Genomic DNA, 55,926 nt, shown 5'->3' on the forward strand with positions numbered 1-55,926 from the left:
CCACCGAACTCGACCTGCGCACCTTCAACAGCCGCCACCCGGTCGAACTCTTCGGCGGAGTGCGCTTCCCGGCCATCGGCGACCTGCCCTACCTGCTCACCCTCGCAGGCCACGGCTTCTACTGGTTCCGGCTCGCCCGAGTCGCATCCCGCATCGGCCGCCGCCCCTAAGCGCGCCGAGGAAAGGACGCGTCACCATGCCGAAGACCGCCCCCCTCCAGCCGAGCAGCACCGGCGACTCCCTGCACCTGGACTCGCTCGCGGGTCTGCTGCGCGAGTGGCTGCCCCGGCAGCGCTGGTTCGCCGGAAAGGACCGGCCGGTCACGGACCTGCGTCTGCTGTCGATGACCGAGCTGTTCCCGGGCTGTCTGCACCTGCTCGTGCATGCCGCGCACGCCGGTCACCCGCCGCACGCGGGCGTGCCCGCGCCCGGTGGGACTCCCCCGGCCGGCGGCGACTGCTACCAGCTGCTGCTCGGCTTCCAGGAGCATCTCTCCCCCCGCCTCGGGCGGGCGCTGATCGGACGTGCGGAGACCGGTCCGATGGCCGGTCTCACGGTCTACGACGCGCTCCAGGACCCCCGCTCGGCGCACCTGCTGCTGGAACGGATGCGGCACTCCGGCACGCTCGGCCCGCTGCTGTTCGACTCCGACCCGTCGGTGCGGATCCCGTCCGGGCTCGCACCCCGGCTGCTGGACGCGGAGCAGTCCAACACCTCGCTGGTGTACGGCGACGCGTTCATCCTGAAGGTGTTCCGGCGCGTCCAGCCGGGGATCAACCCCGATCTGGAGGTGCCGGTGGCACTGGCGCAGCAGGGGTGCGGCCGGGTGCCGGCCCCGGCGGCGTGGTTCCGCACGATGCGCCCGCAGGAAGCCACGCTCGGAGTCCTCCAGCCCTTCCTGCCCGACGCGTCGGACGGCTGGACGCTGGCGCTCCAGGCACTGGCCCGCGGCGAGGACTTCACCGCCGAGGCCCATGCGCTGGGCCAGGCCACGGCCGATGTGCATCTGGCGCTCGCCGCGGCCTTCCCGTCCACCGGGCACGCGGACAACGCGCGGATGGCGGCGGCCATGACCGAACGGCTGGACGCCGCCGCGCACCAGGTGACGGCGCTGGGGCCGCACGTACCGGGGCTGCGGGCGGCGTTCGGCGCGCTCGTCGGCTGCGACCCCGGGCCACCGGCCCAGCGCATCCACGGCGACCTGCACCTGGGACAGGTGCTGCGGGCGGGCCGGGAGTGGTTCGTCATCGACTTCGAGGGTGAACCGTCCCGGCCGCTGGCCGAGCGCCGCAGTACCCACTCGCCGGTGCGGGACATCGCCGGGATGCTGCGCTCCTTCGACTACGCCGCCCGGCAACGCCGCCCGTGGCGCCCGCAGTGGGCCCGCCGCTGCCGCGAGGCCTACTGCGCCGGCTACGCCGGCCGCGCGGGCTGGGACCCGCGCAAGAAACACGCCCTGCTGCGCGCCTACGAGACCGACAGGGCGGTCTACGAAGTGCTCTACGAGGCCCGGCACCGCCCGGCCTGGCTTCCCGTACCGATGGCGGCGATCGAGCGTCTCGCCGTGAGAGGAGAATGAGACTCCGTGGCCCTGCGAGACCCGAAGCTGCCCGAGTCGTCCAGTCCGTCCACCGGGTCGGCCACTGCGGTGGATCCGTCCGACCGGGGGCGCCTGCTGGCGGGTTCCCACCACGATCCGCACGCCCTGCTGGGTGCCCACCCGGTGCCGGGCGGGATCCTGTTCCGCGCGCTCAGGCCGTTCGCGCGCTCGGTGGGCGTCGTCATCGGCGGCAAGCCCGTGGCGCTGGCCTCCGAGGGCGGCGGCCTCTTCAGCGCCGTGCTGCCCCTGAAGGCGGTCCCGGCGTACACCTTGAAGGTGGCGTACGAGGACGCCGAGTACGAGGTCGAGGACCCCTACCGGTTCCTGCCCGCGCTGGGTGAGTTCGATCTGCACCTGATCCGCGAGGGACGGCACGAGCAACTGTGGAAGGCGCTCGGTGCCGAGCCGATGACGCACCAGGGTGTGGCCGGTACCCGGTTCACGGTGTGGGCGCCGAACGCCCAGGGGGTGCGCGTCGCCGGGGACTTCACCTACTGGGACGGCACCCAGTACCCGATGCGCTCGCTCGGTTCCTCCGGTGTGTGGGAACTGTTCCTGCCCGGCATCGGCGAGGGCGCCCGGTACAAGTTCGAGATCACCTCCCGGTACGGCCACCGCTTCCTCAAGTCCGACCCGATGGCGCGCCGCGCCGAGGTCCCGCCGGACACGGCGTCGATCGTCACGGCCTCGCACTACACGTGGGGCGACGACGCGTGGATGGCGCACCGCGGCGACGTGCCGGTGCACGAGGCGCCGTTCTCCGTGTACGAGGTGCATCTGCCGTCCTGGCGCCCGGGACTGACCTACCGTGAACTCGCCGACGAGCTGCCGGCGTACGTCAAGGACCTGGGCTTCACCCACGTCGAGCTGATGCCGGTCGCCCAGCACCCCTTCAGCGGCTCCTGGGGCTACCAGGTCACCGGCTTCTACGCACCGGCGGCGCGGCTGGGCTCCCCGGACGACTTCCGGTACTTCGTCGACGCCTGCCACCGGGCGGGCATCGGTGTGATCATGGACTGGGTGCCGGCGCACTTCCCGAAGGACGACTGGGCGCTGGCCCGGTTCGACGGGGACCCGCTGTACGAACCCGGGAACGCACAGCGGGCCGAGCATCCGGACTGGGGCACCTACGAGTTCGACTACGGCCGCACCGAGGTGCGCAACTTCCTGGTCGCCAACGCGGTGTACTGGTGCGAGGAGTTCCACATCGACGGGCTGCGCGTGGACGCGGTGGCCTCCATGCTCTACCTCGACTACTCGCGCGACTCCGGCCAGTGGACGCCGAACGTCTTCGGCGGCAACGAGGACCTCGACGCGAAGGCGTTCCTGCAGGAGATGAACGCCACCGTCTACCGCCGGGTGCCGGGCGTGGTGACCATCGCCGAGGAGTCCACGGCCTGGGACGGGGTGACGCGGCCCACGGACGGCGGCGGGCTCGGGTTCGGGCTGAAGTGGAACATGGGCTGGATGCACGACTCCCTGCAGTACATCTCCAAGGAACCGGTGCACCGCAAGTACCACCACAACGAGATGACGTTCTCGATGGTGTACGCCTACAGCGAGAACTACGTCCTGCCGATCTCCCACGACGAGGTCGTCCACGGCAAGCAGGCGCTGGTGTCGAAGATGCCCGGCGACTGGTGGCAGCGGCGTGCCGACCACCGCGCCTACCTCGGCTTCATGTGGGCCCACCCCGGCAAGCAGCTGCTGTTCATGGGGCAGGAGATCGCGCAGGGCGCCGAGTGGTCGGAGGCGCACGGGCCGGAGTGGTGGCTGCTGGATCCCGGGTACTGTGCGCGGGGCGACCACCAGGGCGTGCAGGACCTGGTGCGGGATCTCAACACGGTGTACGGCCGGACGCCGGCGCTGTGGCAGCGGGACACCACACCCGACGGTTTCCGCTGGGTGATCGGGGACGCCGCCGACGACAACGTCTTCGCCTTCCTGAGGTTCGACGCCGAGGGCGCCCCGTTGCTCGCGGTGTCGAACTTCTCCCCCGTGGTCCGGCACGACTACCGGCTCGCCGTCCCGGACGACGTGCCCGCCTGGTTCGAGGTGCTCAACACCGACGCCGCGCGCTACGGAGGCGGCGGCATCGTCCACGCCGACCCCGTCAAGCCGGAGGACGGAGCGATCCGGCTCACCCTGCCGCCGCTCGCGACCGTCTGGCTGACGCCGTAGCCGAGGCGCCGGGCATCCGGCCCGTACGGACGGCGGCGCCCACCGGGGGTATCCCCGGTGGGCGCCGCCTTGTCCGCCGAGGGGTGCCCCGGGCGCGCCGTCGGAGGGGAGGAGGGACGACCCCTCCGGGTCCGCCCGGACACGGGCGACGCGCGCCGCGCGCAGGCGTGGGGGAGCCGCTCCGTGCAGTCGGCGCCGCCCTGCCGGCAGGAGCCGGGCGGGGCGCAGCCCGCCCGGGGACCGGTTGAGCGAGCTGCCGAACGCGCAGATCACGGGTCGGATCCGCGCCCGGGGTGCCCGCCGGAACACCACGGAAGGGGCGGACTCGATCAACGGGCGATACCAGTTCTCCTCAACCTGATACCGATCGGCTGTTCCTGGGCTACATTCGACAGCCGTCGACAACGGAACTCAACGGCGGCGTCACACCCCGTACACACCAGGAGCAGCGCATGCGCGACTTCGCCCTCGCTCCCCCGGCCGCCTCCCCCCTGACCGGCGGGCTCGCCGACAGCGTCTTCGAGGCGGCGGACAGCCATCCCACACGGCCCATGCTCGCCCGCCGCGCCCCGGTCGGCGGCGGCTGGGACGAGGTGACCGCGGGAGAGGTCCGCGATCAGGTGGCCGACCTGGCCAAGGGCCTGGTCGCGGCGGGCATCTCGCCCGGCCACCGCGTGGCGATCATGGCAGGCACCCGGTACGAGTGGACGCTGCTGTGCCACGCGCTGTGGACGGTGGGCGCGGAGGTGGTGCCCATCCACCCGACGTCCTCGCGCGATCAGGTGCAGTTCATCCTGCACGACTCCGCGTGCGTCGCCGTGGCCGTCGAGGACGAGCAGAGCGTGATGACGGTCGGCTCCGTGTGCGCGTCACTGCCGAACCTGCGGCACGTGTGGCAGCTGGACACCGGTGCCCTGGAGGAACTGGTGGAGCGGGGGAAGGTCATCCCGCTGACGACGGTGGAGTCGCTGCGCCGCATCGTGCTACCGGACTCCACCGCGGTCGTCGCCTACACCTCCGGCACCACCGGCCACCCCCTGGGGTGCGCGCTGAGCCACCGCGGGCTGGCCCATCCCTGCGACACGCTGCTGGCGGGCTGGCGGCACACGGTGGTGCCGTCCGACGGGCAGGGGTCCGTCCTCGCCTTCCTTCCCCTGTCCCACGTGTACGGCCTGCTGGTGCAGACCCTGTGCATCCGCGGCGGTCTGCTGATGGGGCACGAGCCCGAGCTGAGCCAGACGGCGCTGTCGTCCGCGCTGCAGAGCTTCCGGCCGACGTACCTGTGCACCGTGCCCTCGTTCATGGAGAAGCTGTACAAGAGGTTCCTGCGCACGGCCCAGGAGACCGGGCGCAGCGCGCTGTTCGAGCGAGCGGCGCAGACGGCGCGGGACTTCGCGGAGGCCGTGGAGCGGCATCGGACGGGCCGCGGGTCGGGGCCGGGCCTGGATCTGCGGCTGCAGCACGCCCTCTACGAACGCACGGTGTACCGCAGACTCCGGGCGTCGCTGGGCGGCCGGGTGCTCCGCGCGACCTCGGGCGGCTCACCACTGGGCCGCGACCTCGCCCTGTTCTTCGAGGGCATCGGCATCTACGTCAACGACGGGTACGGGCTGACGGAGACCGGCGGCGGCATCACCGCGCAGCCGCTGGGCCGGGAGAAGTCCGGAACGGTCGGTCAGCCGCTGCCGGGCACCGAGGTCCGGGTGGCCGAGGACGGCGAGATCTGGGTGAGCGGGCCGTCGGTGTTCCAGGGGTACATCGGCGACGAGGCCGCGACACGGGCCGCGCTGCGCGGCGGCTGGCTGGCCACCGGTGACCTGGGACACCTCGATGAGGAGGGGTATCTGACGATCACCGGCCGCAAGAAGGACGTCGTCATCACCAGCGGTGGCAAGAGCGTGGCCCCGGCGGCGCTGGAGCAGCGGCTGCGCATGCATCCGCTCATCCACGAGGCGGTCCTGGTCGGCGACAACCGGCCGTGCGTGGGGGCGTTGATCACGCTGGATCCGGAGTTCCTCGCGTACTGGCGCGGCGGGCTCGCCCTGCACGGCGACGCGCCGACCCGGCAGGCCCGCGAGGAGAACGCGCTGCGCGACGAGATCGGCCGAGCCGTCGCCGCCGCCAACAGCGCGGTGTCCCGCGCGGAGTCCATCCGCGTCTTCCGGGTGCTCCCGGAGCCCTTCGACCACGTGGGGGAACTGCTCACGCCGTCGATGAAGGTGCGCCGCGACGCGGTCGTGCGGCACTACGCCGCCGAGATCGAGGCGATGTACGCCGCCCGCGGACGGCCTTCGCCGCCCGTCCCGCAGGAGGAGGTCCTCTCCTGGGACGACGGGGACGATGTGTTCCGCTGACGGGGCGGCGCGTCGGGGGCTGCGCGAGAAATCGCCCACGGGTGGCGGCCGACGGGCCCCGGTCCGTCGGCCGGGCTCCGCGGCCCGTGCGCCGGGGGCCCACGGAGAGGACCGGGCGTAGGTTCCCCCCGCCGGGGAACTCTGGCACCGGGAGGACGACCCCTGCTCCCGCCCGAGCCGGAAAGACACCATGGCAGACGAGCCGCGTGGGGACGAGCCGCTGGCGTTCCAGGAGATCCCGAGCCGCCACACCTGCTTCTCGGGCGAGCCGCACGATGTGACGGGGGCTCGGCGCGCCGCGGAGGAGTTCCTCAGTGACCTGGCACGTGTGTCCCCGCCGCGGGCCTCCGAGTGCTACCACGACGTCCTGCTGATCGTCGGTGAGCTCGCCGCGAACGCCGTCCGGTACGCGCCGGGACCCTTCGAGCTGCGGATGCGGCGGACGTTCGACGGCGTCCACGTCACGGTCCACGACAGCAGCCGCGAGCGTCCGGCTCCGCGCCCCTTCCGGCCGAGCCAGAGCCACGGGGGCATAGGCTGGTACCTGATAGAGACGCTGTGCACGCAGGTCAGCGTGGTGCCGGCCGGGAACGGCAAGGACGTCCACGCCTTCCTGCCCTGGTGAGGCATCCCGGCGGCGGCACAGGTCCTCCCCGTCCACGCTCGTGGCCACGCCGCCCGTCCGGCGCGTCATGGACCTGACCGGTGTCGGCGGGACGGTGCCCGCGACGCCCGGCGTCGACGACGCCCCCACGCCGGTCGCCCGGGGGTACGAAGAGCCCTGGGTGACGGCTCACCCCCCTCGGCCCTGCCGGAGCAGTGCGCAGGACGAGCGGCTGCCCAGGGGGCAGACTGGGGCTGCGTACCCGCGTGCGCCCGGACGCGAACCGGAACGCCTGGAGCCGCAGAAGGGAAGATCATCGTGACACGACCCAGGATCCTGGTGGTGGGCGCGGGCTTCGCCGGAGTGGAATGCGTGCGGCGCCTGGAGCGCAGACTCGCCCCCGGCGAAGCCGACCTCACCCTGGTGACCCCGTTCTCCTACCAGCTCTACCTGCCCCTGCTGCCCCAGGTCGCCTCCGGCGTGCTGACACCCCAGTCGATCGCCCTGTCGCTGCGCCGCAGCAGGAAGTACCGCACCCGGATCATCCCGGGCGGCGCGATCGGCGTGGACCTCGCCTCGAAGGTGTGCGTGGTCCGCACGATCACGGAGGAGGCCGTCAACGAGCGGTACGACTACCTGGTCCTGGCACCGGGCAGCGTGACCCGCACCTTCGACATCCCCGGTCTCACGGACAACGCGTTCGGTATGAAGACGCTCGCCGAAGCGGCCTACATCCGCGACCACGTCATCTCCCAACTGGACCTCGCCGACGCCAGCCAGGATCCTGCCGAGCGGGCCGCACGGCTGCAGTTCGTGGTGGTCGGCGGCGGCTACGCGGGCACCGAGACGGCCGCCTGCCTGCAGCGTCTGACCCATGCCGCGGTCAGGCGGTACCCGCGGCTCGACCCGTCCCTGATCAAGTGGCATCTGATCGACATCGCGCCGAAGCTGATGCCCGAACTCGGTGACAAGCTGGGCCGCAGCGCGCAGCAGATCCTGCGCCGGCGCGGCATCGACATCTCCCTCGGCGTGTCCGTCGCGAAGGCCGGCCCGACCGAGGTCACCTTCACCGACGGCCGGGTGGTGCCCACGCGCACCCTGATCTGGACCGCGGGCGTGGTCGCGAGTCCGCTGATCGCCACACTCGGCGCGGAGACCGTCCGCGGACGCCTCGCGGTCACGTCCGAGATGAGTGTGCCCGGTCACGACGGGGTGTTCGCCCTCGGTGACGCCGCGGCCGTGCCCGACCTGGCCGAGAGCGGGGACGCGGTCTGCCCGCCGACCGCCCAGCACGCGATGCGCCAGGGCAAGATCGTCGCCGAGAACGTCATCGCCACGCTCCGCGGCCAGGCACTGCGGCCCTACGAGCACCGGGACCTCGGTCTCGTCGTCGACCTGGGCGGCAAGGACGCCGTGTCCCGGCCGCTGGGCCTGGAACTGCACGGCCTGCCGGCACAGGTCGTGGCACGCGGCTACCACTGGTCGGCACTGCGCACGGGAGTGGCCAAGACGCGCGTGATGACCAACTGGACGCTGAACGCGGTCGCGGGCGACGACTTCGTCCGGACCGGGTTCCAGGCGCGCAGGCCCGCCAAGCTCAAGGACTTCGAGTACACCGACGCCTACCTGACACCCGAACAGGTGCGGGCCCGGGTGGAGGGCACCGGGCCGGTCGCGTCGTGAGGCGCCGCGGCGGGCGCGGCCGGCTCCGTGCACCGCGGTCCGCCGGGCGGCCCGCGCCGGCTGACGTGAACGGGAGAGCCACGGCGGCGTGAGGGCAGCTCAGCGACGGCGCCGGGCGCGCCTGCGTGATCGACTCGCGGCATCGGACCCGGGGGTGCTGTGGGTCTGGCCGGCCCCGGGTGTCGTGCGCCGGGGGTCCCGGGGGGTGACCGCGCCCCCCGGCCGCGATCAGAAGTCGGTGGGCAGTCCGCTGGCCTCGGCGATGCCCCGCAGTTGCTCGGTGTCGTGCTGACGCCTGCGCAGATGCTCGGCGATCCGGTCCAGGCTCACCGGGTCCGAGGCGGTCACGGCATCGGTGACCACGCGGACGTCGGCGCCGTCGACCTCGATCTCGATCACCTGGTTGTCGAGGCGGCCGGTCACCGCGGTGGCGATGACCAGGGCGGCCTCGTCGCGGATCTCCTGGGGCAGGCCCTCGGGTGCCCCGCTCTCCAGCACCAGGTCCGCATCGGCCGGGCGGTGCTCGTCGAGCGCCCGCAGCACGGGCTCCACCACATCGAGCAGCAACCGGAAGTCGCCGCTGTCCATGCGCAGACGCAGCAGGTCGAGGTAGACGTCGACGGGACGTTCCTCCGGCGGAAGCTCTGATTCGTCCATGTTCCCCGTGTTCCCCGGTGCCGGACGCTCAGACCGGGCGGGAGGGAGGAGCACCACGCCGGGCGGCGGCCGATCAGGCGGTCGGGAACTCCCCCGCCGTGCGCTGTGCGGCGGGGGGCGCGGCAGGGCCTCGTCGCGGACGCGGGCACAGCTGCGGCTGATGAGGCGGGAGACGTGCATCCGGGAGATGCCGAGGCGGTCGGCTGTCCGGCTCTGGGCTCCCTGGCCGGTTGCGTGGGTCTCGTCTCGTGGGTGTCCGTCGCGGGGCCGGACCCGTCTGCCGGGCGCGTGATCGCCGCGTACCGCGTCCGCCCATGCCGGTTCGGACCCGGCCCCGGCTCCGGCCGGTCTCCCGCAACGGGTGCTTGGGAGCGGGTCCTGTGGTTCGGCTGGCCCCTCGAAACCGCGGCAGACCTCTGCGCGTTGCGCAGTGCGGGTCATCGACGGGCACGTGGCGGGTAGTCGGGAGGGATGACCGATGTCGTGGACGCAGACGAGCTGATGCGCCGGATGCAGCGGGCCCGGGCCTGTGCCGCGGAGGAGGCGCGGGCGTGGGGCGGGCGGCGCTCCGGCGGCCTCGGGGCGGAGGAGGCGGCGGTGCGGACCGTGGCCTACGAGGTGGTGGTGCGGGTGCTGGACGAGATCCTCACCCCTGGGGCACGGAAGGGGCGGGTCTGAGGGGCCCGTAGCGGCGGCCGAAGTGAAACGGGTCACGCGGCCCGCTTTCGATGTCACGCCGGCGCCCTGGATGGTTTACCGTTCACACATACGTGGTGACGGGGTCGACCGGAACCGTCCTCCGTGACCACCGCGTACGGCCCTGGCTGGTTTCCCCCGTCCAGCCAGGGCTTTCTCATGCCCCGGCGGCGACGGGCGGACAGGTTCCCCGCTCCGCCGAGGTGCCCTCCGGGCGCCCAGCGGCTGAAATGGGCGTAGGGATAGCACCGGAACCGATCGCCCGGCGAGGAGCCCCGCGCCATGACCAAAGCGACGAAACTGCTCACCGCTCTTCCCCCACCCCAGCGCCGGCGCCTGATGGAGCTCGCGCGGGAGGTGTCCTTCCCGGAGGACGCCCGTATCTTCGAGGCGGGCGGCACGGCCGACCGCTTCTGGGTGATCCGCTCCGGGGCCGTGTCCCTGACCCAGCAGGTGACGTCGATCCAGCGGGTCACCGTCGCCAGCCTCGGCGCGGGCGACCTGCTCGGCTGGTCATGGCTGTTCCCGCCGTACCAGTGGGACTTCGGCGCGGAGGCCTTCAGCCCCGTGCGCACCTACGAGTTCCAGGCCCAGCCGGTGCTCCGGCTGTGCGAGGAGGATCCGGCGCTCGGGCTGACACTGCTGCGGGTCGTCTCCGAGATCCTGGCCTACCGGCTGGAGACGACCCGCAACAAGCTCATGGAGCAGTACGCGATCCACCGCCGGACTCGGTGAGGACCACCGCGCCCAGGCTCCTCGACGCCGCCGCACCCGCTGCTCAGGCGGTGCCCGCGCCTCCCGCGATCAGCGCGAGACCCAGGCCGACCATCGTCGTGGCCACCAGGCCGTCCAGTACCCGCCAGGCCGCGGGCCGGGCGAGGAACCGCCCGAGCAGCCGGGCGCCGAAGCCGAGCGCCGCGAACCAGCACAGGCTGGCGAGCACGGCACCGATGCCGAAGGTCCAGCGCAATGCGCCGTGCCCGGCGGCGACGGAGCCGAGCAGGAAGACGGTGTCAAGGTAGACGTGCGGGTTGAGCCAGGTCATCGCCAGGCAGGCCAGGACGGCGCGGCGGCGCGAGCCGGTCGCCTCCCTCTCGGCCCGCAGTGCCCCGGCGGGCCGGAGGACCCGGCGCGCGGCGAGGACGCCGTAGCAGATCAGGAAGGCGCCACCGATCCAGCCGACCGCTGTCAGTACGCCCGGCCATGCCACGACCACGGCGCCGACCCCGCCCACGCCGAGGGTGATGAGGACCGCGTCGGACAGGGCGCAGATGCCGACGACGGCGAGGACCGCGTGCCGGCGGATCCCCTGGCGCAGGACGAAGGCGTTCTGGGCGCCGATGGCGACGATGAGCGACAGGCCGGTGCCGAATCCTGCGGCTGCGGCGACGAGAGTGCTGGGCATGACCGTGACGCTAGGGAATCGATCACTGCGGGTACAGCTAAAGATTCTTACGTAACATGAGCAATCGTGATGAGATCATGACGGCGGAGCTTCCTCTGGACCAGGTGCGGACGCTGCTCGCGGTGGTGGACGAGGGCACCTTCGACGCGGCGGCGGCCGTGCTGCACGTGACGCCGTCGGCGGTGAGCCAGCGGGTGAAGGCGCTGGAGCAGCGGACCGGGCGGGTGCTGCTGCTGCGCACCAAACCGGTGCAGCCGACCGAGTCGGGCCGCGTGCTGGTGCGGCTCGCCCGCCAGCTGACCAGGCTGGAGCGGGACGCCCGCACCGAGCTGGGGCTCAGCGGCGACGGCCGGTCGACGCGGGTCTCCGTCGCGGTGAACGCGGACTCACTGGCGACCTGGTTCCTGAACGCCCTCACCCGGGTCGCGGACGAGCTGCAGCTCTGCTTCGAGCTGCACCGCGAGGACGAGGACCACACGGCGGCGCTGCTGCGGGAGGGCCGGGTGATGGCCGCGGTGACCTCGTCGGCGGTGCCCGTGCCGGGGTGTTCGGTACGGGTGCTGGGCCGGATGCGCTACCTGCCGGTGGCGACCCCGGCCTTCGCCGAGCGGCATCTGGGCGGTGAGCTGCGCGATGCGCTGACCGTGGCCCCGGTCGTGGTCTTCGACCGGCGCGACGACTTCCAGGACGGATTCGTCCGCTCCCTGCGGCAGGGCCGCGGCAGCGCGAGCACGCGGCGGCACTACGTGCCGACGTCGGAGGGCTTCGCCGAAGCCGTGGCGGCCGGCCTGGGCTGGGGCCTGGTGCCCGAGGCCCAGGCGGCGGCCCTGCTGCGCACGGGCCGGCTGGTGGAGCTGGCGCCCGGGATGCCGGTGGACGTCCCCCTGCACTGGCAGCAGTGGAAGCTGGACTCTCCGGCACTGGCGGCGCTGGCCGAGGCGGTGGCGGACACGGCCGCACAGGCCCTGCGCCGCTGAGACGGCCCGGCCGGACCGGCACTCCCCGCTCCAGGCGCCTCTTCCCGCCGGGTCACCGTCCACGCCCGCCGCGGCCCGCGCGGCACCGGCGGCCGCCGGTCGCCGTCGCGGCGGGGGCCCCGGCGCGGACCGCGCCGATCAGCGCCCGGGGGCCGCGGGCGCCTCGGCCGGACCGGCCGCTGTGCCGGCTCCCCCGGGCGCGTCGCGGGGGCTCCCGGGACGCCGGTGGCGCCCGGGGAGTGCGCCGTGGCGGCGGTGTCGGAGACGTCGCCCGGCAGGCGGGACCTCCGCGGCGGACCCTAGGCTCGGCCACGTCCCGCACGCCGTGGAAGGGCCCGTGCCATGAATGTCCGTGTACGACGCGTCTACGATCCCGCCGAACCGGACGACGGAACGCGCGTCCTCGTCGACCGACTGTGGCCGCGCGGGCTGTCCAAGGACGCGGCCCGTGTCGACGCATGGCCGAAGGCGCTCACCCCGTCGACCGAGCTGCGACGCTGGTTCCACGCGGGTGAGGGGTCCTTCGGGGAGTTCCGGGACCGGTACGAGGCGGAGCTGGCCACCGAGGAGGCGGCCGGGCTCCTCGACCGCCTGCGGGCATCGGTCCGCTCGGGGCCGGTCACCCTGCTGACCGCCGCCAAGGAGCCGGAGCGAAGCCATGCGGCGGTGCTGGCCGGCCTGCTGCGGGACGGGTAGGGATCAGGCGGTCTGTGCCGCCGCGGCCCGGCCCGCCGCGCGGCCCGAGAACAGGCAGCCACCGAGGAAGGTGCCCTCCAGGGCGTTGTACCCGTGCACCCCGCCACCGCCGAACCCGGCGACCTCCCCCGCCGCGTACAGCCCGTCGACGGGGCTGCCGTCCGGGCCGAGGGCGCGCGAGTCCAGGTCGGTCTGGATGCCGCCGAGGGTCTTGCGCGTGAGGACGTGCATCCGGACGCCGATGAGCGGGCCGGCGTCGGGGTCGAGGATGCGGTGCGGGCCGGCGACCCGGCCGAGACGGTCGCCGAGGTAGCGGCGGGCGTTGCGGATGCCCTGGACCTGGGCGTCCTTGCTGTAGGGGTTCGCCATCTGCAGGTCGCGTGCCTCGATCTGGCGGCGCACCTCGGCCGCGTCCAGGAGCGGTTTGTCCGTCAGCCCGTTCATCTTCTCCACCAGCCGCTCCAGCGTGTCGGCGACGACGAAGTCGGCGCCGTGCCGCAGGAAATCGGCGACGGGCCGGGGCGCGCCCTTGCCCAGGAGCCGGTCGCGCAGGACGGCCCTGCGGTCCCCGGCGGTGATGTCGGGGTTCTGTTCGGACCCGGAGAGGGCGAACTCCTTCTCGACGATCCTCCGGGTGAGGATGAACCAGGAGTGGTCGTATCCGGCGATGTCCTCGGTGGTGCGCAGGTGCCTGAGCGTGCTCAGCGTGTCGTAGCCGGGCAGGCAGGGGTCCGGCAGGCGACGGCCGAGCGCGTCGAACCACAGCGAGGACGGGCCGGGCAGGATGCGAATGCCGTGGCCGGGCCAGATGGGGTTCCAGTTCTGCAGGCCCTCGGTGTAGTGCCACATCCGGTCGCGGTTGACCAGCCGGGCGCCCGCCTCCTCGCTGATGTCGAGCATGCGGCCGTCGACGTAGGCGGGCACGCCGGTGACCATCCGGGCGGGCGGGGTGCCCAGCCGCTCGGGCCAGTACCGGCGGACGACGTCGTGGTCGGCGCCGATGCCGCCGGAGGTGACGATCACGGCCTGGGCGGTGAGCTCGAACTCGCCGACTGCCTCGCGGTTGGAGGCGACTCCGCGCGGTGCCTCGTCGGCGGCGAGCACGGTGCCACGGACGCCGCGGGCGGTACCGCCCTCGACGACGAGTTCGTCGACGCGGTGGCGGTGATGGAAGGTCAGCAGCCCGTCGCGCGCGACCTGGAGGGCCCGCTCGGCGAACGGTTCGACAACGCCGGTGCCGGTTCCCCAGGCGATATGGAAGCGGGGCACGGAGTTGCCGTGGCCGTCCGCGCGCAGGTCGCCGCGCTCGGCCCAGCCGACCGTGGGCAGCAACCGGATGCCGTGCCCGTCCAGCCAGGACCGCTTCTCGCCGGCCGCCCACTCCACATAGGCGCGGGCCCAGCGCACCGCCCACGAGTCCTCGTCGTCGAGTCGGTCGAACCGCGCGCTGCCCTGCCAGTCGTTCCAGGCCAGGTCGAAGGAGTCCTTGATGCCCAGGCGCCGCTGCTCGGGGGAGTCGACGAGGAAGAGCCCGCCGAAGGACCAGAAGGCCTGGCCGCCGAGGTTGGCGGCGTTCTCCTGGTCGACGACGGCGACCCGGCGGCCCCTGCTGGTCAGTTCGTGTGCGGCGACCAGGCCGGCGAGGCCCGCTCCGACGACGATGACGTCCGCGTCCATGCGTCCGCTCCCTTCACTGTTCTGCGGTGCCGCTGCCGTCCGTCAGCAGGGCGGTGAGCAGCTGCTTGAGCCAGGCACGCGCGCGGTCGACGTCCTTGTCCAGCAGCAGTTGGGCGGTGACCCCGTCGTAGGCGGCCACGACGGCATGGGCGGAGCCGTCGGCGCCGCCGAGCACGGCGGGCAGCTCGGTGTGTCCGGCGAGGCGGGCCAGCCGGTCGGCGATCGCCCGCCGCAGCCGGTCGCGGTGCTCCAGCAGGGTCCGGGCGACCTCGGGGGCCCGGGCGGCGTGGACCAGGAAGTCGGTCTTGACCAGCAGCCAGTCCACGTCCAGCAGGAGCACCTCGGTGACCCGGTCCACGGACGCGGTCACGTCGAGGTCGGGGCCGTCCACCGCGAGCGCGCCCGCGACCTGCTCGGCGATCAGGTCGGCGCGCTGCCGGTAGAGCGCGAAGAAGAGCTCGTCGAGGCTGGCGAAGTTGGAGTAGAAGGCACCCCTGCTGTAGCCGGCGGCCTCGCAGACCTCCTCGATGGAGACGCGGCCGAAACCCCGGGTGGCGAAGACGGTGAACGCGGCGTCGAGCAGGTTGGCCCGTGTCCGCAGCCGCCGCCGGGTGACCCGCGGGGCCGCCGTTCGCTCCGTCGCCATGGCGCCCTGACCTCCGTTCGATACGTGAATGTATCCGATACATCGATGTATCGAAAGAGCGGACGCCGATCCGCACCGAATGGAACATGTTTTCGATTCAGGAGTACGCTGACGCCATGCGCACGCACCTCCAGGCCTCTCTGTTCGACCAGACCGACCGGCTGCGGCTCGGTTCCCTGGACGGCACGGAACGGACGGCCCTGGGCTCGGGCGCCTGGATCGACCTGCTGCCCGGCTGGCTGACGGGGGCCGACGCACTGTTCGAGCAGCTGGCGGCCGAGGTCCCGTGGCGGGCGGAACGGCGGACGATGTACGACCAGGTGGTGGACGTCCCGCGGCTGCTGGCGCACTACGCCGCCGGCGCCCCCCTGCCCCACCCGGTGCTGGCGGAGGCGCGGGACGCACTGTCCGCGCGCTACGCCGGCGAGCTGGGAGAGCCGTTCACCACGGCCGGGCTGTGCTACTACCGCGACGGCCGGGACAGCGTGGCCTGGCACGGCGACCGGATCGGACGGGGTGCCCGCGAGGACACCATGGTCGCCATCCTCTCGGTGGGCACGCCGCGCGACCTGCTGCTGCGCCCGGCGGGCGGCGGCAGCACCGTGCGCCACCCGCTGGGCCACGGGGACCTCGCCGTGATGGGGGGCTCCTGCCAGCGGGCCTTCGAGCACTGCGTACCGAAGACCGCGCGGGCCGCGGGACCGCGCATCAGCGTGCAGTTCCGCCCGCACGGCGTGCGCTGAGGCGGCGCGGCGTACACCGGGACGGCGCGGAGGGGCAGCGGGACGGCGTGCGCAACGCCGCGGCAGGCCTGACGCGGCAACGAGACGGCACGAGCCGGGCCGAGGCCCGGCGGCGTGCGCCCCGATCTGCTTTCCTTGGTCCGTCGGGCTCGGACCACCTCACCTCTCGGGACGATCATGCGGGCAGCAGTGCAGCAAGTCGACGACGGCACCTACCTGGTACACGGCAGCAACACCAACTGGGTGATCCTCACCGAGGGGGACGCCGCCACCCTCGTCGACACCGGGTACCCCGGGGACCGGCAGTTGGTCCTGGACTCGCTGACGCAGGTGGGCAGTTCCCCGGAGGCGGTCACGGCCGTGCTCATCACCCACGCCCACAACGACCACCTGGGCTCGGCGGAACACCTGCGCAGCGTGTACGGCACGCCGGTCCGTCTGCACGAGGCCGAAGTGCCGCACGCACGCCGGGAGTTCCTGCACCAGGTGTCCGTGGGGACCGTCCTGGCCAACTCCTGGCGCCCGGGCGTCCTGCCCTGGGCCGTGCACGCGATCCGGTCCGGCGGCACGACCCATGTCCCGGTCACCTCGCCCGAGGCGTTCGAACCGTCGGTCCCCCTGGACCTGCCCGGCCGCCCGGTGCCCGTCCACACCCCCGGCCACACCCTGGGCCACTGCGTGTTCCACCTCCCCCAGTCCGGGGTGCTGATCTCCGGCGACGCCCTGGCCAGCGGCCACCCCACCGCGCGGGGCGCGGGGCCGCAGCTGCTGCCGGACATGTTCCACCACGAGCGGGAGCGCGCGCTGGCCTCGCTGGACGTCATCGAGTCCCTGGAGGCCGACGTGATGCTGCCCGGCCACGGGGCCGTGCACCGGGGCCCGGTACGGGCGGCGGCGCAGCGCGCGCGGGAGCGGGCCGCCTCCTCCTGACTCCCGCCACCGGCTCGAACGTCCCCTCCGGCCACGGCCGGACACCCTCGGCGGCTTCACCCGCGGGACCGGCCCGACCCTGCCCGCATCATCCCGGCCGGCCGAAGCCGGACCATGCCGTGCGGTCCCCCGGACAACACGAGAGGCTGAGGCGATGCACCAGGTTCAGGAGATCGTGGGGCTGGTCGGCGGCGTACTGAGGCAGGACGCCCTCGGCATCTACCTCCACGGCTCCGCCGTGCTCGGTGGACTCCGGCCGGCCAGCGACGTGGACGTACTGGTCGTCTCGCGGCGGCGCATGGACGAGCGGGACCGACGGGCACTCCTCGATGGACTCCTCCAGATCTCCGGCTCCCGGAACAGGGCCCGCCCGGTCGAGCTCACCGTGGCCGTCCAGTCCGAGGTACGGCCGTGGCGGTACCCGCCGACCTGCGACTTCCTCTACGGCGAGTGGCTGCGCGCCGAGTACGAGGCCGGGGAAGTCCCCCAGCCGGAGCCGATGCCCGATCTGGCCCTGCTGATCACCATGGCGCTGACCGGCGACCGCCCCCTCACCGGTCCGCCCCCGGCGCAGGTCCTCGACCCCGTCCCGCACACCGACCTGGTCCGGGCGTGCGTGACGGGTATCCCCGGACTGCTCGACGGCCTGGACGGCGACACCCGCAACGTCCTGCTGACCTTCGCCCGCGTCTGGACCACCCTCGCCACCGGCCGGATCATGTCGAAGGACGCCGCCGCCGACTGGGTCCTCGCCCAGCTCCCTCCCGAGCACCGTCCCGCCCTTGAGCACGCCAGACACCTCTACCTCCACTGTCCCTACTCCGAGGAGAACTGGAGTGCCGCGGTACGGGCGCAGGTACGGGCGCATGTGGACCGCGTACTCGCCGAGATCGACCGGCTGCGCGCCCGAACCCCGCGGGGGTGAGGGCCCCCTCCCCACGACGCGGGTGTCAGACCTGACGATGTTCCCCCCGCGGCACGCCAAGCTCCCGATGCGATCGAGCAGCCCGGCGGCAACGGCGCAAGCGAGCCGCCAGGCTGGGCCCGGCGCCCACCCCGAGGCGCCCTCGGTCAGGTCGTGGCGGAGTGCACGCCCCACCGCGGCGTAGCGGTGGCCGACGCCCGCGAGGGCACGGCGGAGGCGGTCTCTCCGGGACACGTCACGCCGTGAATCAGGTAAGGCCTACCTTTTTCACTGTCGCGGATCAAGACGCCGGGGGTTCGATCGCCCCGGCCGGGAACTCAAACGAGACCGCTCCGACACCCGGCCGAGATCTGACGCACAAGAACTTGATAGGCAAGGCTTACCTCATCTACCGTCCGCCGTGTTCGCCAACTACCGGCCCCCACCTGGTACGAGGCGACTCCGTCCGATTGGCCCGCTTCCTGCCGGTGATGACCCTGTCCCTCCCTCACGTTCCTCCCTGCCCGCCGGGCCGGGAGCCCGGCCCCGCCCCCGCACCGGCCGACAGCTGACTCCCCTCGCGTCAGCACCCCCGTTCACCGTCCCACCGCTCCCGGAGTTCACCCATGCGCACGTCCCGCACGCTGCCCGCCCTCGGCGCCGCCCTGCTCGCCCTTCCCCTCCTGGCCGCCTGCGGCAGCAAGGACTCCACCGGCTCCGGCAGCGACAAGGTCGCCATCACCGCCACCGACACCGCCTGCGAGGTCGCCAAGACCGAGCTGAAGGCCGGCGAGACCTCCTTCACCATCACCAACAAGGGCGACAGGGCCACCGAGGTCTACGTCTACGGCGAGCACGACGGCGCCTACACCCGCATCGTGACCGAGGTCGAGAACATCGGTCCCGGAACCACCCGCCGTATGGAGGCGAAGCTGGGCGGCGGCACGTACGAGATCGCCTGCAAGCCCGGCCAGGCCGGCGACGGCATCCGGCAGAGGATCACCGTCGAGGGCGCCGAAGCGGGTGAGGACGCGGCCCAGGAGTCCTACGACCGTGAGGTCGAGGTCAAGGCCGGTGAGTACGCGCTCGAAGGTCTCGGCGACTTCACCGCCAAGGCCGGCGAGAAGGTCGAGTTCAAGCTGGAGAACGGGGGCACGACCGAGCACGAGCTGGAGATCTTCGGCCCCGACGGCAAGGAGGTCGGCGAGGTCGGCCCGGTCGAACCCGGTGCGACCGGCGAGGCCGTCATCACCCTGGCCGAGCCCGGCACCTACACCTACGAGTGCGGCATCGGCACCCACGCCGACAAGGGCATGAAGGGCAGCTTCACCGTGGGCTGACGCGTCCCGCAGGACGAGCGCGGGGCCTCCCTCCGCGCGGGTCCGGGTCCGGGGCCGGTCGGGAGCCGGGCGCCGGGCGGGCTCCCGGCCCCACTCGCGCGTGCGGGACGGGTCACCGGGGATCCCGGGCCGTGCGGTCCGGCCGGTCCGGAGCTGCTGCCGGGAGGGTGAGCCGGTGAACCTTTCCGGCCACCCCACTAGGCTTCAGCCATGGCTCTGCAGATCAACGCCACCAATCCGGAACATCCCGCCCTCCTGCTGGAGCTGCCGTGGCAACTGCCGCTGGAGGAGTGGCCGGAGGAGTACCTGGTGCCGCTCCCCCGCGGCATCTCCCGGCACGTCGTCCGCTACGCCAGGGCCGGTGACGAGGTCATCGCGGTCAAGGAGCTGGCCGAGCGTCCCGCGCTGCGCGAGTACGTGCTGCTGCGCGACCTCGACCGGCTCGGGATCCCCGCGGTCGACGCCCTCGGGGTGGTCACCGGCCGCACCGACGCCTCGGGAGCCCCGCTGGAGCCGGTGCTGATCACGCGCCATCTGCGCGGCTCGCAGCCGTACCGCGCCATGTTCGAGACGACGCTGCGCCCGGCGACGATGCACCGTCTCATGGACGCCCTGGCGGTGCTGCTGGTGCGGCTGCACCTCGCCGGGTTCGCATGGGGCGACTGCTCGCTGTCCAACACGCTGTTCCGGCGGGACGCGGGCGCCTACGCCGCGTACCTGGTCGACGCCGAGACCGGTGACCTGCACCCCGAACTCAGCACCGGCCAGCGCGACTACGACCTCGACCTCGCCCGCGTCAACATCAGCGGCGAGCTGCTGGACCTGGAGGCCTCGGGGGCCCTGCACCCCTCCGTCGACCCGATCGAGTTCGGGACGGAGATCTGCGCCCGGTACCGCGACCTGTGGCGGGAGCTGACCCGCACCTCCGTCTACCCGGCGGGCAAGTACCACTACATAGAGCGCCGCATACGCCGCCTCAACGAGCTCGGCTTCGACGTGGCCGAGATGCAGATCGAGCACTCCTCCAACGGCGACTCCGTCACCTTCGTGCCCAAGGTCGTGGACGCCGGGCACCACCAGCGGCAGCTGCTCCGCCTGACGGGCCTGGACGCCGAGGAGAACCAGGCCCGGCGGCTGCTCAACGACCTGGAGTCGTGGATGGCCAACCAGGAGGACTACACGCCCGGTGACCCCCTCGCCACCCGCCCGGAGGTACTCGCGCATCGGTGGGTGCGGGACGTCTTCCGCCCCACCGTGCGCGCCGTCCCCGTCGAGCTGCGCGGCTCCATGGACTCCGCGGAGATCTACCACGAACTGCTGGAGCACCGCTGGTACCTGTCGGAGCGGGCGCAGCACGACATAGGACTGGACACGGCCGTACAGGACTACATCGAGCACGTCCTGCCCACGGCGCGCGAGACACTCGCGCCGGTCGTCGCGGAGTGAGACATCACGCGTGCGGCACCACGGCGACCGGGCAGCTCGCGTGGTGCAGCACCCCGTGGGTGACGGAGCCGATGCGGGCGCCGACCGCCCTGCGGCGGGCGCGGCGGCCGACCACCATCAGCTGGGCCCGCCCGGCCACCGACAGCAGCACCTGTCCGGCACTGCCGATCTCCACGTGCTCGACGACGGGCACGTCGGGGAAACGCTCACGCCAGGGCTGCAGGGCGTCGGCCAGCGCCTTCTTCTCGTACGGCTCCAGGCCGCCGGCGTCGTCGAGGAGCTGCAGCGAGGCGGGACTGTAGGCGAACACCGGCGGCAGCGTCCAGGCCCGCACCGCTCGGACGGTGGCGCCGCGTGCCGCGGCCGTCTCGAAAGCGAACCGCAGCACCTCGGCGCTGTCCTCGGGCTCGCCCTGCTGGCCCACGACGATCTCCCGGCCGGACACCTCGGCGCTGGCCTCGTCGCCGGCCCGGACCAGGACGACGGGGCGCTCCGCCTCCGCGATCACCTGCTGTCCCACGGAGCCCAGCAGGAATCCGACGAGCGGGCCGTGCCCGCGCGACCCCAGCGTCAGCAGCTCCGCCCCGGCCGCGGCTCCGACCAGCGTAGGCACCGCCGGCCCCTCGGCCACCTCCGTGGACACCTCCAGACCGGGGTGCCGTTCGGTGACGCGGCGCACGGCCGCCGCTACGGAGTCCCGTACCCACTGCTCCTGCGCCTCACGTCCGGCCACGTCGGGCGCCGCGTTCGGCTGGAACTCCCAGGCGTGCACCACGCGCAGCGCCAGCCCCCGCCGTACGGCCTCGCGCGCCGCCCAGTCCAGAGCGGCGAGGCTCTCGTCGGTTCCGTCGACCCCTGCGGTGATCGGCCCGGTCATAAGGCCGCCTCCCTCGTCTCGCGATCACATCCGTCGCCCCCAGTCTTCACCACGCCGCCGCCCGGGACGTCGACGGGGCACCGCGGGACGCGCCGCGGTGCACGCCCCGGCGACGGGGCGGGACCGGTCACACCCGAGCGGAGCGGGACGATCGAACATACGATGGTCCAGGAGCCGGCACGGCGTCGGCGGCAGCCGCGGCAGAACTGCCGCGCCGCCGGGGACCGCCCGGGGCGGGAGACGCATGGCACAGGCCGCCGACACCGCGCGGACCGTCATCCTGACCGTGGACGACGACCCGGGGGTGTCCCGCGCCGTGGCCCGTGACCTCCGCCGCCGGTACGGAGGGTCGTACCGGGTCGTGCGGGCGGAGTCCGGCGAGTCCGCGCTCCAGGCGCTGCGGGAACTGAAGCTGCGCGGCGACCTGGTGGCCGTCATCCTGGCCGACTACCGGATGCCGCAGATGAACGGCGTCGAGTTCCTCGAACGGGCCATGGACGTGTACCCCGGCGCCCGGCGGGTGCTGCTGACGGCGTACGCGGACACGAACGCGGCGATCGACGCCATCAACGTCGTCGACCTCGACCACTACCTGCTCAAGCCCTGGGACCCGCCCGAGGAGAAGCTCTACCCGGTCCTGGACGACCTGCTCCAGGCCTGGCGGTGCAGCGACTTCCGGCCGGTGCCCAGCACCAAGGTGGTCGGACACCGCTGGTCGGCGCGCTCGTCGCAGGTGCGCGAGTTCCTGGCCCGCAACCAGGTGCCGTACCGCTGGTACTCGTCCGAGGAACCCGAGGGCAGGCGGCTGCTGGCCGCGGCCGGGCAGGACGGCGAGCGGCTGCCACTCGTGATCACGCCCGAGGGCAGCACCCTGATCGAACCGGACGCCCCCGAACTGGCCGCCCGCGTAGGTCTGGCCACGACTCCCGCCGCCGACTTCTACGACCTGGTCGTCATCGGTGGCGGCCCGGCCGGGCTGGGCGCGGCGGTCTACGGTGCCTCCGAGGGGCTGCGCACCGTGCTCGTGGAGCGGTCGGCCACGGGTGGCCAGGCCGGCCAGAGCTCCCGTATCGAGAACTACCTCGGCTTCCCCGACGGCGTCTCCGGCGCGCAGCTCACCGAGCGTGCCCGGCGGCAGGCCGCGAGGTTCGGCGCGGAGATCCTCACCGCACGCGAGGTGACCGGTCTGGAGGTCGGCGGCTCCGCCCGCACGGTCCGCTTCTCCGACGGTTCCGCGGTCTGTGCGCACAGTGTGATCCTCGCGACCGGTGTCCAGTACCGGCAGCTGGAGGCGGTGGGCTGTGCCGACCTCACCGGCTGCGGCGTCTTCTACGGCTCGGCGCTCACCGAGGCGTCGTCCTGCCAGGACCAGGACGTCTACATCGTCGGGGGTGCCAACTCCGCGGGGCAGGCCGCGATGTACCTGTCCAGGGTCGCGAAGTCGGTGACGCTGCTGGTGCGCGGAACCTCGGTGTCGGCGTCGATGTCGCACTACCTGGTCCAGCAGATCGAGGACGCTCCCCACATCACCGTCCGCCCGGGCACCGTGGTGCGGGCCGCACACGGCACGGACCATCTGGAGCAGCTGACCCTGCGGGACATGGCCACGGGCCGGGACGAACGGGTCGACGCGGGCTGGCTGTTCGTGTTCATCGGCGCGGCGCCGCTCACGGACTGGCTGGGCGGGACGGTCCTGCGCGACGAACGCGGGTTCATCCTGGCCGGCCCCGATCTCACGGCCGACGGGCGCCCGCCGGCCGACTGGGAGCTGGACCGCCCGCCGTACCACCTGGAGACCAGCGTGCCCGGCGTGTTCGTGGCCGGCGACGCGCGCGCCGCGTCCGCCAAGCGGGTGGCGTCCGCCGTGGGAGAGGGAGCCATGGCCGTGATGCTCGTGCACCGGTACCTGGAGCAGTCGTGAGCGGCCGTCCTGCGCCGTGCAGCCCGGCGGAGATCGGGTCGCTGTTCCTCTTCGAGAAGCTGGCGCCCGAGCAGTTGGGGCGCCTGTGCGGCGAGGGACGGGTCGAGCTGTTCGACCCGGGCCCGGTGTACGCCGAGGGGGAACCCGCCACCTGCTTCTACGTGATGATCGAGGGCACGGTGGTGCTGTCCCGCCGGGTGGGCGGTGACGACATCGAGGTCACCCGCACCTCGCAGCCCGGCGTGTACGCCGGCGCCATGCAGGCCTATCTCGGCGACCGGGTCCGGCAGGTGTACAACAGCTCGATGCGCGTGACCGAACCGACCCGGTTCTTCGTGCTTCCCGCCGACACCTTCGCGGCCGCGGTGCAGGAGTGGTTCCCGATGGCGGTCCACCTGCTGGAGGGCCTGTTCTTCGGTGCGAAGAACACCCAGCGGGCCATCGGCCAGCGCGAGCGACTGCTGGCTCTGGGCTCGCTGTCGGCGGGTCTGACCCATGAACTCAACAACCCCGCCGCGGCGGCCGTCCGCGCCACGGCGACCCTGCGCGAACGCGTGGCCAAGATGCGGCACAAGCTCGCGGTGATCTCCTCGGGCACCTACGACCGGGAGTGTCTCGCGGACCTCGTCGAGATCCAGGAGCGCACCGCCGAACGGGTCGGCAAGGCCCCCGCGCTGAGCCCGCTGGAGGCGTCCGACCGGGAGGACCTGCTCACCGACTGGCTCGACGACCACGGCCTTGCCGAGGGCTGGCGGCTCGCCCCGACCTTCGTGCAGGCGGGACTCGACGTCGACTGGCTCGAACAGGTCGCCGCGGTCGTGGACGAGGACATGTTGCCCGGCGCGATCGGCTGGCTGAACTACACGGTCGAGACCGAGCTCCTCATGGACGAGATCGAGGACTCCACCGCCCGTATCTCCCACCTCGTCGACGCGGCCAAGCAGTACTCGCAGCTCGATCGTGCCCCGTACCAGGTCGCCGACGTGCACGAACTCCTGGACAGCACCCTGCTGATGCTCTCGGGCAAGATCGGCCGGCACATCGTGGTCGCCAAGGAGTACGACCGCACCCTCCCGAAGGTGCCGGCCTACCCGGCGGAGCTGAACCAGGTCTGGACGAACCTGATCGACAACGCGGTCGCCGCCATCGACGCCACGGGCGGCGAGGGCACCCTGACCGTCCGCACCTCCCTCGACGGCGATCGGCTCGTGGTGGAGTTCGGCGACACCGGCCCCGGTGTGGCACCCGAGATCCGCAGCCGCATCTTCGACCCGTTCTTCACCACCAAGCCCGTCGGCGAGGGCACCGGTCTCGGGCTCGACATCTCCTGGCGGATCGTGGTCGACAAGCACCACGGCGGCATCGAGGTCGAGTCCGAGCCCGGCGACACCCGCTTCCGCGTCCTGCTCCCCCTGACGGCCGCGGATCCCGACAACCAGCCCGAGGAGGCCGGATGACCGACGCCGAGGCGATCGACCCCACGGCCGCACCGAGCGGCACCGGCTGCCTGGAGTGCGAGGCGGCCGGAGGATGGTGGTTCCACCTGCGGCGCTGCGCGCGATGCGGTCATGTCGGCTGCTGCGACAGCTCCCCCGCCCGGCACGCCACCGCGCACTTCGCGAGCACCGGCCACCCGCTGGTGCAGAGCTTCGAGCCGGGCGAGGCCTGGTACTGGGACTACGCCACGAACGCGCTGTACGAGAGCGGCCCGCGGCTGGCGCCGCCCGAAAGCCGCCCCGAGGACCAGCCCGCCCCGGGGCCGGCGGGTCGCGTACCGGAGGACTGGACGCGCGCCCTGCGCTGAACGGTGCGGCACGGCGCGCGCCGCTGCGGGCGACCGGACGGCCGTCCGGGGCCGCGCCGCCCGGTGCCGTGCACGGCACCGCGGAGCGCCGTTCGGCGCACGCGGCGCCCTTGGGCGCTCGCGGACCCGCCTGGCGCGCCGGCGTGAGGTGCACTCCGATTGCACTCCCGTACGCCCCCTTGCGGACGCATGAACCGTCCCATGGGCATACAAGCACCTCATACGCTCACGGGTCCCGGCACTCGTAACCCGACCAGGACCGTCCCAGGAGACCCGTGAACCACCGCTCCACCGCAGCGACGCTCGCGTCCTGCGCTCTCGCTCTCGCCGCGCTGACCGCCTGCGGATCGCACGACCCCGCCACGGCTCCCGCGGCGACCGCCTCCCGCACGCCGAAGTCCGCGTCCGCCACGGCCTCCGGTTCTCCCTCCGCGAGCCCGGCGGGCGGGGCGGACTCCGCACGGGAGGAGAGCGGGAGGCCGGCCGGCCGGGGGGCCGGCTCGGACGCGGGCCGGGAGACGGCAGCCGGACTGCCACCGCGTCCCGACGCCAACGGCGAGGCCGCCTACGTCCGTGCCCTGACCGCCATCGATCCGGACATCGTGCACGACGACGAGGACGGAGCCGTGGACCGGGGCCGCACACTGTGCCGCACCCTCCACGACCACCCCGACGACCGGGACCGGCAGACCGCCGAGGCGGAGAAGCGGTTCGTCTCGCCCGGACACCCGGACGGCTTCGGGCCGGCCAAGGCGGGACGGATCGTGGACGCCGTGCGCGCCGGTCTGTGCCCCGGCCCCTGATCCCAGGGACCGTCCTCCCGGTCCTCCCCACGGGAACCGGCGCGGCCCGCCGGCCGTTGTCGGGGCAGGATTCCGATCGGCACCAGGGCGGCAGGATGAGCGAGCTGGTCCCCGGGGCCCACATGCCCCTCCCGGACGGCGTGCTGGCACTCCGGGTACCCGGTCGCTTCGACCTCTGCGCACTCGTCACCGGCGGCGGGGGCAAGGTCACCGGCGACCGGGACTTCGTCTTCTACAACCAGCCGTCCGCCCCGGGTGTCCAGCTGACGGGGGAGACACTCAGGATCGAGCCGGCGCGGCTGCGCGCCGGTGCCAGCCGGGCGACCGTGGCGATCAGCGCAGCGGATCCGGGCACGCCGCTCGGACGGCTGCCGGTGCCCGTGCTGGGGATCGCCGACGCCCGCGGGCGCGTTCTCGCACGGTTCACTCCCTCGCCGCCCGGCCCGGAGACGGTCCTGCTGCTGGCGGAGATCTACCGGCGGGGCCCGGCATGGCGGCTGCGCGCGCTGGGCCAGGGGTACGCCGACGGACTGGCGGGCCTCGCACGGGACTTCGGCGTGGACGTGGTCGAGGACACCGCGGTGCCCCCCGCTGCCGGCCCGGTGCCGCCCCCGGCGCCGGAGCGCGTCACCGCGCCCGGCGGCCCTTCCGCCCGGGACGGCTTCCTCGTCCCGGTCAACGCGGCCCGTGCCGCGGCCGGGTCCCGGCCGGTCCTCACCGACGCGCGGCTCACCGGGGCCGCCCAGGCGCACGCCCGTGCGATGGCCGCGGCCGGCCGGCCCTGCGCCGAAGGGGCGGACGGGGTCTCGGTCCACCAGCGGGTGACCTCGGCCGGATACGCCTACCTCGCCGTGGGCGAGCACCTGGTCTCCGGTCCTCTCACCGCGCAGGAGTTCGTCGCGTACTGCCTGCGCGGTGAGAGGACCCGCCGCACCCTGCACGATCCGGCCTTCGGGCACGTCGGCCTGGGTCACTGCGCCGCGGGCGGCGACATCTACTGGACGGCGGTGTGGGCAGCGCCGCTCACACGGGACGGGCTGGCGCGGACGGAGGCCGAGGTCGCCGAACTCACCAACCGGGAGCGGGCACGGGCGGGCCTGCCGCCGCTGGGTGCCGATGTGCGGCTCGCCGCCGCCGCACGGGCCCACAGCGAGGACATGGCCACCCGGGCATACCACGCGCACACCTCGCCGGACGGGACGCAGCCCTGGGACCGGGCCGCTGCGGCGGGCTCCGCCCGGCGCACGATCGGCGAGAACATCGCCTGCGGTCAGCGGTCCCCCGCCGAGGTGGTGGCGGGCTGGATGGACAGCCCCGGGCACCGCGCCAACATCCTCGCCCCCGCGTTCACGCACATCGGTGTCGGCTTCGCCGGCGGCGGGCCGTCCGGCACCTACTGGACGCAGCTCTTCGGCGCCTGATGTCCGGCGCTGCGCGCCGCGGTGGCGGGAAGTCGTCGCCCGGTCGGGAGCTTTCCCACGGACACGCGTTCCGTGTTGAACACCGAACGCCGCGATCCCCGTACCCATGGCAAAGAGCCGGGGGGTTCAGCGAGAGGTGACCATGGCCGACGTGCCCGTTCCCGAAGACGAGTTGATCGCAGGCAGATACCGGCTGCTGCGCATCGTGCACCGGGAGACGAACCGCGTCTGCTGGTCCGGCGAGGACGTCGAGGCCGGGCGGCGCTGCCTGGTGACGCGGACGGGTCTGCCGGCACGGCCCGACACACCGGACGAGGAGAGCGCACGCCGCATCACGGGCCGGGTACTGCGCATGGCGGAGACGATGGCACGCCTGTGCCCCGGCCGGGTCCCCGTGGTCGTCGACGCCGTCGTGGCTGAGGGAAGTCTGTGGACCGTCACCGATGCCGTCGACGGGCCCCCGCTGGGGGAGATCCTCGGCGAGCGCGTCCGGTTCAGCCCGGTGCGGGCAGCGCGCATCGGTCTGGAGATCCTCGACGTGCTCCAGGCCGCGCACGACGAGGGCATCACACACGGCGAACTCAGCCCCGGCCAGGTGTTCGTGCAGGAGCACGGCCCGGTGCTCGTGGCCGGCTTCGGACTGGCGGGCACCACGCTGGCGCCACGCATGGCGGCACCCTCCTACGCCTCTCCGGAGCAGGCGCGCGACGAGCGGATCGGCCCCGCCGCCGACCTGTGGGCGCTGGGCGCGATCCTGTACACGATGGTCGAGGGCCGGCCCCCGTTCCGCGACCGGGACCGTACGGAGGCGACGCTGAAGGGTGTGGACCGGCTGCCGCTGCGCGCTCCGGTGCGCACCGGGCCCCTGACGCAGACCGTCCGGGGGCTGCTGCGCAAGAACTCGCGGGAGCGGCCGACACGTCCGGCGGTGCGTGAGGCGCTCACCCGGGTCCTGAACGAGGACGCGGCCCTCACCGAGGTGCCCGCGCCACGGCTGCGCCGCGCCTACGGCGCCGTGACCCGTCAGGGACGGACGGGGCGCGGACGGGCCATGGCATTCGGGACGACGCTGGCCGTCGTCACCGTCGCCGTCGCGGTCTCGGCCGTCACCCTCCACACACCCGGCAGCACGGAGGCCGGGCCGCGGCCCGGCCGGTCCGCCGCGCCGTCGAGCCCGGCACGGCCGGGCACGACCCCCCCGGCCTCGCCCACCGCGCCCGCGGCCGGCTTCCGCACCTACGAGGCGCCGGAGGGCTTCTCCGTGGCGCTGCCCGGCACGTGGCGGCGGCTGCGCACCACGCGCGTGGCCGGTCTGGCCTACCGCGTCGTGTTCGGCGCCGACGGCGATCCGCGCACCCTCGCGGTGACCTACAGCGAACGGGTCGGCCCGGACCCCGTCGCCGTGTGGCGGGAGGACGTCGAGCCGGGGCTGGAGAAGACGGGCGGGTACCGGCGGATCGGCGAGATCCACGCCACGTCGTACCAGGGCCACGAGGCCGCCGACATGCAGTGGATCGCCACCGCCGACGGCGAGCAGGTGCGGACCTTCGGGCGGGGCTTCCTGATCGGCGGCGGGCGCGGCTACTCGCTGCGCTTCACCGCCCCGGCCGCCGAGTGGACCGGGGCTGCCGGCCGGGAGGCCCTGGACGTGGCCCTGCGGACGTTCCGCCCTGCCCCGGACTGAGGTCCGGGGCGCACGGCCGGGAGCGGAGCGGGCCGGGGCCGAGCGGGATCGTGCCGCAGCGGGGCGGAGTTCGCCCCGGACCCGGTGTCCGGGCCACGTGGTTGTATGGCACGCATGTTCAACATGGCGTTCTCACGGTCCCTCACGGTCGACGACGTGGTGGCCATGCTCGGTGAAGTGGTGCCGCCCGGCACGCAGTTGCTGGTGCAGGACGGTGACTGGGACGTACCCGACGAGGTGACGGGGCTGTGGGCACGTCTGCGGGACACCGGAGATCCGGCTTGGCCGCTCGCCCTTGAGGTGCTCGTGTGCCCGTGCGACCTGGGGCCCTACCCCGACCTGCGTGTCGCTGAGCACATCGGCGCACGCCTGGGGATGGACGTCCTGTGCGACGTCGACCCGGCCGTGTGCGAGGTCGACCCCTCCGATCCGTACTACGTGCTGGCCCTGGTCGGCGGCCGGTGGTTCCTCGCGAGCACGGCCGGCACCCGGTTCGCGGGACCGTACACCGATGGGTCCCGGGAGTGGCCGGGGGACAAGGCCGTCGCGTTGATCCGGCCGGTGGTGGTGCGCACTCGCTGAGCGGTGCGCGGGCAGCCCGATCGGGGCGATCAGCCGCGCCGCCCTGCGATGTGACGATCCGCCCGGCACCTCGCCCTTGCCCGTGGGCCGGCGGGTGGTCCCGTGCGGCCGGCATGACGTCGGGTCAGACCTCGTGCGGTGCGAAGAGTTCAAGGTGGCCGCAGGCGGGGCACCGGTAGGCGTCGATCTGGTACCGCGGGCGGCCCCAGCGCTTGGCTCCTCCGAGGAGTCCACGCTCCAGGGGCCCGGCTATCCAGCGGGCGTACCCGCTGGCGCGGTCACCGGTGTCCTCGATGAAGCCGGGCTGCAGGCCGACGGTCCGGCACTGGGTGCACGTTACTTCCACGGCCGTACTGTAGAGGAGGGCGCCGACGGGGTCCTGACCGGGCGTCCCGTCCAGGGGCGGGTGCGGCGTTCGGGGACGGGGCCGCCGCCGCGGCGAGCGCGCCGGATCCTGACCGGGCGCGAGCCGTGTCACCGGGTGGTGTGGCGGCGCCGCGCCCACAGGGGCAGCGCGAACCAGCACAGCAGGTACCAGGCGACGACGGCGGTCACCAGCCATGGCACGAACGTCCCGTGGGTGGCCACCCGCAGGATCAGCAGCAGCGAGGACGCCATGGTGGCCAGCAGCAGCACCAGGCCGGCCAGGGTCAGCTTGGCGGCCCAGCGCACGGCCTGCGGTTTGACCCGGCGTCCGGCGACCATCCGGTGCAGGGAGACGGGGCCGACCAGGGCACCGGTCGCGCAGGCGCCGAGAACCACGGTGACGACGTAGATCGACCGTTCGGTGTCCTCCAGCTGGAGGAAGCGCGGCGTGAACACCACGGTGAGCAGGAACCCGAAGAGGATCTGCACGCCGGTCTGGGCGACGCGGACCTCCTGGATCAGCTCGACCCACATCCGGTCCGCGCGTTCCTCCTCGGTCTCGTCGCGTCCGGTGCGCTTGCCCGGCTGCTGTCCGGTGACCGGCACGTCTCCTCCCGATTCGTTCGCCGACGACGTCTCCTCCCCCGGACGGGTTCCCTGTCCGGGCCGGATCCGATCGTCGCCGGGCAACAGGAGTCCCTCCGTCCTACCAGCGGCTCTCGACCTGGTCCTGGATCCGCCGCTCGTACAGGTCCCGGACGGCGGCCAGCGTGGCCGTGTCCAGCTCGGGCAGCCGGCCGGCGGCCGCGTTGGCGCGGGCCTGCTCGGGGGTGCGGGCACCGGGGATGACGGTGGTGACCCCGGGCTGCTGGATGATCCACCGCAGGGCGAGCTGCGCGGGGGTGTACCCGTCGGGGGCGAGGGCGGAGAACTCGGCCGCCGCCTCGACGCCGGTGGTGTAGTCGACGCCGGAGAAGGTCTCGCCGACGTCGAAGGCCTCGCCCCGCCGGTTGTAGGTGCGGTGGTCGTCGGCGGCGAAGACGGTCTCCCGGGTGTACCTGCCGGACAACAGGCCGGAGGCGAGGGGAACGCGGGCGATGATGCCGACGCCCGCCTCGCGGGCCGCCGGGAGCACCTCCCGCAGTGGCTTCATGCGGAAGGGGTTGAGGATGATCTGCACGCTCGCCACGTTCGGCCGGGCGATCGCGGTGAGAGCCTCCGCGCAGGTCTCGACGCTGACTCCGTAGGCGGCCACGCGTTCCTCGGCCACCAGCGTGTCGAGGGCATCGTACACCTCGTCCGAGGAGTAGACGGGGGTGGGCGGGCAGTGCAGCTGGACCAGGTCGATGCGGTCGACGCCCAGATTGCGGCGGGAGCGGTCGTTCCAGGCGCGGAAGTTGTCCAGGACGTAGTTCTGCGGGATCTGCCCGACGCGGCGGCCCATCTTGGTCGCTACCAGGACGTGCAGGTCGGGCCTGCTGCTCTGGAAGGTCGCGATGGTCTGCTCGCTGCGGCCGTCGCCGTACACGTCGGCGGTGTCGAAGAAGGTCACCCCCGACTCGGCCGCTGCCTCCAGCACCGAGAGGGCCACCTTGTGGTCGACGTCTCCCCAGTCGGCCCCCAGCTGCCATGTGCCGAGGCCGACGACGGAGGCGTGCTGACCCCACCTGTCGAATGCGCGCTCTTCCATGCGCCCAGTCTGACACCCGTCCCGGCCGCACAGCGGAAGGGAGCGCTCCGCGCGTTCGCCTGGACGCCCGGTGTCACCTGCGGGAAGCGAGCGCCCGGGCGTGGGCCGTCCGGGCGACCTTCGGGCCCAGCCAGCGCTTGAACCGGCGCAGCGGCTCCAGCCGCCCGGCCGCCCGGTCGAGCCGGTAGTAGAGCTGGGGCGGCACGTGCGGCAGCAGGGGTGAGTGGCGCTGGCCGAGCAGGGCGAACATCTGCTCCGGGGGCAGATCGATGTAGCGCGGCAGGTTCTCGTACCACTGCGCGCTGTAGCGGGCGGCGCTCTGCACCGACAGCAGCGCGGCCCTGCGCTCCCGCTCGTAGGCGGGCAGCGCCAGGGCGGGGTCGCCGTACTCGCGCAGCGCCCCGGCCAGGGCCATGGCGTCCTCCAGGGCGAGGGTGGTGCCGGCACCGATGGAGTAGTGGGTGGTGTGGGCCGCGTCGCCGAGCAGGACGAGGTTGCCGCGGTGCCAGGTGCGGTTGGTGAGGGTGCGGAAGGTCAGCCAGGGTGCGCTGCCGTCGGCCGGGGAGCGGCCGATGAGGGAGCGGCCGTCCAGGACGTGGGCGAACAGTTTCTCCAGCAGGGCCAGGGCGTCGGCCTCGCCGGCCCGGTCCAGGCCGAGGCCGGTGAAGGTCTCGGGGGCGCATTCGACGACGCAGGTGCTGCGGTCGGGGCCGTACCCGTAGCCGTAGCACCAGATCCAGCCGTGCCCGGTCTCGACGAAGGCGAAGGTGAAGGCGTCGAAGACCTTGCTGGTGCCGAGCCAGATGTAGGAGTTGCGGCCGGCTCGCACGTCGGTGCCGAAGTGGCCGGCGTGCCGGGTGCGCAGGGCGCTGTGGACGCCGTCGGCAGCGACGACGAGGTCCGCGGCCGGGACGTTGCGTTCGGTGATCTCGTGCTCGAACTCCAGCCGTACGCCCAGGGAGCGGGCGCGTTCGGCGAGGATCCGCAGGAGGCGGTGGCGGCCGATGCCGAATCCCTCGTCGCCCCGGTGCCGCGTGTTCAGGTCGCGGACGTGTGCGACGCCGTCGTTCCAGCGGACGGACGCCTCGGCGACGGCGTGGGCCGACTCGGGGTCGTGCGCCTGGAGCCGGTCGAGCAGTCCCCGCCAGTAGGTGACACCCCAGCCGTAGGTCGACCCCTCGGGGTCGCGTTCGTGGACGGTGATGTCGTGGGACGGATCCTGCCGCTTCAGCAGGATGGACAGGTACAGACCGGCGGGTCCGCCTCCGACGCAGGCGACCTTCACACACACCCCCAGTGATTACCGAACGCTGTCATGTGGCAACGCAGGGTATCAGCACCCGGGTCGGCCCACCCGCCCCCTCTTTCGCGTCATTTCCGCGGCGTGAGCCGCGTCACCACGACAGGGGCGGGCGGCGAAGGTTCACCGCGAACGCCCGCGCACGGAGAAGGAATTACCTCTTCCGGTAGTGCAGGACCGATGACCGCAGCAAGATCATCTTGGTTCAAGACTGTACGACATGTACTCAATTGTCCTGATCGCAGCCAACCGGATGCGGGCGATTTCTCCCGGTCCCAGTGGCCTCGATAGGCATGCGGCATCACCCGCCGACCACGTCCCCGGAGGTCCCGCATGCCGGAACTCAGCCGTCGCCGCGCGCTCACCGCCGCAGCCGCCCTCGCCGCCACGGCCGCGGGCGCGCAGGCCCTCACCGCGCTGCCCGCCCACGCCGCCGAGCACCCGCACGACGCCCCCGCCCCCTTCGACGAGATCTACCACGGCCGCCGCATAGCGGGCCGGCCGGTGGCCGGGGGCGGCCACCACCACGGTGGATACGCCGTGTTCGTCGACGGGGTGGAACTGCACGTGATGCGCAACGCCGACGGCAGCTGGATCAGCGTCGTCAGCCACTACGACCCGGTGGCCACGCCGCGCGCCGCCGCCCGCGTCGCGGTGGACGAGCTGCAGGGCGCGCAGTTGCTGCCGCTTCCCGTCAACTGACCAGCACTCACGCATCCTTGGAGCCGACCAGCCATGACCGTCCGCAAGAACCAGGCCACCCTGACCGCCGACGAGAGGCGCCGCTTCGTCGCCGCCGTCCTGGAACTGAAGCGCAGCGGGCGCTACGACGCCTTCGTCACCACGCACAACCACTTCGTCATGTCCGACACCGACTTCGGCGAGCGCACCGGCCACCGCTCGCCGTCGTTCCTGCCCTGGCATCGCAGGTTCCTGCTGGAGTTCGAGCAGGCGCTGCAGTCGGTGGACGCCTCGGTGGCGCTGCCGTACTGGGACTGGACGGCCGACCGTACCGCCCGCTCCTCACTGTGGGCGCCTGACTTCCTCGGCGGCGACGGGCGCAGCCGGGACGGGCGGGTGACGGACGGCCCGTTCGCCGCCTCGGCCGGCAACTGGCGGATCAACGTACGGGTGGACGGCCGCTCCTATCTGCGCCGGACCCTGGGGGCCGGCGGGTGGGGGCTGCCGACCCGGGCGGAGGTGGAGTCGGTGCTGGGCATACCGACGTACGACATGGCCCCGTGGAACAGCGCCTCCGACGGCTTCCGCAACCACCTGGAGGGCTGGCGCGGGGTGAACCTGCACAACCGGGTCCACGTGTGGGTCGGCGGGCAGATGGCGACCGGGGTCTCCCCCAACGATCCGGTGTTCTGGCTGCACCACGCCTTCGTCGACAAGCTGTGGGCGCAGTGGCAGCGCCGGCACCCGGGCTCCGGGTACGTGCCGGACGGTGGGACGCCGGACGTCGTCGACCTGTACGAGACGATGAAGCCGTGGAACGACGTGCGCCCCGTGGACCTGCTGGACCACACGCCGCACTACACGTTCGACACCGACTGAGTCCGACACGGGCCCGGTACGACACGGCTGAGGGGGCTCGGACCGGCGCCGGTCGGCTCAAACGCCGGCCGTGCGGCACTCCGGGTGGCCCCAGCCCTGGGCGTTCTTCGCGATGGACTCACCGGCCTCGTAGGGCCGGCCGCACTGGCAGCGGCCCGGGAACTTGGCCTTGATCGTGCGCGTGGACCCGGCGGACTGCGAGGCCCCGGAGGCCGTGCCCGCCCGCTTGCCGGGGGCCCTGCGGCGAGCGGGCCGGGCCGCCGGGGCGTCGGGCGCGGGCGGCGGCGCGGGCGAACCGAGTGCGCTGCCCGCAGCCTCCTGGACGCTCGCGGCCTGACTGGCGGCGCGGTCGGCGAAGTCGTTGAGCGGGTCGCCGTCGACCTGGTGCGCCGGCACGTAGCGGAACTCCACCGAGCGGCCGGTCAGGAGCTCGTCGATGCGGACGACGAGCTCCTGGTTGGCGACCGGCTTGCCCGCGGCGGTCTTCCAGCCGTTGCGCTTCCAGCCGGGCAGCCAGGTGGTCACCGCCTTCATGGCGTACTGCGAGTCCATGCGGATCTCCAGCGGCACCTGCGGGTCGGTGGCCGCCAGCAGCCGCTCCAGGGCGGTGAGTTCGGCGACGTTGTTGGTGGTGCGGCCGAGCGGCCCCGCCTCCCAGCGCTCCGCGCTCTCCGCCTCGTCCGAGACGACCCATGCCCAGCCCGCCGGTCCGGGGTTCCCCTTCGAAGCCCCGTCGCACGCGGCCACCACTCGTTCACGCATGGCTCGATCATGCCATGACCGGGCGGTTCCACCGCCCGGCGGTCAGGGGACGTCGGTGGTCTTGGGCATCTCCCCGGCCGTGGTCGTGACGTCGATCACGGAGAAGCTGGCGCCCTGCGGGTCGCTCAGCGCCGCGAACCGGCCGAAGGGGCTGTCCATGGGGCCGAAGCGCAGCACGGCACCCAGCTTCGTCGCCGTCGCGACCGCCGCGTCGCAGTCGGGGACGGTGAAGTAGACATTGATGTAGGAGGGGACCTCGGGCGGGAAGTCGTCGGTCATCCTCATCCGGCCGAGGACGGTACCGCCGTCCAGGTCGTAGAGCCGGAAGTCCATCGTGTCGTCCTGTATCTGCTTCGCCGCGTAGGGGAAGACGGCGGACAGGAACGCGTCGGTCCGGTCCGGGTCGCGGGTGAAGACCTCGGCCCAGCAGTAGGCGCCCGGCGTCTGCGGCGGGGCCTCGAAGCCCTCGTGGGTGCCGGCCTGCCACACCCCGAAGACGGCGCCGCTGGGTTCGCGGGCCAGGCACATCGTCCCGAACTCACCGACCTGCATCGGCTCCATCAGCACCTCGCCGCCGTTGTCCCGGATCCGCCCGGCGACGGCGGCGGCGTCAGCCACGGCGAAGTACAGGCACCACTGGGACTGGCTCTCCTGGCCGGGCATCGGCGGGACGACGGCGGCGACGGCCTTGCCGTCCGCGTACGCCTGGGTGTAGTTGCCGTACTGCGCCGAGGCTTCCCCGAAGGTCCAGCCCAGGACCTCGCCGTAGAAGTTCTTGGCGCCCTCCAGGTCGGTGAACATCGCGTCGGCCCAGCAGGGGGTTCCCTCAGATGGTGCGGCCATGACTGCGAACCTCTTCCGGTGCGTTGGGTCGTCCCCCTCCTCACGCTAGCCAGGAGTGGCGCGAAGCGCGCGCCGAGGGCGCCCGTCCGTCGGAGACTTGAAGGACGGGCGGCGACGGCTCCCGGCGGTTCTCCGGGGAAGCGAGGCGCGGTATGGCGGACGGGACGATGCGGGCGTGGACGGTGGCGGCCCCGGGGCCGGTGGCGGGGGGTGCCCTGGAGTTCGTGGAGAAGCCGGTCCCGGTGCCGGCCGGGGGCGAGCTGCTCGTGCGGGTGCGGGCGTGCGGGGTGTGCCGGACCGACCTGCACGTGGTCGAGGGCGACCTGCCGGTGCACCGGCAGCGCGTCACGCCCGGCCACGAGGTGGTGGGCGAGGTGGCGGGGCTCGGGGCCGCGGTGACCGGCTTCGCGCCCGGCGACCGGGTGGGTGTGGCCTGGTTGCGGCACACCTGTGGCACCTGCGCCTACTGCAGGCGCGGCGCCGAGAACCTCTGCCCCTCCTCGCGGTACACGGGCTGGGACGCCGACGGCGGGTACGCCGAGTACACGACCGTGCCCGCGGCGTACGCCCACCGGCTGCCCGAGGACCTCGACGAGGTGGCGGCGGCACCGCTGCTGTGCGCCGGCATCATCGGCTACCGTGCGCTGCGCCGGGCCGCTCTGCCGCCGGGCGGACGTCTGGGGCTGTACGGCTTCGGCGGCAGCGCCCACCTGTGTGCGCAGGTCGCGCTGGCCGAGGGCGCCACCGTGCACGTGCTGACCCGGGGCGCGGCGTCGCGGCGGCTGGCGCTGGACCTGGGGGCCGCCTCGGCGGGCGGCGCGCGGGACATGCCGCCCGAGCCGCTGGACAGCGCGATCCTCTTCGCGCCGGTGGGTGATCTGGTCCCGGTGGCGATGCGGGCCCTGGACCGGGGCGGAGTGCTCGCGATCGCCGGGATCCATCTGAGCGACGTGCCACCCCTCCACTACGAGAGCGACCTCTTCTACGAGAAGGAGATCCGCAGCGTCACCTCCAACACCCGGGAGGACGCGCGTGCCTTCCTCTCCCTCGCCGCCCGTCACCGGGTCCGCGCCACCACGCACCCCTACCCCCTCTCCGACGCCGTGCGGGCACTCACCGACCTGGAGGAGGGGCGGTTCGACGGGGCCGCGGTACTGGTGAACGACGTGACGTGAACGGCCCTCGGGGCCATCGCCGGGCCGGGATCCCGTTGCGGGTGGCCGATCAAGGCCGGTCAGGAACGCAACGGGGGGAAGCGCCGACGCCGGCGTGGTGACGGCCCGGTGGGAGGAGGCGCTGCGGGCCCCCGCCCACGCCGGGCCGCCGGTCCGGCCTACTCCCCCGCGTAGGCCTTCCGCAGCGCGTCGATGTCGAGCTTGCCCATCGCGAGCATGGCCTTCATGGCACGGGTCGCCTTCTCCGCCTCCGACGAGCGCATCATCTCGACGAAGGCCCTGGGGACGACCTGCCAGGACACGCCGTACCTGTCCTTGAGCCAGCCGCACGAGCCCGGCTCGCCGCCCTCGGTGAGCTTCGTCCAGTAGTGGTCGACCTCCTCCTGGTCGTCGCACAGGATCTGGAAGGAGACGGCCTCGTTGAAGGTGAACCCGGGACCGCCGTTGAGGCCGACGAACTTCTGCCCGTTGGCCGTGAACTCGACCGTCAGCACGGTACCGGCGGGGCGCGGGGACCCCTCCGTGTAGCGGGTGACCTCGCCGAGGCTGGAGTTCTCGAAGATCGAGACGTAGTGGTGGGCGGCCTCCTCCGCCTGGTCGTCGAACCAGAGGCAGGTGATGAATCCGTCGGCGGTCATGGGTACCTCCTGGGGGAACGGGACGCCGGTCATGTGTATGGACCGGGGCGGGCCCCGAAACTCGTCGCTCGCCGCGGAATCGGCCGGAATGCACCCGGACGGCCCTGTCACCGGGGTCGCCCGGTGCGAGGTGGCCGCGCCCGGGAGCTGCGGGCCGAGGGCCCGGGGTGGGTGCTCTGCCTGTGGCGAATTCGCCGCGGGCAGACGAATCCCCCGCCGCGCCGGGTCCCGGCCGACAGTGGGTCACGTCCACCGCACCACACACGACGACGAGGAGCACCGATGCCTCCACTCAGCACCGGCCCGGCGCCGGCCCCGGCGCCCCGCGCCCAGGCGGGCGACACCCCCGTGACCCGGTTCGACGACCAGCTCGCCGCACAGTTGCTCGGGCAGCGGATCGTGCTGCTCGGCACGCAGGTCGACGAGGTCTCGGCGAACCGGGTCTGTGCCCAGCTGCTGATCCTGTCGGCCGAGGATCCGCGTACCGACATCGGCCTGTTCATCAACTCCCCCGGCGGATCGGTCCACGCGGGCCTGGCCGTCTACGACACGATGCGGCTGATCCCGAACGACGTCTCGACGCTCGCGATGGGATTCGCCGCCAGCATGGGGCAGTTCCTGCTCAGCGTCGGCACGCCCGGCAAGCGGTACGCGCTGCCCAACGCGAGGATCATGATGCACCAGCCATCGGCGGGGATCGGCGGCACCACCGCCGACATCGAGATCCAGGCGGAGAACCTGGAGCACACCAAGCGGACCATCGAGCGCATCACCGCCGAGCACACCGGCCGCAGCCCGGAGGCCATCTCCCGGGACGGCGACCGCGACCGCTGGTTCACGGCCGAGGAGGCCAGGGAGTACGGCATGGTGGACCGGGTCGTGGAGTCCCTCGCGGACGTCCGCCCGGCGGCCGGCCGGCGACGGATGGGACTGTGAGCATGGGTACGTACACCGTTCCGCACGTGATCGAGCGCACCCCTCAGGGGGAACGGTCCTTCGACGTGTTCAGCAGGCTGCTCAACGAGCGGATCATCTTCCTCGGCACGGAGATCGACGACGGCGTCGCCAACGTCGTCATCGCGCAGTTGCTGCACCTGGAGTCGGCGGCCCCGGAGCGGGAGATCGCCCTCTACATCAACTCGCCCGGCGGATCGTTCACTTCACTGACGGCGATCTACGACGCGATGACGTTCGTGCAGGCGCCGATCTCGACCTTCTGTGTCGGGCAGGCGGCGTCCACGGCGGCCGTGCTGCTGGCGGGCGGGGATCCGGGGCGGCGGTTCGTGCTGGAGCACGCGCGCGTGCTGCTGGGGCAGCCCGCCTCCGGCGGCCGGCAGGGCACCGTCTCCGACCTCGCCCTGGAGGCCAAGGAGATGGTGCGCGTCCGGGCGCAGGTGGAGGAGGTGCTGTCCCGGCACACGCACCACGACGTGGCCACACTGCGCGCGGACATGGACCGGGACAAGGTGTTCACCGCGCACGAGGCGGTTGCCTACGGGCTCGCCGACGAGGTTCTCGTCCGGCGGCTCGCCCACGGGTGACCCGGCCGCTCAGGCGGCCAGGCACAGTCCGTCGAACGACGTCGTGGCCGCCCTCGGGTGGCCGCGGCGCACGGGCCGGGTGAGCTGTGTGTGGGCCCGTGCCAGCAGATCGCCGAGGCCGAGACCGAGCGCGTGGGCGGCGGCCGCGAGAACCTCGGAGGAGGCCTCCTTGCGGCCCCGCTCGACCTCCGAGAGGTAGGGCATGGAGATCTTGGCTGCCTCGGCGACTTCCTTGAGCGTGCGCTCCTGGGCCAGGCGCTCGCGCCGCAGGATGTCGCCGACCAGGTCGCGCCAGAGCGGTTCCCGCCCGGCGGGGCGGTCCTCGGGCCGGGCGGCGGGACCGTCCTCGGGCGGGTGTCCGGGCCGGGCCCCGGGGATCCGCAACGGGACGGCCCGGGCCCCGTCCGGCGTACGGCTGCTCACCTGGTTCCGCGTCTGGTCGCTCACCCGACCAGCCTAGTGCCGCAACAGGCGGCATTCGCCCCGTCGCGGCACCGGGAGCGGTGGCCGCACGCCGGGGGCATCGGCGTTCTGCCCTGCGAGAAGTCCCCTCACAGCACGGTAGTTGGCATGCGGGACGGGTACCGGGGTAGGCGGATTCACGGTGAGAACGACGCCAGGACGACCGTCCCATTCGACCTGCAGGAGGGGAAGCCGATGTCCACCGCCGTGATCCGGCAGGAGACAGAGGTCGTGAAGAACACCACCGGGACCAGCAAGGCTGCGGGAGCGCTGCCGGGCGTCGCCGACGCGCGGAGCGTGGCGCCGCGCGACGCGCGGCAGTTGTCGCGTCAGTTCTTCAGGCGCCTGGCAGACCTCGACGAGGGCACGCACGAGCACCAGTACGCCCGGAACACCCTCATCGAGATGAACATGTCCCTGGTGCGGTTCGCCGCGGGTCGTTTCCGGGGTCGCGGGGACGACATGGAGGACATCGTGCAGACCGGGATGATCGGCCTGATCAAGGCCATCGACCGGTTCGAGCTGTCCCGCGAGGTGGAGTTCACGTCCTTCGCGCTGCCGTACATCGTCGGTGAGATCAAACGGTTCTTCCGGGACACGACGTGGGCGGTGCACGTCCCGCGGCGGCTGCAGGAGCTGCGGGTGGAGCTGGCCAGGGCGCGGGACGAACTCTCGGGCCGGCTGGACCGGGAGCCGACGGTGGCGGAGCTGGCCACGCTGATGAACCTCTCGGAGAACCAGGTCGTCGAAGCGCAGATCGCCGCCAACGGCTACAACTCCTCCTCACTGGACGCGGCACTCACCGGCGACGGGCCGGAGCACGGCGAGGCCGTCCTCGCGGACTTCATCGGTGTCGAGGAGCACGGGCTGCGGCTCGTGGAGGACTTCCAGTCGCTGGCCCCGCTCATGGCGGACCTCGGCGAACGCGACCGGCGGATCCTGCATCTGCGGTTCGTCGAGGAGGCGACGCAGGCGGAGATCGGCGCGCAGCTGGGCTGCTCGCAGATGCACGTCTCGCGGCTCATCAAGCGGATCATCATGCGGCTGCGGGAGGGCATGCTGGGCGAGCTGGACCGCGCCTGAACGGTCGTGGGGAGCGGGACCACCGAAGCCCGCCCGCTCCCCACGACCGTTCCGGCTCACGTCGTGCGCGGTACGGACCGGGTCCGCCTCGCCTGCAGGGGCACCACGGCCCGGACCCGCTTGCCGACCGGCACCACCTCGGACCTCACCTCGGTCGCCAGGGCGTAGACGATCTCCAGCCCGTGGCGGCCGATCCGTGTGGGGTCGCGCGGAAAGCACAGGGGAAGGGCGGCGCTGCTGTCGTAGACGGAGACCGTCACGGCCGCGTCGGTGCCCTCCAGGTCGAGGATGTAGGGGCCGCTGCTGTGCCGGTCGGCGTTGGTGACGAGCTCGCTCACGACGAGCATGAGCTCCTCGCGTGCCCGGTCGCCGATCGTGGCGCACCACTCGGTCCTGAGCTGATCGACGAACTGCGCGGTGAACGCCCGCGCAGCGGCGATGCTCCCCGGTTCGCCGGTGTAGTGGACGGCCCGTCTGAGTGGTTCCACGGGCACGTCGAAACCAGTCGGTATCGCCGCCCCGCCCAGGTGTTCGGTCATGCGTGGTCTTTCTAGGTAGCCGGACTGGCCGGATCGTGCTGCTCCAGTGCTCGTACCCCGAGCAGGGCGGCGCACTCCCCGGGGCGGGTGCGGCGGGGAGTGCCGTTGGTTACAGCGTGAGTGCCGGTGCGCCGGGAGCCGTCTGCGCGGCCGGCCCCAGGACCGTGGTGGCGGCGCCCGTCGACCGGGACGCGGACGCCGGGGCCGAGACCGCGGAGGACGCCTTCGGCGGTGACGCGCCGGTGGCGGGCGCGGAGCTGGCCGGCTTCCCACCGCCCGACGATGTCCGGCTCGGCGGCTCGGACGACGGCGACTGGCTCGGCGGTGTGGATCCCGGGGACTCCGAGCCTGGCGACTGGGGCTCCGAGGGCGGCGTGGAGGGGCTGGTCGACGTCGACGGGCAGCCGGTCGACGGCGTCTCGTCGCCGGAGGGGCACGGCGTGGGGCTGGTGGGGGTGACGCTCGGCGTGGGCGTGGCCGGTGGCGGGGTCGGCTTGTCGTGGCCGCCGGTGTCACCGCGCTGACGGGCGAACCAGTCGTGGTCGTCCGGGTCGTAGAGGACGAAGATGTTGATGATCGTCGTCGTCGGCTGGACCACCACGACGTTGGAGGGGTTGTACGACGGCCAGGTGTCGCCGGTCACCTTCGGGGAGCCCTGCTGGGCCACGGGCTGCGTGAGCGGATTGCCGCAGGCGCAGCGGACCCGGGGCACGCCGTGCCCGTCGACGAGGACGGCGGTGCCCGCCTGGAGGACGGCCTGGTACGTGGTGGCGGCGCCGTCGCGGTAACCGTGGTTGGTCACCCGGGTGTCCATGCGCAGCTGGACCGGGGTGAGGGAGCGCAGGTAGCCGGGGACCCCGGAGGGCTGGACGCCCGCGACCGAGGCGAAGGCCCGGTTCTTGTCCGGGTCGGACCGGAGGAACCCGATCTGCTTCTCCACGTCGCAGCTGGAGGTGTTGCGGCTGCCGCCGTACAGGCCGGGGGCGCCTCCGCTGACTCCGCGCACCTCGTTGGCGGAAGCGGACCCACCGGGAGCGGAGGGCGAGACGGGCGGGGCGGAGCTCTCGGTCGCGGTGGACGCCGTGAACGGGTCGGGTCCGGTGTTGGCCGCCGGCTGGGCGAAGACCTCGCTTCCCCCGCCGCCGCCGGAGCCGCCGGGCCGGGTGAGGACGACGACCAGCGCCACGACGGCGACCACCGCGGCGGCGGCCATGGCCACACGCGGCGCGGACTTCCACCAGGGCCGGCGCGGCTCGGGGGTGCCGCCGCCTCCGCCACCTGTGCCGGGCGGCTGGGAGGGCGGGCCCGAGGGCGGCTGGGTGGGCCCCGACAGGGGGCCGGACGGCGGTCCTGTGGGGTGGCCGGACGACGGCGGTTCGACGCTCACGAGCACTTCTTCCCGCGGGGGCCCATGGGCATCAGCCCATTTGAGCCCGTTTCATCCATAACACCCTATTGTGTGCATCGCTCGCTCCCGGGCCGCAAGCGGGACGCGGACGGGGTCTCTCGGCGGGCGCGCGACCCCGGCGCTGCTTAGCGTGGCGGTGTGAACCCGTCGACCCCCTCCGGCCGGACCGTCGCCCCGCACGGCTGGGTGCAGGCCGTCGCCACGGCACTGGCCGGCCTGGCCGCCATGGGGATCACGGCTGCACTGGGCCTGTGGGCGGCGGGAGCCGCCGACCTCCCGGACGGCGGCTTCGCGCCGGTGGTCGCGGCGACCGTCGTCACGGCAGTCGGCGGCACCGTGGAGTTCTCCGGGAACGCCGGCGGCCTCGCCGACACCGCGGCCGGTCTGACGGTGATGCCGCTGTCGGTCACTCTCGTCGGGGTGCTCGTGGTCGCCGCCGGGTTCCTGCGGCCCTTGCGGCACCGGGCGGTCGCGGGCGCCGGAGAACTGGCCGGCTGGGCCGGCCGCATCGCCGTGGTCTGGCTGCTCGGGCTGATCGGGCTGTCACTGGCGGCCCGGCACACCTTCGCCGTTCCGCTGGGCGACGAGACTCTCAGTGACCTCGGCGACCTGTTCGGGGTCTCGCCCGAGGTCGGATTCCGCGCCAACATGCCGCTGACCGTGGTCGTCGGCCTGGTATGGCTGGCCGGGACCCTGTTCCTGGCGCTGGCCGTGTCGCGGCGTGCGCCGCTGCCGGGCAGGCTGCTGCGCTTCCGGGCATCGGTGCGCCCGGCCGCGTACGCCATGGTGGTGCTGCTGCTCGTGCACGTCGTGGTGGGCGTGGTCGTCGCCGTCGTCGTCGCGGCCACCCGCGGTCACCCGGCCGAGACACTGGCCGTGGCGCTGCTCGGGCTGCCCAACGTGGTGTGGCCGGCCCTGACGATCGGCCTGGGCGCCGACTGGCACGGACGGGTGCAGGGCCCGTTCGACCTGCCCATGCCGCACGTGCTGGACGAGGTGCTGCGCACCCCGGACGTCTCCACCCTGAACCTGCAGGCGTTGGCCGACTACGACGACCGGTGGTGGTGGCTCGTGGTCGTCGAGGCCGTGCTGCTGCTCGCGGCGGGGTTCCTGACGGCGGTCCGGTCACCGGCCCGCATGCGGACGTGGCAGCACGCCGTGCACCTGGCCGTGGCGCTCGCCCTGACCGTACTGATGATCTGTCTCGTCTGCCGGATCTCGGCACACCTGGGCCTGTCCCTGTTCGGCATCGGCGACCTCGGCGGCGCCCTCTCCGCGCGGCTGTTCCTGCGGCCCGACGTGTGGCCGGCGCTCGGCCTGGGCCTGCTGTGGGGGCTGGTGGCCGGATTCCTGGGAGCCCTGGCCGCCCGGCCGGTCCGGCGGCGCGGTGTCACCCCCGGCGACGTGTGACGGGCTCCGCCCAGGCGGGCGGCGGTTTCGCGGTCCCGCCGGCGTGTGCCGGGGCCACCGCCAGGTCGACCTCGGTCGGCGCGTGCCCGGCTCCGGGGCCGCCGGTGCCGGCATCGCGCAGCGCTGCGACGAACGCCAGACAGGAGTCGTAACGGTCGTCGGGGTTCTTGGCCAGGGCCCGGGCGAAGACCGCGTCGACCTCGGGCGGCAGGTCCGGGCATGCCTCGGTGAGCGGGGGCGGTTCGTCGTACTGGTGGGCCCACAGCAGGGCCATGTCGTCGTCGCGGCGGAACGGCGGGCGGCCTGCCAGGGTCTCGTGGACGACGCAGGCCAGGCCGTACACGTCGCAGCGGCCGTCGACCGGTCGGCCGGAGATCTGCTCGGGTGCGACGTAGTCGAGGGTCCCCACGAACTGGCCGACGGTGGTGAACCCGGTCAGCGACAGCGACTTCTTGGTCAGCCCGAAGTCCGTGAGGTAGACGTGCTCGGGATGATCGCTGTCGGTGCCGCGGGCCACCAGGATGTTGCCCGGCTTGACGTCCCGGTGCACCAGCCCGTGCTCGTGTGCGGCGTCCAGCGCCGAGGCGACCTGCGCGGCGATGCGCACGGCGGTGGCCAGCGGCAGCGGCCCCTGCCGGTCGAGCAGGTGGCGGAGATCGCTGCCGGCGACGTAGCGCATGGCGATGTAGAGCACGCCGTCGGTCTCGCCGGCCTCGAAGACCGGCACGATGTGCGGGTGGTCGATGGCGGCGGCCGTCCGGGACTCGTGGACGAAGCGCTTGCGGAAGGTGTCGTTGCGCGCCAGTTCCGGTGCCAGCAGCTTCAGCGCCACCGTGCGGTCCAGCCTCAGGTCGCGCGCACGGTAGACGACGGCCATGCCGCCGCGGCCGATCTCCTGCTCGATGCGGTAGCCCGCGACCCGGCGGCCGATCAGTTCGGAGGGGCGGCCGGAGAACAGGCTCGTGTCACCGCCCATCAGGCATCACCGTCGGACGCCACCGCGCGGGTCGGCGCGTGCCGGGCGCCCTGCCCGGGCGGCCGCGGTTCCCCCTCGGCCGCGTACGTGCTCAGCCGGGTCCCGTCGCCGTAGAGCCAGCGGTCGCGCTCGGCGTCGTACAGCCACATGTCCGCTCCGTCGACCACCACGCCGATGCGCAGGCCCTCGGTGCGCTGCCGGAAGGCGGCGCCGTCGAGTCCGCCCGCGGCGAGCTCCTGAGCGGCGGCGCGGTAGCGGGCGAGGACGGTCTCGGCGCCGGTGAGCAGCGCGAGGGGGTCGGCGGTGGCCTCCAGGGGCCCGTCGGCGGTGGGCGGGTCCTGGGGCACGGTGACCAGCAGGCGGCCGTCGACCCAGGCGGACCAGCCGTTGGCGCACAGCACGTGCCCCCAGTCGCCGCGCCGCTCCGTGAGCTGGACGGGCAGCAGCGGGTCCAGGGAGACGGTGGGCCGGGCCGGGTCGGGGGCCTCCCAGGCGGGCATGCCGTCCGGGGGGACCACGTGCGAGGGCCGGAAGCCGGGCGTCGGCAGGGTCATCGCTCTCGCCTACTTCCGCATCACGGCGGGCTCGTGGCGGCGCAGCAGCCGGGCCACCAGCAGCCCGAAGAGCACCGACAGCACGAGCAGCATGCCGATGTCGAGCAGCCAGGTCCCGGTGTCGTGGGCGAAGAGCGGGTCGCCGGTGAGGTCGCCGGGCACGATGCGGGCCAGGTCCAGGGTGCCCGCCATCGCGCCGAACGCCCACCGGGAGGGCACCAGCCAGGACAGCTGCTCCAGGCCGGGCACCCCGTCGAGCGACAGCAGGGCACCGCAGAAGACGACCTGGACGATGGCCAGCAGCACCAGCAGCGGCATCGTCACCTCCTCCTTGCGCACCAGCGCGGAGATGAGAAGGCCGAGCATCATCGCGGTGAACGCGAGCAGGGCGACGGCGATGGTGATCTCGACGAGCGGGGGCATCAGCACGCCCTTGCCCCCGGGCGCGTTGAGGTCGACGCCGAGCAGGGCGACGAGGGTGAGGACCACGGCCTGAAGGACCGTGACCGTGCCCAGCACCACCACCTTGGACATCAGATACGCCGATCTGGGCAGGCCGACGGCCCGCTCCCGCTGGTAGATCACGCGCTCCTTGACCAGCTCGCGCACGGCGTTGGCGGCGCCGGTGAGCACCCCGCCGACGCACAGGATCAGCAGCGCGTTCATCGCGGTCTCCCGGGTGAGCTCGCTCCCGGCGAGCGCGCGGGCCATGGCGCCCATCACGAACGGCAGGGCGATCATGATCGCGAGGAAGGTGCGATCGGCGCCGAGGGCCGCGGTGTAGCGGCGCACGAGCGTGCCGAGCTGGGCGCCCCAGCTGCGCGGCGGGGACGGCGGAGTCATGATCACCGGGCCCTCACGGGGCCTGCGGGGCTGCACTCCGGCATCGGAGACGTACCTGCGGTACTGCCCGGAGAGGCGGTAGTCGCCCGCCCAGTCGCGTTCGCGGTCCCGCTCGAACGCCTCGAAGGCCTCCGGCCACTCCTCGAACCCGAAGTAGGGCAGGGCCTCACGGGGCGGCCCGTAGTAGGCGATCCGCCCGCCCGGGGCGAGCACCAGCAGCCGGTCGCAGACGTCGAGGCTGAGCACACTGTGGGTGACGACGATGACCGTACGGCCGTCGTCGGCGAGCCCGCGCAGCATGTGCATCACCGAGCGGTCCATGCCGGGGTCGAGGCCCGATGTCGGCTCGTCGAGGAAGAGGAGCGAGGGCTTGGTCAGCAGCTCCAGCGCCACGCTGACGCGCTTGCGCTGGCCGCCCGACAGGCTGTGCACGGGCTGCGCGGCGCGCTGCTCCAGCCCGAGTTCGCGGACCACCTCGTCGACCCGGGTGCGGCGCTCGCCCCGGGCGGTGTCCTGCGGGAAGCGCAGCTCGGCGGCGTAGCCGAGGGCGCTTCGGACGGTGAGCTGGGAGTGCAGGATGTCGTCCTGCGGGACGAGGCCGATGCGCTGCCGCAGTTCGGCGTAGTCGTGGTAGAGGTCGCGGCCGTCGTACAGGACGGTGCCGTGGTCGGCGGGGCGCTGCCCGGTCAGGGCACCCAGCAGCGTGGACTTGCCCGCGCCGCTGGGTCCCACGACGGCGAGCAGGCATTTGGCGCCGACGGGGAAGGACACCTGTTCCAGCAGGGTCTTGCGGCCCCGGTCGACGACGACCGTGAGCTCCTGCACGTCGAGGGAGACCTCGCCGGTGTCGACGTACTCCTGGAGCTGGTCGCCGACGAGGCAGAAGGCGGAGTGGCCGATGCCGACGATGTCGCCGGGGGCGAGCGCGGCGCTGGTGACGCGGCGGCCGTTCAGGAACGTGCCGTTGTGGCTGCCGACATCGGCGATCTCGTAGCCGGTCCCGGGGGCGAAGCGCAGTTCGGCGTGGTGGCGGGAGACGGTCAGGTCGTCGACGACGAGGTCGTTGTCGGCGGCGCGGCCGATGCGCACGCTGCGGGCGGGCAGCGGACGGACGGTGGTGGGCTGCCGGAAGGTGCCGGTCAGCGCCGGCATGGAGATCTCCGACGGGCGCTCGGGAACCGGTTCCGGTTCCGGTGGGCTCACGAGGACCACGCGGGGGCCGTCGGCGGGGTTGCCGAAGCGGATGACGCTGCCGGAGCCGACGTACCGGTCCTGGACGCGGTGGCCGTCGACGTAGGTGCCGTTGGTGCTGTGGTCGTCGTGCAGGACCCACCTGCCGGCCTCGGGGCGCAGGACGGCATGGCGCCAGGAGACGCGGGCGTCGTCGAGGAAGATGTCACTCAGCGGGTCCCGGCCGACGTGGTAGTCGCGGCCCGGGGTCATCACCAGGGAGCCCGTCTCGGTCCGGAGCACGAGTTCGGGTGCGGTGGACAGGGCCGGCCGCTCCGCCATGCCAGGATTCTACCGATTTGGCGGTTGCCGTGCCCCGCGGACCGGGGCCTCAGCCGACGGGCATGGCCAGCGACGCGGCCATCCGCTGCATGCGCAGGGCGTCGACGGACTCGGCGAGCAGTTCGTACTCGGTGGTGTCGTCGCTGGCGGCGACACGCACCAGCCGGCCGCCGGCCAGCTCCTCGGCCACCAGTTCCTGCTCGCCGCCGTCGGCACACCAGGCGCGCAGCACGCCGGGCACGTCGGGTACGCCGTCGGCGACCGGCACGAGAGCGGCGGCCGGTACGTGCGCGCTGTCGGGGCCGGGGTCCAGACGCTCGGCGATCCAGGAGGCCCGATCGCGCAGCCACCACAGCGCGAGCGCCAGCGTGGGCGCCCGGTAGGTGCCGAGCGGGACGCCGATGCGCCGGCCGTCGCAGACGCCGTATGCCGTGACATGGCACAGGAACTCGTCGTGCACGTCTCACTCCCCCGTGACGCGTCGTTCGCCGGCCGGATCGGCCCGGCACTCCGTGCGGCTCGTGTGCGGTGCACTACACCTCGTGTTCGAGTATGTTCACCCCTGAACCACTGTCACCACGCTTTTCCAGCCAGTCTCCTGGCATATGCGCGAGACCGGCTGGCCGAAACGCGGCGACCGGCCCACGGAGGCACGGACGGCCCTTGAACGTTCCGGCGGCGAGGGCGCGGACCCGTGACCGGCGGCCGCGGACAGCGCCCCCGACGCGCCCGGTGGGCGAGGGCGCACGATCCGCCGCCCCACGGAGGAGTCCCGCCCCCGGGGCGGACGACGGGACTCCCGGCAGCGGCCGGGGCGCTTCCGCCGGACCTCCACGGGAGAGGGAGTGGCTCTCGCCGCACTCGGTGCGCGGTCGCCGCACTTGGTGCGCGCTCCCGGCGTGCGGAGCGGAGGAGGGCCGGTGACGGAACGGCCCCACCCTGCGCCCACCCGTGCGCCGCATAGCAGGCGGACGGGCGGGCGCCGCGCCGCCCGCGGGCTCCACCGGCGGTGCTCTACCGCTTGACGACCACGTCGATGCGGGCCAGTTCCTCCGCGGTGAAGTCCAGGTCGCGCACGGCGGCGACGCTGTCCTCCAGCTGCGCCGGGCTGCTCGCGCCGACCAGCGCGGAGGTCACCCGGTCGCCGCGCAGCACCCAGGCCAGGGCCATCTGGGCCAGGCTCTGACCGCGCTCGCGCGCGATTTCGTGCAGGGTGCGCAGCCGGGTCACCAGCTCACCGGTGACCGCGTCCGTCTTCAGGAAGGGGCTGTCGCCCGCCGCGCGGGAGTCCTCCGGGATCCCGTCCAGGTAGCGGGCGGTCAGCAGGCCCTGCTCCAGCGGGGAGTACGCGATGGAACCGACCCGGAGCTCGTCGAGCACGTCCAGCAGACCGCCCTCCTCGGGGCGCCGGTCGAGCATCGAGTAGCGCGGCTGGTGGATCAGCAGGGGGGTGCCCAGCTCGCCGAGGATGCGGGCGGCCTCGCGGGTCTGCTCCGCCGAGTAGTTGGAGACGCCGACGTAGAGCGCCTTGCCCTGCTGGACCGCCGAGTGCAGCGCCCCCATCGTCTCCTCCAGCGGAGTGTCCGGGTCCGGGCGATGCGAGTAGAAGACGTCGACGTGGTCCAGGCCCAGCCGCTCCAGGCTCCGGTCGAGCGAGGACAGCAGGTACTTGCGGGACCCCCACTCGCCGTACGGACCGGGCCACATGAGGTACCCGGCCTTGGTGGAGATCACCAGCTCGTCGCGGTAGCGGGCGAAGTCGGTGCGCAGGAACCCGCCCAGCGCGCTCTCGGCGGAGCCGGGCGGCGGACCGTAGTTGTTGGCCAGGTCGAAGTGGGTGATGCCGAGGTCGAAGGCACGGCGCAGGACCGCCCGCTGGGTCTCGACCGGCCGGTCGGGCCCGAAGTTGTGCCACAGTCCGAGCGAGAGCGCGGGGAGCTTCAGTCCGCTGCGTCCGGTGCGCCGGTAGGGCATGTCCGTGTAGCGGTCGGGATGTGCGGTGAACAACACGACTCCATGAGGGGTGGGCGCCGGGGATGCGGTTCCGGGGAACCGGCACCACTCTGGCCGGGCCTGCGACCATGCGTCCAACCGAATAATCCGATGAAATTCAGCGAGCAGGCTGCTGAATGACGGTAGACTGCTTCCTCGTGGAACTGCGTCAGCTCGAACACTTCGTCGCGGTCGCCGAGGACCAGCACTTCACCCGGGCGGCGGAGCGGCTCAGGGTGTCCCAGTCGGGCCTGTCGGCGTCGGTCCGCGCCCTCGAACGCGAGTTGCGGGCCACGCTGTTCGTCCGCACCACGCGCCGGGTGACGCTCACCGGGGCCGGGCGGGCGCTGCTGCGGGAGGCCGAGCGGATCCTGGCCGGGGTGCGGGCAGCGCACGAGGCGGTGGCCGCGGTGCAGGGCGTGCTGCGCGGCACGCTCTCGCTCGGAACCGAGCAGTGCATCGCCGGGGTCGACGTGGCGGGGGTGCTCGCGACGTTCCGGCGCGGGCATCCGGACGTGGAGATCCGGCTGCGGCAGTCAGGCTCCGCCGCACTGGCCGATGAGGTCGCTGCCGGGCGGCTCGACCTGGCCTTCGCCTACCGCACCCAGACCGGCACCGGCCCACTGCGCTCCGTCACGCTGGCCGGGGAGCCGATGACGGTCCTGTGCCATCCCGGCCACCGCCTGGCACGGGCGGGCGCGGCGGTGACGCCGGACGACCTCGGTGCCGAGGTCTTCGTCGACTTCCAGCAGGGCTGGGGGCCACGCCGGGCCACCGACGCCGCCTTCGCCGCCGCGCGGGTGCGCCGCACGGTCGCGCTGGAGGTGAACGACGTGCACGGCCTGCTGGACCTGGTCGACCAGGACCTCGGCATCGCCGTCGTACCGCGGCACTTCCGGCACAAGCGGGCCTCACTCACCGCCCTGCCGCTGAAAGGGATGGAGGAGACGGTGTACGAGACGGTCGCACTGCTGCCCCCTGCGCAGGCCACCAGCCCGGCGGCGAGGGCGCTGATGGGCCTCCTCGCCGGGGAGAGCGGCGATACGGAACCGCCGGAGAACCCGCCGCCACCGCCGTGACCGGGCCCTGTTCCGCCGTTGCCCGCGCGGCGGTGGCCCTGTGGACCTCACCGGCCCGGCGCCGGGGGCGAGGCCGGGCGAGCGGAGCGGCGCGACACCCCGTCCGCGAACCCGGGGTGCGTCGTCCGCTGCAGGCGGGGGCGCGCCGTCGGCCGGGCCGGACGGCGCCGGGAGCGGGACCCGGACCGGCGAGGCGGTCGGGCCGAGCGGGTACGGGATTCCGGGGGCGGAACGGGAGGCGATGCGCGATGGTGGACGTATGCATGCCAAGGACATCCTCATCGACGGCTTCGGCCGCATCCGGGAAGAAGTCCATGCGGCGGTCGAGGGACTCGGGCCGGACGGCCTCAACACCCGCCCGACCGCCGACACCAACTCGATCACCTGGCTGGTCTGGCACCTCACCCGCATCCAGGACGACCATGTCGCCGACGCCTTCGGCCTCGACCAGGTGTGGCTCGCACAGGACTGGGAGAAACGCTTCGGCCTGGACGTGCCGCGCCGCGACACCGGGTACGGGCACAGCCCGGCGACGGTGGCGAAGGTGCGGGTCGACTCGGCCGACCTCCTGACCGGGTACCACGACGCGGTCCACGCGCAGTCGCTGCGGGCCCTGCGCGACATGACCGCCGCGGACCTCGAACGCATCGTGGACGAGCGCTGGGATCCGCCGGTCACCCTCGGCGTCCGGCTCGTGAGCGTCCTGTCCGACGACCTCCAGCACGTCGGACAGGCCGCCTACGTCCGCGGTCTGCTTCAGAGCTCGGCGGCGTAACCCGGCAGGACCACGTCCTCGATGAGGGCCTTGCGCTCGTCGAAGGGTAGGAACGCGCTCTTCACGGCGTTGAGCGTGACGGCGCGCAGGTCCTCCACGGTCCACCCGGCCTGCTCGACCAGCAGTTCCATCTCGCGGGTCATCGTGGTGCCCGACACCAGCCGGTTGTCGGTGTTCAGGGTGACCCGGAAACCGAGGTCCTTCAGTGCGGTGATCGGGTGTTCGGCGATGGAGGTCGCGCAGCCGGTCTGCAGGTTGGAGGTCGGGCACATCTCCAGGGCGATCCGGCGGTCGCGCACCCAGCCCGCGAGGCGGCCGAGCTTGCCGTCCACGATGTCCTCGGTGATCCGCACACCGTGCCCGATGCGCTGCGCGCCGCACACCTGGAGCGCCTGGTGGATGCTGGGCAGGCCGTGTGCCTCACCGGCGTGGATGGTGAACGGCACGCTCTCGCGGCGCAGGTGCTCGAAGGCGTCCAGGTGGTCGGCGGGCGGGAAGCCGTCCTCGGCGCCGGCGATGTCGAAACCGACCACACCGGCGTCCCGGAAGGCGACGGCCAGGTCTGCGGCCTCTCGGACGCGGTCGAACATCCGCATGCCGCACAGCAGGGTTCCCACGCGGACGGGGGTACCGGCGGCGGCAGCCTTGGCCATGCCCGCGGCGAGGCCCTCCTGGACGGTCTCGACGACCTCGTCCAGACCGAGACCGCCCTTCAGCATCAGCTCGGGGGCATAGCGCACTTCGGCGTAGACCACGCCGTCGGCCGCGAGGTCGAGGACGTACTCCTCGGCGGTGCGCAGCAGGCCCTGACGGGTCTGCATGACGGCCAGGGTGTGCTCGAAGGTGGCTATGTAGCGGACGAGGTCACCGGAGTCGGCGGCCTCGACGTACCAGGCGGCGAGTTCGTCGGGGTCGGTGGTGGGCAGGGTGTGGCCGATCTCGGCGGCCAGCTCCACGACGGTGCCGGGGCGAAGGCCGCCGTCGAGGTGGTCGTGGAGGACGGCCTTGGGCAGGCGGCGCAGGAGGGCGGAGTCTACGCGCGTAGCGTTCATCGTGAGGTGTCTCCTTGAGCGGGGTGGTGCGATGCGGGGGTGGAGCACGGAGGAAGAGGCGGCGGACAGGAGGGGGCAGGCTGCGGCGCGGGACGCTCAGCCGGCGGGCTGCAACAGGTCCCAGCGGTTGCCGTACAGGTCACGGAAGACGGCGACCGTGCCGTAGGGCTCGTGCCGGGGCTCCTCCAGGAAGGTCACACCGGCCGCCAGCATGCGGGCGCGATCGCGGGCGAAGTCGTCGGTGTGCAGGAAGAACCCGACGCGCCCGCCGGCCTGGTCGCCGACCCGGGCGGCCTGGGCCCCGCCCTCGGCGCGGGCCAGCAGCAGCGCGGTGGCGGCACCTGGTGCGCCGGGCTCCACGACGACCCAGCGGGAGCCGTCGGGGCGGGGCGCGTCCTCGGCGAGACGGAAGCCGAGGGCCTCGCTGTAGAAGCGGATCGCCTCGTCGTAGTCGTCGACGACGAGGGTGACCAGGGCAATGCGTCTCATCAGGACCTTTCGGGAGGGCTGACCGGAGAGGTTATACGTAAAACTTCTCGTGCGCCAGTGCCTTCCGCGGGCGGCGGGCGACCAACCGGACAGGTTCATGCCATATATATGCTGCACGGGTGTTACCCAGGAGTAATCCCCGGTGGTTTGATGTGCGGCGCCACTCAACCCCCTTCACCCACAGGGAGATCCAGTGACGCTCTTCGCATCGCGCCGCACCCGGGGCGCCGTCGGGCTCGCCCTCGCTCTCGCCGCGGCACCCCTGGCCGCCCCGGCACCCGCCGCAGCAGCCGGGCAGCCGCCCGCGCTGCGCGTGCTGACCTACAACGTCTTCCTCATGAGCACGAACCTGTACCCGAACTGGGGCCAGGAACACCGGGCCGCCGAGATCGCGAAGGCGTCCTTCTTCCACGGCAACGACGTCGTCGTGCTCCAGGAGGCCTTCGACAACTCCTCCTCCGACGCGCTCAAGAGCACCGCGGCGGGCGAGTACCCCTACCAGACGCCGGTGGTGGGCCGCAGCAGGAGCGGCTGGGACGCCACGGGCGGCGCCTACTCGTCCCTGACGCCCGAGGACGGCGGCGTCACCGTGCTCAGCAAGTGGCCGATCGTGCACAAGGAGCAGTACGTCTACAAGGACGCGTGCGGCGCCGACTGGTGGTCCAACAAGGGGTTCGCCTACGTCGTGCTCGACGTGGACGGCACCAGGGTCCACGTGGTCGGCACCCACGCCCAGTCCACCGACCCCGGCTGCGACCCGGGCGAGGCGGCGGCGATGCGCAGCCGGCAGTTCCGGGCGATCGACGCCTTCCTCGACGCCAAGCACATCCCGGCCGACGAGGAGGTGCTGGTCGCCGGGGACATGAACGTGGACTCGCGAACCGCCGAGTACGCCTCGATGCTCGCCGACGCGGGGCTCGTCGGCGCCGACGCCCGCACCGGGCACCCGTACTCCTTCGACACGCAGGAGAACTCCATCGCGCGCTACCGCTACCCCGACGACCCGCGCGAGGACCTGGACTACGTGCTGCACCGGGCCGGCCACGTCCGACCCGTGGTGTGGAAGAACGAGGTGGTGAAGGAGGAGTCGGCGCCCTGGACGGTGACGAGCTGGGGCACCGACTACACCTACACGAACCTCTCCGACCACTACCCCGTGACCGGATACACCGGCTAGTGCTCCGCCCGGGGTCCGCCGGGTGACCCCGGGCGCCACGCGCCGGTGGGCCCGCCCGTCGGCCGTGGCTGGTGCTCGGTCCCCTGTCCACGTGCGCCGAGTCCGGCGGCCCGAACTCCTCGGCGGTCAGCGGCAGCGCGCCCGCGGCCACGTTCTCGGCGAGGTGGTCGGGGTCCCGCGGCGCCGGGGGCGGCGAGCACGTGCGGCCCCCCGGCGCCGGGGGGCCGGGCGAGGCGGACCTGCATCGGGCTCGCGCCATGGGCGCGGGCGGCGGCCTGGACCGCCTCGCCGGGCCCGCGCCGGCGCCCCGCTCGGCGCGGACCCGGCGACGGCGAGAAGGACACGAACGCGATGCCCTGCTCGCCGCACCGTGGCGTCGGCTTCCGTCAGGGGGACACCTGGTGCCCGTCCGCCTCCAGCACCACCGCCAGCCTGCCCAGCAGCGCACGCAACAGGTCCGCGTCGCCGTCTGAGGCCGCCGGCCAGTCCGCGCGTACCGCCCGGTCGACCCGACGCCAGTACCCCAGGCCGCGCGGGGTGAGGTGGGCCAGGATGCGGCGCCGGTCGAGGGGGTCGACGCGGCGGTGCACGAGGTTACGGTCGACCAGGTGGTCGACGGCGTCCGGGGGTGCGTCGTACGGCGGAGCACGCCCCGCGAACCGGACGGACCCGGGTCGTGCGGCGACACGGAGCGGGGGCGCCCCGGCCGCAGTCCGGGAGAGCGGTGCCGGGCACCGCGGGCCGGTGAGCCTTCCCGGTCGCCGCGCGGGGTCACGGGTGCGTACATCCCAGGAGACAGGCTGGAGTTCGGCCCGTGGACCCGGAATCATGACGCCATGTTCCGGCACGATCCCCGCGCAGCCCAGTGGTTCACGGCCGACGACTCCGTGCTCGGCGTGGCCCTGGTCTTCCCGCTGCAGGGCCCGGCCGGGCTCTTCGGTCCGGCGTGCGAGATGTGCGCCCTGCTCGCGGCGGAGGAGCGCACTGGCCCCGGCGCCCGTACGGGCCCCGCCCGATCCGGGGCGCGGCGGGCGTCCGGAGCGCGCGGCGACGGGGGCGGGGGGCGGAC

55 protein-coding genes and 1 pseudogene are annotated in these 55,926 nt (G+C 73.2%); 32 read left to right on the plus strand and 24 right to left on the minus strand.

Annotation, left to right across the window (positions count from 1 at the left end; genetic code table 11):
- The 6 genes from I3F54_RS26010 to I3F54_RS26035 form a co-directional block, all read left to right on the plus strand.
- Window positions 1-170: alpha-glucosidase C-terminal domain-containing protein (locus tag I3F54_RS26010; RefSeq protein WP_240121387.1), on the plus strand; the 170-nt coding region annotated here is incomplete at its 5' end.
- A gap of 26 nt (window positions 171-196) precedes the next feature.
- Window positions 197-1,579 carry a maltokinase gene (locus tag I3F54_RS26015; protein WP_240121342.1) on the plus strand — a complete coding sequence of 461 codons (1,383 nt, stop codon included), beginning with the start codon at window positions 197-199 and terminating at the stop codon, window positions 1,577-1,579.
- A 6-nt stretch (window positions 1,580-1,585) separates the two neighbouring features.
- Complete coding sequence (glgB, locus tag I3F54_RS26020) at window positions 1,586-3,781, plus strand: 1,4-alpha-glucan branching enzyme (RefSeq protein WP_240121343.1); 2,196 nt, start codon at window positions 1,586-1,588, stop codon at window positions 3,779-3,781.
- Window positions 3,782-4,233: 452 nt separating this feature from the next.
- Window positions 4,234-6,135 carry a long-chain fatty acid--CoA ligase gene (locus tag I3F54_RS26025; RefSeq protein ID WP_240121344.1) on the plus strand — a complete coding sequence of 634 codons (1,902 nt, stop codon included), beginning with the start codon at window positions 4,234-4,236 and terminating at the stop codon, window positions 6,133-6,135.
- Between the two features lie 190 nt (window positions 6,136-6,325).
- Window positions 6,326-6,760: an ATP-binding protein gene (locus tag I3F54_RS26030; protein WP_240121345.1), complete on the plus strand. Its 435-nt coding sequence runs from the start codon at window positions 6,326-6,328 to the stop codon at window positions 6,758-6,760.
- Window positions 6,761-7,054: 294 nt separating this feature from the next.
- Window positions 7,055-8,422 carry an NAD(P)/FAD-dependent oxidoreductase gene (locus tag I3F54_RS26035; RefSeq protein WP_308373953.1) on the plus strand — a complete coding sequence of 456 codons (1,368 nt, stop codon included), beginning with the start codon at window positions 7,055-7,057 and terminating at the stop codon, window positions 8,420-8,422.
- A 228-nt stretch (window positions 8,423-8,650) separates the two neighbouring features.
- On the opposite strand, the gene I3F54_RS26040 is transcribed toward I3F54_RS26035, so the two are convergent.
- Both I3F54_RS26040 and I3F54_RS26045 read right to left on the minus strand, forming a co-directional pair.
- On the minus strand, window positions 8,651-9,079 hold the full coding sequence (locus I3F54_RS26040; protein ID WP_240121389.1) for a hypothetical protein: 429 nt from the start codon (window positions 9,077-9,079) through the stop codon (window positions 8,651-8,653).
- A 90-nt stretch (window positions 9,080-9,169) separates the two neighbouring features.
- Window positions 9,170-9,295 (minus strand): annotated as a pseudogene (locus I3F54_RS26045) (sigma factor-like helix-turn-helix DNA-binding protein); the annotation flags it as partial.
- A gap of 255 nt (window positions 9,296-9,550) precedes the next feature.
- Between I3F54_RS26045 and I3F54_RS26050 the strand changes: the two are divergent.
- Both I3F54_RS26050 and I3F54_RS26055 read left to right on the plus strand, forming a co-directional pair.
- A complete protein-coding gene (locus I3F54_RS26050; RefSeq protein ID WP_240121346.1) occupies window positions 9,551-9,757 on the plus strand; it encodes a hypothetical protein in 207 nt (68 codons plus the stop codon).
- A gap of 300 nt (window positions 9,758-10,057) precedes the next feature.
- Complete coding sequence (locus I3F54_RS26055; RefSeq protein WP_240121347.1) at window positions 10,058-10,510, plus strand: cyclic nucleotide-binding domain-containing protein; 453 nt, start codon at window positions 10,058-10,060, stop codon at window positions 10,508-10,510.
- A 43-nt stretch (window positions 10,511-10,553) separates the two neighbouring features.
- On the opposite strand, the gene I3F54_RS26060 is transcribed toward I3F54_RS26055, so the two are convergent.
- The gene (locus I3F54_RS26060) at window positions 10,554-11,180 is read right to left on the minus strand and encodes a LysE/ArgO family amino acid transporter (protein ID WP_240121348.1); all 627 of its coding nucleotides are present in this window, start codon (window positions 11,178-11,180) and stop codon (window positions 10,554-10,556) included.
- Between the two features lie 77 nt (window positions 11,181-11,257).
- Between I3F54_RS26060 and I3F54_RS26065 the strand changes: the two genes are divergently transcribed.
- Window positions 11,258-12,157 carry a LysR family transcriptional regulator ArgP gene (locus tag I3F54_RS26065; protein WP_240121390.1) on the plus strand — a complete coding sequence of 300 codons (900 nt, stop codon included), beginning with the start codon at window positions 11,258-11,260 and terminating at the stop codon, window positions 12,155-12,157.
- A gap of 342 nt (window positions 12,158-12,499) precedes the next feature.
- The gene (locus I3F54_RS26070) at window positions 12,500-12,853 is read left to right on the plus strand and encodes a DUF488 domain-containing protein (protein ID WP_240121349.1); all 354 of its coding nucleotides are present in this window, start codon (window positions 12,500-12,502) and stop codon (window positions 12,851-12,853) included.
- A 3-nt stretch (window positions 12,854-12,856) separates the two neighbouring features.
- On the opposite strand, the gene I3F54_RS26075 is transcribed toward I3F54_RS26070, so the two are convergent.
- Window positions 12,857-14,530, minus strand: coding sequence for an FAD-binding dehydrogenase (locus tag I3F54_RS26075; protein ID WP_240121350.1), 1,674 nt, complete (start codon window positions 14,528-14,530; stop codon window positions 12,857-12,859).
- 13 nt (window positions 14,531-14,543) lie between these two features.
- Window positions 14,544-15,176 (minus strand): TetR/AcrR family transcriptional regulator, encoded by a 633-nt coding sequence (locus I3F54_RS26080; RefSeq protein ID WP_240121351.1) that lies wholly within the window; start codon window positions 15,174-15,176, stop codon window positions 14,544-14,546.
- A 116-nt stretch (window positions 15,177-15,292) separates the two neighbouring features.
- Between I3F54_RS26080 and I3F54_RS26085 the strand changes: the two genes are divergently transcribed.
- From I3F54_RS26085 to I3F54_RS26105, 5 genes are all read left to right on the plus strand, one after another.
- Window positions 15,293-15,919 carry an alpha-ketoglutarate-dependent dioxygenase AlkB gene (locus I3F54_RS26085; protein WP_240121352.1) on the plus strand — a complete coding sequence of 209 codons (627 nt, stop codon included), beginning with the start codon at window positions 15,293-15,295 and terminating at the stop codon, window positions 15,917-15,919.
- Between the two features lie 177 nt (window positions 15,920-16,096).
- Window positions 16,097-16,849, plus strand: coding sequence for an MBL fold metallo-hydrolase (locus I3F54_RS26090; protein WP_240121353.1), 753 nt, complete (start codon window positions 16,097-16,099; stop codon window positions 16,847-16,849).
- A 154-nt stretch (window positions 16,850-17,003) separates the two neighbouring features.
- Window positions 17,004-17,774 carry an aminoglycoside adenylyltransferase family protein gene (locus tag I3F54_RS26095; RefSeq protein WP_240121354.1) on the plus strand — a complete coding sequence of 257 codons (771 nt, stop codon included), beginning with the start codon at window positions 17,004-17,006 and terminating at the stop codon, window positions 17,772-17,774.
- A gap of 605 nt (window positions 17,775-18,379) precedes the next feature.
- Complete coding sequence (locus I3F54_RS26100) at window positions 18,380-19,093, plus strand: cupredoxin domain-containing protein (protein ID WP_240121355.1); 714 nt, start codon at window positions 18,380-18,382, stop codon at window positions 19,091-19,093.
- 210 nt (window positions 19,094-19,303) lie between these two features.
- Window positions 19,304-20,539 (plus strand): DUF4032 domain-containing protein, encoded by a 1,236-nt coding sequence (locus I3F54_RS26105; protein ID WP_240121356.1) that lies wholly within the window; start codon window positions 19,304-19,306, stop codon window positions 20,537-20,539.
- A 4-nt stretch (window positions 20,540-20,543) separates the two neighbouring features.
- Here I3F54_RS26105 and I3F54_RS26110 read toward each other — a convergent pair whose 3' ends face one another.
- A complete protein-coding gene (locus I3F54_RS26110; protein WP_240121357.1) occupies window positions 20,544-21,416 on the minus strand; it encodes a universal stress protein in 873 nt (290 codons plus the stop codon).
- A gap of 244 nt (window positions 21,417-21,660) precedes the next feature.
- Between I3F54_RS26110 and I3F54_RS26115 the strand changes: the two genes are divergently transcribed.
- From I3F54_RS26115 to I3F54_RS26145, 7 genes are all read left to right on the plus strand, one after another.
- Window positions 21,661-23,337, plus strand: a complete 1,677-nt coding sequence (locus I3F54_RS26115) for an FAD-dependent oxidoreductase (RefSeq protein WP_240121358.1) — start codon at window positions 21,661-21,663, stop codon at window positions 23,335-23,337.
- Window positions 23,334-24,794, plus strand: a complete 1,461-nt coding sequence (locus tag I3F54_RS26120; RefSeq protein WP_240121359.1) for an ATP-binding protein — start codon at window positions 23,334-23,336, stop codon at window positions 24,792-24,794. Before I3F54_RS26115 ends, I3F54_RS26120 begins: the two co-directional genes overlap by 4 nt.
- On the plus strand, window positions 24,791-25,141 hold the full coding sequence (locus I3F54_RS26125; protein ID WP_240121360.1) for a UBP-type zinc finger domain-containing protein: 351 nt from the start codon (window positions 24,791-24,793) through the stop codon (window positions 25,139-25,141). Before I3F54_RS26120 ends, I3F54_RS26125 begins: the two co-directional genes overlap by 4 nt.
- Window positions 25,142-25,416: 275 nt before the next feature.
- Window positions 25,417-25,944, plus strand: a complete 528-nt coding sequence (locus tag I3F54_RS26130; RefSeq protein ID WP_240121361.1) for a DUF732 domain-containing protein — start codon at window positions 25,417-25,419, stop codon at window positions 25,942-25,944.
- A gap of 95 nt (window positions 25,945-26,039) precedes the next feature.
- On the plus strand, window positions 26,040-27,365 hold the full coding sequence (locus I3F54_RS26135) for a CAP domain-containing protein (RefSeq protein WP_240121362.1): 1,326 nt from the start codon (window positions 26,040-26,042) through the stop codon (window positions 27,363-27,365).
- Between the two features lie 142 nt (window positions 27,366-27,507).
- Complete coding sequence (locus tag I3F54_RS26140; RefSeq protein WP_374205967.1) at window positions 27,508-29,049, plus strand: serine/threonine protein kinase; 1,542 nt, start codon at window positions 27,508-27,510, stop codon at window positions 29,047-29,049.
- A 105-nt stretch (window positions 29,050-29,154) separates the two neighbouring features.
- Entirely contained in the window at window positions 29,155-29,631 is a 477-nt protein-coding gene (locus I3F54_RS26145; RefSeq protein WP_240121364.1) for a hypothetical protein, read from the plus strand.
- A gap of 124 nt (window positions 29,632-29,755) precedes the next feature.
- Here the strand turns inward: I3F54_RS26145 and I3F54_RS26150 are convergent, their stop codons facing one another.
- The 4 genes from I3F54_RS26150 to I3F54_RS26165 form a co-directional block, all read right to left on the minus strand.
- Window positions 29,756-29,977: a hypothetical protein gene (locus tag I3F54_RS26150; RefSeq protein ID WP_240121365.1), complete on the minus strand. Its 222-nt coding sequence runs from the start codon at window positions 29,975-29,977 to the stop codon at window positions 29,756-29,758.
- Window positions 29,978-30,105: 128 nt separating this feature from the next.
- Complete coding sequence (locus I3F54_RS26155) at window positions 30,106-30,603, minus strand: DUF6328 family protein (protein WP_374205968.1); 498 nt, start codon at window positions 30,601-30,603, stop codon at window positions 30,106-30,108.
- A gap of 100 nt (window positions 30,604-30,703) precedes the next feature.
- Entirely contained in the window at window positions 30,704-31,687 is a 984-nt protein-coding gene (locus tag I3F54_RS26160; protein WP_240121366.1) for an aldo/keto reductase, read from the minus strand.
- Between the two features lie 73 nt (window positions 31,688-31,760).
- Window positions 31,761-32,972, minus strand: a complete 1,212-nt coding sequence (locus tag I3F54_RS26165) for an FAD-dependent monooxygenase (RefSeq protein WP_240121392.1) — start codon at window positions 32,970-32,972, stop codon at window positions 31,761-31,763.
- 348 nt (window positions 32,973-33,320) lie between these two features.
- Here I3F54_RS26165 and I3F54_RS26170 point away from each other — a divergent pair, with 348 nt between their 5' ends.
- Window positions 33,321-33,689, plus strand: coding sequence for a tyrosinase cofactor (locus tag I3F54_RS26170; protein WP_240121367.1), 369 nt, complete (start codon window positions 33,321-33,323; stop codon window positions 33,687-33,689).
- A gap of 33 nt (window positions 33,690-33,722) precedes the next feature.
- The gene (locus I3F54_RS26175; protein ID WP_240121368.1) at window positions 33,723-34,547 is read left to right on the plus strand and encodes a tyrosinase family protein; all 825 of its coding nucleotides are present in this window, start codon (window positions 33,723-33,725) and stop codon (window positions 34,545-34,547) included.
- 57 nt (window positions 34,548-34,604) lie between these two features.
- On the opposite strand, the gene I3F54_RS26180 is transcribed toward I3F54_RS26175, so the two are convergent.
- Entirely contained in the window at window positions 34,605-35,309 is a 705-nt protein-coding gene (locus I3F54_RS26180; protein WP_240121369.1) for a ribonuclease H, read from the minus strand.
- 42 nt (window positions 35,310-35,351) lie between these two features.
- Complete coding sequence (locus tag I3F54_RS26185) at window positions 35,352-36,152, minus strand: VOC family protein (protein ID WP_240121370.1); 801 nt, start codon at window positions 36,150-36,152, stop codon at window positions 35,352-35,354.
- A gap of 167 nt (window positions 36,153-36,319) precedes the next feature.
- On the opposite strand from I3F54_RS26185, the gene I3F54_RS26190 reads away from it, so the two are divergent.
- Entirely contained in the window at window positions 36,320-37,327 is a 1,008-nt protein-coding gene (locus tag I3F54_RS26190; protein ID WP_240121393.1) for a zinc-binding alcohol dehydrogenase family protein, read from the plus strand.
- A gap of 158 nt (window positions 37,328-37,485) precedes the next feature.
- Here the strand turns inward: I3F54_RS26190 and I3F54_RS26195 are convergent, their stop codons facing one another.
- The gene (locus tag I3F54_RS26195) at window positions 37,486-37,965 is read right to left on the minus strand and encodes a VOC family protein (protein ID WP_240121371.1); all 480 of its coding nucleotides are present in this window, start codon (window positions 37,963-37,965) and stop codon (window positions 37,486-37,488) included.
- 282 nt (window positions 37,966-38,247) lie between these two features.
- On the opposite strand from I3F54_RS26195, the gene I3F54_RS26200 reads away from it, so the two are divergent.
- A complete protein-coding gene (locus I3F54_RS26200) occupies window positions 38,248-38,901 on the plus strand; it encodes an ATP-dependent Clp protease proteolytic subunit (protein ID WP_240121372.1) in 654 nt (217 codons plus the stop codon).
- A gap of 2 nt (window positions 38,902-38,903) precedes the next feature.
- Window positions 38,904-39,506 (plus strand): ClpP family protease, encoded by a 603-nt coding sequence (locus I3F54_RS26205; RefSeq protein WP_240121394.1) that lies wholly within the window; start codon window positions 38,904-38,906, stop codon window positions 39,504-39,506.
- Between the two features lie 9 nt (window positions 39,507-39,515).
- On the opposite strand, the gene I3F54_RS26210 is transcribed toward I3F54_RS26205, so the two are convergent.
- Window positions 39,516-39,929: a helix-turn-helix domain-containing protein gene (locus tag I3F54_RS26210; protein WP_240121395.1), complete on the minus strand. Its 414-nt coding sequence runs from the start codon at window positions 39,927-39,929 to the stop codon at window positions 39,516-39,518.
- Between the two features lie 234 nt (window positions 39,930-40,163).
- On the opposite strand from I3F54_RS26210, the gene I3F54_RS26215 reads away from it, so the two are divergent.
- Window positions 40,164-41,051, plus strand: a complete 888-nt coding sequence (locus tag I3F54_RS26215) for an RNA polymerase sigma factor SigF (protein ID WP_240121373.1) — start codon at window positions 40,164-40,166, stop codon at window positions 41,049-41,051.
- A gap of 56 nt (window positions 41,052-41,107) precedes the next feature.
- Here the strand turns inward: I3F54_RS26215 and I3F54_RS26220 are convergent, their stop codons facing one another.
- Both I3F54_RS26220 and I3F54_RS26225 read right to left on the minus strand, forming a co-directional pair.
- Window positions 41,108-41,590: an ATP-binding protein gene (locus tag I3F54_RS26220; RefSeq protein ID WP_240121374.1), complete on the minus strand. Its 483-nt coding sequence runs from the start codon at window positions 41,588-41,590 to the stop codon at window positions 41,108-41,110.
- Between the two features lie 109 nt (window positions 41,591-41,699).
- Window positions 41,700-42,977 carry a DUF6777 domain-containing protein gene (locus I3F54_RS26225; protein WP_240121375.1) on the minus strand — a complete coding sequence of 426 codons (1,278 nt, stop codon included), beginning with the start codon at window positions 42,975-42,977 and terminating at the stop codon, window positions 41,700-41,702.
- 159 nt (window positions 42,978-43,136) lie between these two features.
- Here I3F54_RS26225 and I3F54_RS26230 point away from each other — a divergent pair, with 159 nt between their 5' ends.
- Window positions 43,137-44,408 (plus strand): streptophobe family protein, encoded by a 1,272-nt coding sequence (locus tag I3F54_RS26230; protein WP_240121376.1) that lies wholly within the window; start codon window positions 43,137-43,139, stop codon window positions 44,406-44,408.
- Here I3F54_RS26230 and I3F54_RS26235 read toward each other — a convergent pair.
- From I3F54_RS26235 to mgrA, 5 genes are all read right to left on the minus strand, one after another.
- Window positions 44,389-45,384, minus strand: a complete 996-nt coding sequence (locus tag I3F54_RS26235; protein WP_240121377.1) for a serine/threonine-protein kinase — start codon at window positions 45,382-45,384, stop codon at window positions 44,389-44,391. The genes I3F54_RS26230 and I3F54_RS26235 overlap by 20 nt on opposite strands.
- A complete protein-coding gene (locus I3F54_RS26240) occupies window positions 45,384-45,932 on the minus strand; it encodes a hypothetical protein (RefSeq protein ID WP_240121396.1) in 549 nt (182 codons plus the stop codon). Before I3F54_RS26240 ends, I3F54_RS26235 begins: the two co-directional genes overlap by 1 nt.
- A 15-nt stretch (window positions 45,933-45,947) precedes the next feature.
- Entirely contained in the window at window positions 45,948-48,293 is a 2,346-nt protein-coding gene (locus tag I3F54_RS26245) for an FHA domain-containing protein (RefSeq protein WP_240121378.1), read from the minus strand.
- A 49-nt stretch (window positions 48,294-48,342) separates the two neighbouring features.
- Window positions 48,343-48,753, minus strand: a complete 411-nt coding sequence (locus I3F54_RS26250; protein WP_240121379.1) for a hypothetical protein — start codon at window positions 48,751-48,753, stop codon at window positions 48,343-48,345.
- Window positions 48,754-49,307: 554 nt separating this feature from the next.
- Window positions 49,308-50,300: an L-glyceraldehyde 3-phosphate reductase gene (gene mgrA, locus I3F54_RS26255; protein ID WP_275676827.1), complete on the minus strand. Its 993-nt coding sequence runs from the start codon at window positions 50,298-50,300 to the stop codon at window positions 49,308-49,310.
- Window positions 50,301-50,443: 143 nt separating this feature from the next.
- Between mgrA and I3F54_RS26260 the strand changes: the two genes are divergently transcribed.
- Window positions 50,444-51,364: a LysR family transcriptional regulator gene (locus I3F54_RS26260; RefSeq protein WP_240121381.1), complete on the plus strand. Its 921-nt coding sequence runs from the start codon at window positions 50,444-50,446 to the stop codon at window positions 51,362-51,364.
- 259 nt (window positions 51,365-51,623) lie between these two features.
- Window positions 51,624-52,139, plus strand: a complete 516-nt coding sequence (locus I3F54_RS26265; RefSeq protein ID WP_240121382.1) for a DinB family protein — start codon at window positions 51,624-51,626, stop codon at window positions 52,137-52,139.
- Here I3F54_RS26265 and I3F54_RS26270 read toward each other — a convergent pair.
- Window positions 52,121-53,191 (minus strand): adenosine deaminase, encoded by a 1,071-nt coding sequence (locus I3F54_RS26270; protein ID WP_240121383.1) that lies wholly within the window; start codon window positions 53,189-53,191, stop codon window positions 52,121-52,123. The genes I3F54_RS26265 and I3F54_RS26270 overlap by 19 nt on opposite strands.
- Before the next feature lie 96 nt (window positions 53,192-53,287).
- Complete coding sequence (locus tag I3F54_RS26275) at window positions 53,288-53,680, minus strand: VOC family protein (protein ID WP_240121384.1); 393 nt, start codon at window positions 53,678-53,680, stop codon at window positions 53,288-53,290.
- A 193-nt stretch (window positions 53,681-53,873) separates the two neighbouring features.
- On the opposite strand from I3F54_RS26275, the gene sph reads away from it, so the two are divergent.
- Window positions 53,874-54,857, plus strand: a complete 984-nt coding sequence (sph, locus tag I3F54_RS26280) for a sphingomyelin phosphodiesterase (RefSeq protein WP_240121385.1) — start codon at window positions 53,874-53,876, stop codon at window positions 54,855-54,857.
- 386 nt (window positions 54,858-55,243) lie between these two features.
- Here the strand turns inward: sph and I3F54_RS26290 are convergent, their stop codons facing one another.
- Complete coding sequence (locus I3F54_RS26290; RefSeq protein ID WP_308373950.1) at window positions 55,244-55,447, minus strand: hypothetical protein; 204 nt, start codon at window positions 55,445-55,447, stop codon at window positions 55,244-55,246.
- Window positions 55,448-55,926 lie beyond the last annotated feature (479 nt).

Origin of the sequence: Streptomyces sp. MUM 2J (assembly GCF_022414535.1) — a bacterium.
Lineage (GTDB): Bacteria > Actinomycetota > Actinomycetes > Streptomycetales > Streptomycetaceae > Streptomyces.

Coding starts and splice junctions, on each gene's coding strand:
- I3F54_RS26105 (WP_240121356.1), top strand. CDS start 19,304: ATGGCTCTGCAGATCAACGCCACCAATCCGGAACATCCCGCCCTCCTG.
- I3F54_RS26275 (WP_240121384.1), bottom strand. CDS start 53,680: ATGAGACGCATTGCCCTGGTCACCCTCGTCGTCGACGACTACGACGAG.
- I3F54_RS26125 (WP_240121360.1), top strand. CDS start 24,791: ATGACCGACGCCGAGGCGATCGACCCCACGGCCGCACCGAGCGGCACC.
- I3F54_RS26145 (WP_240121364.1), top strand. CDS start 29,155: ATGGCACGCATGTTCAACATGGCGTTCTCACGGTCCCTCACGGTCGAC.
- I3F54_RS26220 (WP_240121374.1), bottom strand. CDS start 41,590: ATGACCGAACACCTGGGCGGGGCGGCGATACCGACTGGTTTCGACGTG.
- I3F54_RS26195 (WP_240121371.1), bottom strand. CDS start 37,965: ATGACCGCCGACGGATTCATCACCTGCCTCTGGTTCGACGACCAGGCG.
- I3F54_RS26115 (WP_240121358.1), top strand. CDS start 21,661: ATGGCACAGGCCGCCGACACCGCGCGGACCGTCATCCTGACCGTGGAC.
- I3F54_RS26270 (WP_240121383.1), bottom strand. CDS start 53,191: ATGAACGCTACGCGCGTAGACTCCGCCCTCCTGCGCCGCCTGCCCAAG.
- I3F54_RS26200 (WP_240121372.1), top strand. CDS start 38,248: ATGCCTCCACTCAGCACCGGCCCGGCGCCGGCCCCGGCGCCCCGCGCC.
- I3F54_RS26140 (WP_374205967.1), top strand. CDS start 27,508: ATGGCCGACGTGCCCGTTCCCGAAGACGAGTTGATCGCAGGCAGATAC.
- I3F54_RS26100 (WP_240121355.1), top strand. CDS start 18,380: ATGCGCACGTCCCGCACGCTGCCCGCCCTCGGCGCCGCCCTGCTCGCC.
- I3F54_RS26180 (WP_240121369.1), bottom strand. CDS start 35,309: ATGCGTGAACGAGTGGTGGCCGCGTGCGACGGGGCTTCGAAGGGGAAC.
- I3F54_RS26135 (WP_240121362.1), top strand. CDS start 26,040: ATGAGCGAGCTGGTCCCCGGGGCCCACATGCCCCTCCCGGACGGCGTG.
- I3F54_RS26085 (WP_240121352.1), top strand. CDS start 15,293: ATGCGCACGCACCTCCAGGCCTCTCTGTTCGACCAGACCGACCGGCTG.
- I3F54_RS26185 (WP_240121370.1), bottom strand. CDS start 36,152: ATGGCCGCACCATCTGAGGGAACCCCCTGCTGGGCCGACGCGATGTTC.
- I3F54_RS26175 (WP_240121368.1), top strand. CDS start 33,723: ATGACCGTCCGCAAGAACCAGGCCACCCTGACCGCCGACGAGAGGCGC.
- I3F54_RS26215 (WP_240121373.1), top strand. CDS start 40,164: ATGTCCACCGCCGTGATCCGGCAGGAGACAGAGGTCGTGAAGAACACC.
- I3F54_RS26095 (WP_240121354.1), top strand. CDS start 17,004: ATGCACCAGGTTCAGGAGATCGTGGGGCTGGTCGGCGGCGTACTGAGG.
- I3F54_RS26065 (WP_240121390.1), top strand. CDS start 11,258: ATGACGGCGGAGCTTCCTCTGGACCAGGTGCGGACGCTGCTCGCGGTG.
- I3F54_RS26190 (WP_240121393.1), top strand. CDS start 36,320: ATGCGGGCGTGGACGGTGGCGGCCCCGGGGCCGGTGGCGGGGGGTGCC.
- I3F54_RS26070 (WP_240121349.1), top strand. CDS start 12,500: ATGAATGTCCGTGTACGACGCGTCTACGATCCCGCCGAACCGGACGAC.
- I3F54_RS26025 (WP_240121344.1), top strand. CDS start 4,234: ATGCGCGACTTCGCCCTCGCTCCCCCGGCCGCCTCCCCCCTGACCGGC.
- I3F54_RS26160 (WP_240121366.1), bottom strand. CDS start 31,687: ATGGAAGAGCGCGCATTCGACAGGTGGGGTCAGCACGCCTCCGTCGTC.
- I3F54_RS26040 (WP_240121389.1), bottom strand. CDS start 9,079: ATGGACGAATCAGAGCTTCCGCCGGAGGAACGTCCCGTCGACGTCTAC.
- I3F54_RS26245 (WP_240121378.1), bottom strand. CDS start 48,293: ATGGCGGAGCGGCCGGCCCTGTCCACCGCACCCGAACTCGTGCTCCGG.
- I3F54_RS26060 (WP_240121348.1), bottom strand. CDS start 11,180: ATGCCCAGCACTCTCGTCGCCGCAGCCGCAGGATTCGGCACCGGCCTG.
- I3F54_RS26235 (WP_240121377.1), bottom strand. CDS start 45,384: ATGGGCGGTGACACGAGCCTGTTCTCCGGCCGCCCCTCCGAACTGATC.
- I3F54_RS26050 (WP_240121346.1), top strand. CDS start 9,551: ATGACCGATGTCGTGGACGCAGACGAGCTGATGCGCCGGATGCAGCGG.
- I3F54_RS26075 (WP_240121350.1), bottom strand. CDS start 14,530: ATGGACGCGGACGTCATCGTCGTCGGAGCGGGCCTCGCCGGCCTGGTC.
- I3F54_RS26265 (WP_240121382.1), top strand. CDS start 51,624: ATGCATGCCAAGGACATCCTCATCGACGGCTTCGGCCGCATCCGGGAA.
- I3F54_RS26205 (WP_240121394.1), top strand. CDS start 38,904: ATGGGTACGTACACCGTTCCGCACGTGATCGAGCGCACCCCTCAGGGG.
- I3F54_RS26030 (WP_240121345.1), top strand. CDS start 6,326: ATGGCAGACGAGCCGCGTGGGGACGAGCCGCTGGCGTTCCAGGAGATC.
- I3F54_RS26080 (WP_240121351.1), bottom strand. CDS start 15,176: ATGGCGACGGAGCGAACGGCGGCCCCGCGGGTCACCCGGCGGCGGCTG.
- I3F54_RS26055 (WP_240121347.1), top strand. CDS start 10,058: ATGACCAAAGCGACGAAACTGCTCACCGCTCTTCCCCCACCCCAGCGC.
- I3F54_RS26015 (WP_240121342.1), top strand. CDS start 197: ATGCCGAAGACCGCCCCCCTCCAGCCGAGCAGCACCGGCGACTCCCTG.
- I3F54_RS26170 (WP_240121367.1), top strand. CDS start 33,321: ATGCCGGAACTCAGCCGTCGCCGCGCGCTCACCGCCGCAGCCGCCCTC.
- I3F54_RS26090 (WP_240121353.1), top strand. CDS start 16,097: ATGCGGGCAGCAGTGCAGCAAGTCGACGACGGCACCTACCTGGTACAC.
- I3F54_RS26110 (WP_240121357.1), bottom strand. CDS start 21,416: ATGACCGGGCCGATCACCGCAGGGGTCGACGGAACCGACGAGAGCCTC.